This is a genomic window from Salinicola sp. LHM (assembly GCF_034479735.1).
GTDB lineage: Bacteria > Pseudomonadota > Gammaproteobacteria > Pseudomonadales > Halomonadaceae > Salinicola > Salinicola salarius.
Genome location: NZ_CP140261.1, coordinates 2,410,218 through 2,467,888, shown reverse-complemented (window position 1 = coordinate 2,467,888; position 57,671 = coordinate 2,410,218). Strand labels below are relative to the sequence as shown.

Annotated in this window: 43 protein-coding genes and 2 tRNA genes (1 of these 45 only partly in view); 28 read left to right on the top strand and 17 right to left on the bottom strand. The window is 63.0% G+C overall.

The annotated features are described in order from the left end of the window. The 5 genes in view from R5R73_RS11385 to R5R73_RS11365 are tightly spaced (at most 37 nt apart) and all read right to left on the bottom strand, a layout consistent with a single transcriptional unit that may run on beyond the window. A protein-coding gene (locus R5R73_RS11385) for an SDR family NAD(P)-dependent oxidoreductase (RefSeq protein WP_322527557.1) crosses the window boundary here: on the bottom strand, positions 1 to 2,196 show its 5' end (the start). The gene continues 5,526 nt to the left of window position 1, outside the view; the window shows 2,196 of its 7,722 coding nt (coding positions 1-2,196); its start codon is at positions 2,194 to 2,196; its stop codon lies beyond the left edge, outside the window. Between the two features lie 37 nt (positions 2,197 to 2,233). After that, positions 2,234 to 3,787: an LTA synthase family protein gene (locus R5R73_RS11380; protein ID WP_322527556.1), complete on the bottom strand. Its 1,554-nt coding sequence runs from the start codon at positions 3,785 to 3,787 to the stop codon at positions 2,234 to 2,236. Then, positions 3,784 to 4,626, bottom strand: coding sequence for an SDR family NAD(P)-dependent oxidoreductase (locus tag R5R73_RS11375; protein ID WP_322527555.1), 843 nt, complete (start codon positions 4,624 to 4,626; stop codon positions 3,784 to 3,786). Before R5R73_RS11375 ends, R5R73_RS11380 begins: the two co-directional genes overlap by 4 nt. Next, a complete protein-coding gene (locus tag R5R73_RS11370) occupies positions 4,623 to 5,885 on the bottom strand; it encodes a capsular biosynthesis protein (RefSeq protein WP_322527554.1) in 1,263 nt (420 codons plus the stop codon). Before R5R73_RS11370 ends, R5R73_RS11375 begins: the two co-directional genes overlap by 4 nt. A gap of 1 nt (position 5,886) precedes the next feature. Further along, positions 5,887 to 7,947, bottom strand: a complete 2,061-nt coding sequence (locus R5R73_RS11365; protein ID WP_322527553.1) for a capsular polysaccharide biosynthesis protein — start codon at positions 7,945 to 7,947, stop codon at positions 5,887 to 5,889. 739 nt (positions 7,948 to 8,686) lie between these two features. On the opposite strand from R5R73_RS11365, the gene cysD reads away from it, so the two are divergent. The 19 genes from cysD (at position 8,687) to R5R73_RS11270 (ending at position 34,035) form a co-directional block, all read left to right on the top strand. After that, positions 8,687 to 9,607, top strand: coding sequence for a sulfate adenylyltransferase subunit CysD (cysD, locus tag R5R73_RS11360; protein WP_071231573.1), 921 nt, complete (start codon positions 8,687 to 8,689; stop codon positions 9,605 to 9,607). Then, positions 9,604 to 11,499 carry a sulfate adenylyltransferase subunit CysN gene (gene cysN, locus R5R73_RS11355; RefSeq protein ID WP_322527552.1) on the top strand — a complete coding sequence of 632 codons (1,896 nt, stop codon included), beginning with the start codon at positions 9,604 to 9,606 and terminating at the stop codon, positions 11,497 to 11,499. Before cysD ends, cysN begins: the two co-directional genes overlap by 4 nt. A 169-nt stretch (positions 11,500 to 11,668) precedes the next feature. Continuing rightward, positions 11,669 to 12,070, top strand: a complete 402-nt coding sequence (locus R5R73_RS11350) for a DVU3141 family protein (protein WP_071231571.1) — start codon at positions 11,669 to 11,671, stop codon at positions 12,068 to 12,070. Positions 12,071 to 12,252: 182 nt separating this feature from the next. Continuing rightward, complete coding sequence (locus tag R5R73_RS11345) at positions 12,253 to 13,986, top strand: polysaccharide biosynthesis/export family protein (RefSeq protein ID WP_322527551.1); 1,734 nt, start codon at positions 12,253 to 12,255, stop codon at positions 13,984 to 13,986. Between the two features lie 176 nt (positions 13,987 to 14,162). Beyond that, the gene (locus R5R73_RS11340) at positions 14,163 to 14,900 is read left to right on the top strand and encodes an ABC transporter permease (RefSeq protein WP_110630688.1); all 738 of its coding nucleotides are present in this window, start codon (positions 14,163 to 14,165) and stop codon (positions 14,898 to 14,900) included. A 29-nt stretch (positions 14,901 to 14,929) separates the two neighbouring features. Then, on the top strand, positions 14,930 to 15,880 hold the full coding sequence (locus R5R73_RS11335; RefSeq protein ID WP_322527550.1) for an ABC transporter ATP-binding protein: 951 nt from the start codon (positions 14,930 to 14,932) through the stop codon (positions 15,878 to 15,880). Next, positions 15,877 to 16,992, top strand: coding sequence for a chain-length determining protein (locus R5R73_RS11330; protein WP_071231567.1), 1,116 nt, complete (start codon positions 15,877 to 15,879; stop codon positions 16,990 to 16,992). The genes R5R73_RS11335 and R5R73_RS11330 overlap by 4 nt, the downstream gene beginning before the upstream one ends. A 181-nt stretch (positions 16,993 to 17,173) precedes the next feature. Further along, on the top strand, positions 17,174 to 18,247 hold the full coding sequence (gene rfbB / locus R5R73_RS11325; RefSeq protein WP_322529589.1) for a dTDP-glucose 4,6-dehydratase: 1,074 nt from the start codon (positions 17,174 to 17,176) through the stop codon (positions 18,245 to 18,247). Beyond that, positions 18,244 to 19,131, top strand: a complete 888-nt coding sequence (gene rfbD / locus R5R73_RS11320) for a dTDP-4-dehydrorhamnose reductase (protein WP_110630694.1) — start codon at positions 18,244 to 18,246, stop codon at positions 19,129 to 19,131. The genes rfbB and rfbD overlap by 4 nt, the downstream gene beginning before the upstream one ends. A gap of 119 nt (positions 19,132 to 19,250) precedes the next feature. Next, positions 19,251 to 20,180, top strand: coding sequence for a glucose-1-phosphate thymidylyltransferase RfbA (rfbA, locus tag R5R73_RS11315; RefSeq protein WP_110630697.1), 930 nt, complete (start codon positions 19,251 to 19,253; stop codon positions 20,178 to 20,180). 73 nt (positions 20,181 to 20,253) lie between these two features. Then, positions 20,254 to 20,799, top strand: coding sequence for a dTDP-4-dehydrorhamnose 3,5-epimerase (gene rfbC / locus R5R73_RS11310; protein WP_071231564.1), 546 nt, complete (start codon positions 20,254 to 20,256; stop codon positions 20,797 to 20,799). Between the two features lie 292 nt (positions 20,800 to 21,091). Further along, the gene (locus tag R5R73_RS11305; RefSeq protein ID WP_322527549.1) at positions 21,092 to 22,441 is read left to right on the top strand and encodes a UDP-glucose/GDP-mannose dehydrogenase family protein; all 1,350 of its coding nucleotides are present in this window, start codon (positions 21,092 to 21,094) and stop codon (positions 22,439 to 22,441) included. Between the two features lie 636 nt (positions 22,442 to 23,077). Next, a complete protein-coding gene (locus R5R73_RS11300; RefSeq protein ID WP_110630702.1) occupies positions 23,078 to 24,124 on the top strand; it encodes an HAD family hydrolase in 1,047 nt (348 codons plus the stop codon). 20 nt (positions 24,125 to 24,144) lie between these two features. Further along, on the top strand, positions 24,145 to 26,448 hold the full coding sequence (locus tag R5R73_RS11295; RefSeq protein ID WP_322527548.1) for a rhamnan synthesis F family protein: 2,304 nt from the start codon (positions 24,145 to 24,147) through the stop codon (positions 26,446 to 26,448). A 243-nt stretch (positions 26,449 to 26,691) separates the two neighbouring features. Then, on the top strand, positions 26,692 to 27,684 hold the full coding sequence (locus R5R73_RS11290) for a glycosyltransferase family 2 protein (protein ID WP_322527547.1): 993 nt from the start codon (positions 26,692 to 26,694) through the stop codon (positions 27,682 to 27,684). Between the two features lie 35 nt (positions 27,685 to 27,719). Next, positions 27,720 to 29,567, top strand: coding sequence for a glycosyltransferase family 2 protein (locus R5R73_RS11285; RefSeq protein ID WP_322527546.1), 1,848 nt, complete (start codon positions 27,720 to 27,722; stop codon positions 29,565 to 29,567). Positions 29,568 to 29,577: 10 nt separating this feature from the next. Continuing rightward, positions 29,578 to 31,893 (top strand): glycosyltransferase family 2 protein, encoded by a 2,316-nt coding sequence (locus R5R73_RS11280; protein ID WP_322527545.1) that lies wholly within the window; start codon positions 29,578 to 29,580, stop codon positions 31,891 to 31,893. Positions 31,894 to 31,938: 45 nt separating this feature from the next. Then, complete coding sequence (locus R5R73_RS11275) at positions 31,939 to 32,967, top strand: glycosyltransferase (protein WP_071231558.1); 1,029 nt, start codon at positions 31,939 to 31,941, stop codon at positions 32,965 to 32,967. 117 nt (positions 32,968 to 33,084) lie between these two features. Then, positions 33,085 to 34,035, top strand: coding sequence for a glycosyltransferase family 2 protein (locus tag R5R73_RS11270; RefSeq protein WP_071231557.1), 951 nt, complete (start codon positions 33,085 to 33,087; stop codon positions 34,033 to 34,035). Between the two features lie 136 nt (positions 34,036 to 34,171). On the opposite strand, the gene R5R73_RS11265 is transcribed toward R5R73_RS11270, so the two are convergent. From R5R73_RS11265 to R5R73_RS11255, 3 genes are all read right to left on the bottom strand, one after another. Then, positions 34,172 to 35,416: a capsule biosynthesis protein CapA gene (locus tag R5R73_RS11265; RefSeq protein WP_322527544.1), complete on the bottom strand. Its 1,245-nt coding sequence runs from the start codon at positions 35,414 to 35,416 to the stop codon at positions 34,172 to 34,174. Positions 35,417 to 35,735: 319 nt separating this feature from the next. After that, positions 35,736 to 37,649: an NAD-dependent DNA ligase LigB gene (gene ligB, locus R5R73_RS11260; protein WP_322527543.1), complete on the bottom strand. Its 1,914-nt coding sequence runs from the start codon at positions 37,647 to 37,649 to the stop codon at positions 35,736 to 35,738. 215 nt (positions 37,650 to 37,864) lie between these two features. Continuing rightward, positions 37,865 to 39,997, bottom strand: a complete 2,133-nt coding sequence (locus R5R73_RS11255; protein ID WP_322527542.1) for a carboxy terminal-processing peptidase — start codon at positions 39,995 to 39,997, stop codon at positions 37,865 to 37,867. Positions 39,998 to 40,130: 133 nt separating this feature from the next. On the opposite strand from R5R73_RS11255, the gene R5R73_RS11250 reads away from it, so the two are divergent. From R5R73_RS11250 to R5R73_RS11235, 4 genes are all read left to right on the top strand, one after another. Continuing rightward, positions 40,131 to 41,447 (top strand): M18 family aminopeptidase, encoded by a 1,317-nt coding sequence (locus R5R73_RS11250; RefSeq protein WP_322527541.1) that lies wholly within the window; start codon positions 40,131 to 40,133, stop codon positions 41,445 to 41,447. Positions 41,448 to 41,544: 97 nt separating this feature from the next. Then, entirely contained in the window at positions 41,545 to 42,546 is a 1,002-nt protein-coding gene (dgcN, locus tag R5R73_RS11245) for an N-acetyltransferase DgcN (protein WP_322527540.1), read from the top strand. Next, positions 42,540 to 43,520 (top strand): N-acetyl-D-Glu racemase DgcA, encoded by a 981-nt coding sequence (gene dgcA, locus R5R73_RS11240; protein WP_322527539.1) that lies wholly within the window; start codon positions 42,540 to 42,542, stop codon positions 43,518 to 43,520. The genes dgcN and dgcA overlap by 7 nt, the downstream gene beginning before the upstream one ends. A 106-nt stretch (positions 43,521 to 43,626) precedes the next feature. Further along, a complete protein-coding gene (locus R5R73_RS11235; protein WP_322527538.1) occupies positions 43,627 to 44,490 on the top strand; it encodes a D-amino-acid transaminase in 864 nt (287 codons plus the stop codon). Positions 44,491 to 44,611: 121 nt separating this feature from the next. Here the strand turns inward: R5R73_RS11235 and R5R73_RS11230 are convergent. From R5R73_RS11230 to R5R73_RS11190, 9 genes are all read right to left on the bottom strand, one after another. After that, a tRNA-Met gene (locus tag R5R73_RS11230) sits at positions 44,612 to 44,688 on the bottom strand. A 117-nt stretch (positions 44,689 to 44,805) separates the two neighbouring features. Beyond that, on the bottom strand, positions 44,806 to 45,897 hold the full coding sequence (gene ychF, locus R5R73_RS11225) for a redox-regulated ATPase YchF (protein ID WP_071233146.1): 1,092 nt from the start codon (positions 45,895 to 45,897) through the stop codon (positions 44,806 to 44,808). A gap of 181 nt (positions 45,898 to 46,078) precedes the next feature. Then, positions 46,079 to 46,663, bottom strand: a complete 585-nt coding sequence (gene pth / locus R5R73_RS11220; protein ID WP_110630721.1) for an aminoacyl-tRNA hydrolase — start codon at positions 46,661 to 46,663, stop codon at positions 46,079 to 46,081. 34 nt (positions 46,664 to 46,697) lie between these two features. Beyond that, positions 46,698 to 47,345 carry a 50S ribosomal protein L25/general stress protein Ctc gene (locus R5R73_RS11215; protein WP_071233144.1) on the bottom strand — a complete coding sequence of 216 codons (648 nt, stop codon included), beginning with the start codon at positions 47,343 to 47,345 and terminating at the stop codon, positions 46,698 to 46,700. 161 nt (positions 47,346 to 47,506) lie between these two features. After that, on the bottom strand, positions 47,507 to 48,436 hold the full coding sequence (locus tag R5R73_RS11210; RefSeq protein ID WP_071233143.1) for a ribose-phosphate pyrophosphokinase: 930 nt from the start codon (positions 48,434 to 48,436) through the stop codon (positions 47,507 to 47,509). Between the two features lie 276 nt (positions 48,437 to 48,712). Beyond that, a tRNA-Gln gene (locus R5R73_RS11205) sits at positions 48,713 to 48,787 on the bottom strand. Positions 48,788 to 48,936: 149 nt separating this feature from the next. Then, positions 48,937 to 49,821 carry a 4-(cytidine 5'-diphospho)-2-C-methyl-D-erythritol kinase gene (gene ispE / locus R5R73_RS11200; RefSeq protein WP_110630725.1) on the bottom strand — a complete coding sequence of 295 codons (885 nt, stop codon included), beginning with the start codon at positions 49,819 to 49,821 and terminating at the stop codon, positions 48,937 to 48,939. Beyond that, positions 49,818 to 50,537 carry a lipoprotein insertase outer membrane protein LolB gene (gene lolB, locus R5R73_RS11195; protein WP_276231596.1) on the bottom strand — a complete coding sequence of 240 codons (720 nt, stop codon included), beginning with the start codon at positions 50,535 to 50,537 and terminating at the stop codon, positions 49,818 to 49,820. The genes ispE and lolB overlap by 4 nt, the downstream gene beginning before the upstream one ends. Before the next feature lie 48 nt (positions 50,538 to 50,585). Further along, positions 50,586 to 52,298 carry a tetratricopeptide repeat protein gene (locus R5R73_RS11190; protein WP_322527537.1) on the bottom strand — a complete coding sequence of 571 codons (1,713 nt, stop codon included), beginning with the start codon at positions 52,296 to 52,298 and terminating at the stop codon, positions 50,586 to 50,588. A gap of 327 nt (positions 52,299 to 52,625) precedes the next feature. On the opposite strand from R5R73_RS11190, the gene hemA reads away from it, so the two are divergent. The 5 genes from hemA (at position 52,626) to R5R73_RS11165 (ending at position 57,414) form a co-directional block, all read left to right on the top strand. After that, on the top strand, positions 52,626 to 53,900 hold the full coding sequence (hemA, locus tag R5R73_RS11185; RefSeq protein ID WP_071233141.1) for a glutamyl-tRNA reductase: 1,275 nt from the start codon (positions 52,626 to 52,628) through the stop codon (positions 53,898 to 53,900). 16 nt (positions 53,901 to 53,916) lie between these two features. Then, positions 53,917 to 55,002 (top strand): peptide chain release factor 1, encoded by a 1,086-nt coding sequence (prfA, locus tag R5R73_RS11180; protein ID WP_110630730.1) that lies wholly within the window; start codon positions 53,917 to 53,919, stop codon positions 55,000 to 55,002. Continuing rightward, positions 55,002 to 55,832, top strand: coding sequence for a peptide chain release factor N(5)-glutamine methyltransferase (gene prmC, locus R5R73_RS11175; RefSeq protein ID WP_322527536.1), 831 nt, complete (start codon positions 55,002 to 55,004; stop codon positions 55,830 to 55,832). The genes prfA and prmC overlap by 1 nt, the downstream gene beginning before the upstream one ends. A 260-nt stretch (positions 55,833 to 56,092) precedes the next feature. Further along, on the top strand, positions 56,093 to 56,590 hold the full coding sequence (locus R5R73_RS11170) for an Lrp/AsnC ligand binding domain-containing protein (protein ID WP_110630735.1): 498 nt from the start codon (positions 56,093 to 56,095) through the stop codon (positions 56,588 to 56,590). Between the two features lie 77 nt (positions 56,591 to 56,667). Further along, positions 56,668 to 57,414 carry a HesA/MoeB/ThiF family protein gene (locus R5R73_RS11165; RefSeq protein WP_322527535.1) on the top strand — a complete coding sequence of 249 codons (747 nt, stop codon included), beginning with the start codon at positions 56,668 to 56,670 and terminating at the stop codon, positions 57,412 to 57,414. Positions 57,415 to 57,671 lie beyond the last annotated feature (257 nt).

Here is a 57,671-nt window from a genome sequence, read left to right as displayed (position 1 = left end):
GAGCGCCGCTTCCAGGCGCTCGAGCGCTTGCGCGGGGCCGGCCAGCGTCACGCCTTTGGGGCTGTTGTCCCCGGCGATCACGATGTCCGCATAGCCCTTGGAACCGTCCTTGGAATCGGCGGGATCATCCAGCCAGCGCTGCATGGCATCTGCACCGAGGCCGACGGCGGTCATTTCGCCGCTGCCCCGCGTGCGACCCTGGCCGGCGCTGCGGTGGTAGATGACGCTGACCGCATCGGCCAGGCTCAGCGCGCCGCAGGCCCAGGCCGCAGCGACTTCACCCACGCTGTGGCCGGTGACGGCTGCAGGGCGCACGCCTTCGGATTCGAGCAGTCGGGTCACGCCGACCTGGAGCGCGAACAGCGCCGGCTGCGCGATTTCGGTCCGCGCCAGGCGATCTTCGCCCACGGCGGCGTTCTGTTGATTGCCCGTCTGTTGATTATCCGCCTGTTGATTGGTGCCATCGAGTTCGGCACGCAGCGAGAAGCCGGCGTGGCTGGCGAACAGCGCGTCGACCTCGTCGACGGCCGCAGCGAAGACCGGGGATTCGTTCAGCAGCGTACGGCCCATCGCCGTCCACTGGCAGCCGTTGCCGTCGTAGACGAATACCGGGCCGAAACCGTTGTCGACCCGTTCGCCAACGGCGACGCCGGGAACACTCTCGGCGGCGGCCAGGGCATCCAGCCGGGTGATTGCATCGGCGGCGTTGTCGCTGAGCAGTACCGCCGCGTGCGGATGGCGTTCGCGGCGGAAGGCCAGGCTGTAGGCGGTGTCGTAGAACGATATGTTGCCCGCGGTCAGGTTGTCGCTCAGGCGGGCGGCGAACTCGCGCAGCGCTTCCGGGCTGCGGGCGCTCAGGCACAGCGGCAGTTTGCGGACGGGTGCCTTGGGTTGGCCGGCTGCCTCGGGCTGCAGCGTCTCGCTCGGCGACTGCAGAATGACGTGGGCATTGGCGCCGCCGAAACCGAACGAGTTGATGCCGATGGTCAACTGGCCTTCGGCTTTCAGCTTGCGCGGCTTGTCTACGATGTCGAGATTCCAGCCTGCCAGGTCGATCCGCGGGTTGACCTTGCGGATACCGATGGTGGCGGGTACTTCACGTTCACGCAGGGCATAAAGCGCCTTGGCCAGCCCCGCGACGCCGGAGGCGGTCTCCAGATGGCCGAGGTTGCTCTTGACCGAGCCGATCGGCAGCGGCGTCTTGCGCTTCTGGCCGATCGCCGCTCCAATGGCGCGGGTTTCCAGCGGGTCGCCGACGGCAGTGCCGGTGCCGTGGGCTTCCAGGTAGTCGATATCGTCCGGCGTCAGCCCGGCACGCGCCAGGGTCCGGCTCATCAGCGCGACCTGGGCGTCGATGTTGGGGACGGTCAGGCCTTTCTTGAACCCGTCGGTATTGACGCCGCTGCCGGCGACGACGGCCAGGATCCGGTCGCCGTCGGCGACAGCCTTGTCGTAGTCCTTGAGCAGGAAGATGCCGCCGCCCTCGGAGCGCACGTAGCCATCCCCGGATTCGTCGAAGACCTGACAGCGTCCGGTGGGCGAGAGCATGCTCGCTTTGGAGAAGATGATGAAGCCGAACGGGTGCAGATGCAGGCTGATGCCGCCGGTCAGCGCCATTTCCGTTTCGCCGCTGCGGATCGACTGGCACGCCTGGTGAAAGGCGACCAGCGACGAGGAGCAGGCGGTATCCATCGACATGCTCGGGCCGTGCAGGTCGAACACGTAGGAGATGCGGTTCGAGGCGATGCTCGATGTGTTGCCGGTCGCGGTCGAGGTGTCGATCACCGACATGTCGTCGGCCATGCGGTACGAATAGTCGAGACTGGCGATACCCAGGAACACGCCACATTGACTGCCGCGCAGCGTCTGCGGCGGGATGCCGGCGTCTTCCATCGCTTCCCAGGCCATTTCCAGCAGGATGCGCTGCTGCGGGTCCATCTGGGCGGCTTCACGCGGCGAGATGCCGAAGAAGCTGGCGTCGAAGCCGGCAATGTCGCCGAGACTGCCGGCGGCAAAAGTGTAGCTGGTGCCAGGGTGCTGCTTGTCGGGATGGCGATAGGCCTCCATACCCCAGCGGTCGTCGGCGACTGTGGTGACGAGGTCTTCACCCGCCTTGAGCGCTTGCCAGAAACGTTGTGATGTCGGGGCACTCGGGAACCGGTGAGCTGCGCCGATGATGGCAACGCGTTTGGTCATTGGGACTCCTTGCTTCGTAGCATTGGCTACGCCTTTCTCAATTCGCACCAAACTCGCCGGCATGTTCGATGATTCTGTCGTAGATCGTTGTGCCTAATTTATCGGCTGGGAGCGTCATTCGTACGTTATCGCTCGAATGGGGTGCGGTCTGCCAGATGAAATAGTTCGTTAAACCATCCGGCTCGCCATGCAGTGCGTAGACTTTCGGCATGATCGGCACATGGTCTCCGTAGAAACCCAGAATGCCGGGCCGTTCATTTCTCCGAAGAGAATCCCTGAGTCGTCCAAGCATACAATCGGTATTGCGCAGATGCCTTAGATAAACCGTTAGCGCTTCGCAACCGCGGGTAACGCGGCCTTCGAGCCACCGCTCGGCGACGGTCGGGTCTGCCGTTTCCAGATGGAGCGGGCCGTGGGTCTCCATGCTGATCACGAAAATGAACAGTGGCTTCCCGTCGGCCGCTGCCAATTGCTGCTGAACCCGCTCCGCCAATGCGAGATCGCCGATGTACTGGCCGTCGCGCTCGCTGATGTCGAAGTCGGCGATGTCCAGGAAGGTATCGAAGCCCAGCCTGGGGTAGACCTTGTCACGCAGATAGAAGCTGGCGGGATACGGGTGAATGCAGACGGTGCGATAACCCAGGCGCTTGAGCGCGCCGGCCAGGCTGTTGGCCGGCAGTTTCGATAGCTGATGGTAGGGGTTGAAGCGATGCACGCCGAGCCGGGACGGCGTGAATCCGGTGAGCACCGCGCACTCCGTGCGCACGGTATTGGCGCCCCAGGCGGGCACGTCGAAACGCCCGCTCTGCAACGCTTCAGCCGTCAGCGCGTCGTACTCGCCGAGCAGTTCGCGGCGAATGGCCGGGTGCCAGTCGCGCGGATCGAAGAAGGATTCGCTCTGGACCAGCACCACGTTCGGCAGCCTGGCGGCATCGATCGCGTCAGGATCGGCCGGCGCTGCGAAGGCGGCGTCATTATCCTGGCGATCGATGGGGTGGCGTGTCAGCCGACCGTAGGCCCAGAGATAGGGGTAGAGGCCGAGCCTGACCAGGTCTTCGTTGGGTTCCAGCGTGCAGTCGGACAGGCGGGGCAGTTGCCGGGCCAGTACGGCAACGCTCGCCGCGACCAGCACCAGCGTCCCCAGCAGCGACCAGGGCGCATCGGCATGCCCGTAAAGCGAGGACTCGAGCCAGAAGCCGATGCCGATCGCGATGGCGCCGGCCGCGCTGGCGGCAATGGTCAGGCCGATACCGAAAAACGGGATGTAAAGCCGAGGATGGCGCACCGCATCGACGAAGTACTCGAAGTCCTGACACAGGAAGGGTTCCCGCAGGGAGGTCGACTTGGTGTTGTTGACCTGGATGACCACCATCTGCAGCGAGGCGGCGATCACCAGCGCGAACCAGGGGCGCTGCACCACCAGCAGCCAGAAGGCGAAGTGCAGCACCGCAGTCGCCAGATGTACGGCGATCGCGGCCGGTGCACGTTGCCACAGCGGCTGGGGGCGAGGTTTCAGCAGTAGTTCGAACAGGCTGGTGACGACCAGTGTGGCGATCGTGGCCCAGAAACCGTTCCAGAAGCCCTGAATCATCGACGCGCTCCGTCGCCATGGTCGGGGTCATAGCCGAGCCACTTGAGCAGGCGCTGGGAGATCGCCGCCGGCAGCACGGCCAGCCACCAGCAGCCGAAATTGAGCGGGAATGGAAAGCTGATCCGGGCACGGTTGCGCTCGATGCCCCGGGCGATGACCTTGGCGGCGCGTTCGGGTTGCCACAGAAACGGTTTGGGGCCAGGCATCTCGTGGCACATCTTCGAGCTGACGTAGCCTGGCATGACCACGCTGACGCCGACGTCGTAAGGCGCCAGCCAGCCGCGCAGCGCTTCGCCATAGGCCTTGACGCCGGCCTTGCTGGCGCTGTAGCTCGGTGTGACCGGCAGACCGTGATAGGCCGCCAGCGAGCTCATCAGCACCAATTGCCCGCGCCCGGCGGCGCGCATGCGTTTGCCGAGGAAGTTGCCCATCGCCATCGGCACGCGCAGGTTGATCTCGAGCAGACGGCTGGCGTCTTCCCAATGTTCGCCACTGCCGTCTTCGCCGATGTTGATGTTCATGCCGGCGTTGACGATGACGATATCCGGCACTGAGGGGGCACACAGCGATTCCAGCCAGCCGAACAGCGCTTCGTCCTTATTCTGTTTGAATTGGCCCTGTTCGAACTGGCCCGGTTCGGCCTGACCCAGTTCGGCCTGACCCAGTTCGACCTGGCTCAGCTCGACCTCGGCACCGGCGCCGCGGCAGGTATCTGCCAGCGTCTCGAGCACGTCGCGCTGCCGGCCATGCAGGATCAACTGGTTGCCGGGCCTGGCATAAACGGCGGCCAGCGCCTGGCCGATGGCACCGGTAGCGCCGGTGATGACGATTCGGGTCATGACGCGATCTCATCCATGAGCTGTTTTAATGGAGAGCGCTCTCTTTGCAGCGCTTGCAGGGCATTTTCCGCAGCCAGGTCGATGCCGGGGCGGCAGTAGAACCCGCCGTTGATCTGAACGGTCCCGGCGACCGTTCGCCGGTAGGCCCGGAAGAGTGTCGCGTCCGGGGCCGGGATATCGAGCCAGAAATCATCCAGCCAGCCCTGATGAGTCAGGCCTGGCATGTCGTAGATCGGCGAGGCCAGGGTATGGGTCGGGCAGCCGAATCCCAGCGCCACATTGCCGGCGGTGCTGTTGACGGTGATCAGGCCGCTGGCCCGCTTGAGCAGGGCCTCGAGGTTGCCGCCCTCGAGATAGACCAGGCGGTCGCCCAGGTCGTATTCATGGGTCAATACCGTGATCAATCGTGCGTACTGGGCCAGTCCCATGTCGAGCGGGTGATTCTTGATCACCAGAAATGCATCGCTGGGTGCATGGTAGGCGAACGAAGCGGCCACCTTGCCGATCACTTCCTGCATGTTCTTGTAGTCGGAGTGGTAACGGATCTGGGCGTCGTTCTTCAACTGCAGCGGCAGCAGGTAGAACGGGCGCCGGGATTCCATCAACGCCTGCAAGCGCTCATTGTCGCTACGTTTCCAATGTGGCTTGCGGAGCTTGCGCAGCAGGAAGCCGGCGTACTCTACCGGCGCCGTGACCAAGGCGTGATTGCGGTAGTGCGGATGCAGGAACGGGTTCGCGGCGCCGGCCAGGTGATAGAGCACGTCGTGCCTCGCACGGGTGTGGAACTGGTTGGGAAAGGCCTGAGGGCGTCCGACACTGGGCAGGCGCTTGCCGGCTTCCCGATACCAGTCCGGGTCGCGTGGCAGCAGCGAATGGGCGTTGACGCCCTCGCGCTCCAGCGTCACCCAGTAAGGCCGGAAATAGCCCTCTTCGAAGACGTGATTGCGGATGCCGCGACGACGCGCGGCCAGAATCGCACGACGATGCACCGGGCGACGGTCGCCGAAGACCACCTGGTCGGTGATGCCGTGACGCTCCCAGATTCCGCAAAGGAACTCGGGAATGTCCTTGGCCTGGCCACGATAGACGTAGGTGTTTCCCTGGCGCCAGTAGACGCTGTCACCCACGGTGAAATTGACCTTGGTCACCGCATGGCCCGCCGCCCGCAACCGCTCGCCCAGCCGGTCGAAGAACGGGGAGCAGACACCTTGTAGCAGCAAAAAGTGTTTGCGCATGTTGCTCAAAGTCAAAGCACTCAAGTCATCGCCTTCTGGAAAACAGGTTGCGGTATAGCCGATACAGGCGGACGCGCAGAGGAAGTCCCGAGCGTTGGTCGCGCTGCTGCCGCATCAGTTCGACGGCGGTATCGGCGTTGCAAAGCTCGCCAGTGGCAGGGTCGACGTAGGTTGGATACATCAACAGCGCGCCGGCAATCAGCGCGTCCAGCGTCAGCCGTCGTTGGCGACGCGAGGCATGTAGCCGATCGTGGGTCAGCCCCCAGCCGGCATAGAACGGCAGCCCGTAGGTATGCACTTCCACACCCCGCAACAGCCCTTCGAAGCCCGTCAACGAGCACATGGTGTGGATCTCGTCGGCAAGTTCGATCAGATCGACGATGTCGTAGTCGACCAGTTCAAGGTCGTAGAGCTTGCGTGCGGTGCTGTCGAACAGGCCGATCCGTGCCCCTGAGACGACGTCCGGATGCGGCTTGTAGACGACGAATGCGTCGGGCCGATTCTGTCGGACGGCCTCGAGCAGCGCCTGATTGGTCTTGATCTCGGGTGAACCATGGGCGATCGAGGCGTCGCTCTCGACCTGGCCGGGCACCAGCACGATCGGTCGGGCGCCGATGACCTCCGTCGGGAGCGAGGGCCGCGTCTTGCCGCGCACGTTGTACTTCGACAGCTTCAGCTCGATCAGGCGCTGGCGCAGGCGGCCGGCTCGTGCCAGCAGCGCAGGTTCGAAATCCGTCTCCGCCAGTAGATACTCGAGATCGCTGGGGTTATTGGCGTCGTAATAGAGCCCGCGAGAGTCGAAGGCCAATGACAGCGGCCGGGTCAGGTCGACCCCGAGCCCGACCGAACGCACGAAGCCATCCTCCATTCGCCATAATTTCAGGCCGTGCTGACGGCATAGCGCCTTGATCTCGTCGGTGGCTTTCTGCCCCCACACCACCAGGCTGTCCCGTCCTTCCAGTTCGAGCGGCTGAGGACGATCGCTTTGGAGAAAGCGCACGCTCGACGCCGGGCCGAGGAAATCGGTAATGAAGGCGCGTTTCCAGCTGGAAAAGCCGACAGCCAGCCAACGCCCGGCAAGGCGGTCACGCTGACGCTTCTGATCGGCGATCAGATCGATGGTGGCCTCCAGCGTCGAGGCTTGCCCGGTATAGGGGTTGGCGTAGCGGCAGTAGCGCAGATAGGCCGCGGCGAACAGTTCCGGCAGTGTGCGTTGACGCTGGCGGCGCTCGCAGCGTAGCGCATCCCGGGTCAGCCCCCAGCCGGCATAGAACGGCATGCCGAAACAGTGCACCGGCTTTTCTGCCATCAGCGCCTCGAGCCCCAACTGGCTGGTGACCACGTAGACCGAGCCGACGGCGTCAAATAACGCCCACGGATTGAGGTCGTCACCGATCAGCCGGCAGCGGGGGTGCTTTGATGCCTGGGTCAGATAACCCTGCTTGCGTCCGGCAATGACGTCGGGATGAGTCTTGATCAGGATCTCGGCATCCGGATGGTCGGCGATCGCGCACTCCAGCATGTGCTGGAAAGAGCTGGCATCGGCCATGCCGTAAGTAATGGAGGCGTCGTCGCGGGTCTGGTCGACGATCAGCACTCGCGGTCGATCGGCGAGGGGCAGCGGCCGATCCGGCGCGTGATTGTATTTCGACAGCCGCAAATGGCGCAGACGCTGCATGGCCAGGTTGGCACGTGCCAGTTCGTCTGCGTCGAAATTGGCCTCGGCGAGCAGCCGTTCCAGGTCGGATGGGCGGGTCGCGTCGTAATAGATGCCGCTGCAGTCCACGACCAAGCTATGCGGCTGGGAGTAGTTGACGCCCAGCCCCAGCGATCGCAGGAAGCCATCCTCGATGGCGACATACGGCACGCCGCGCCGTGCGGCCAACCGTCTTGCCTGTGTCGAGGTGGGCTTCAGGCCCCAGCCGAGAATCGCATCGACGGGCTGGCGGCTACCTGGCTTGAGGCGGACTTGGCGCGAATATTCCGGTAGCAGGCAGCGGATGATGTTCCAACGCGCCAAGCCTTTGGAGAGGTAGCCGGCCACGCGAGAGGAGGACGGTCGCAGGACTGTCGAATCGTTGGGCATGGGTCACTAAAGTGGGTGTGGTTCATCATCAAAGAACACGTCTGCATCACAACCTCGAGCCACCATCGCGATATCAAAGCCGCGCAAGTGGATGACTTCGAGACGAAGCTCCACACATAAGCCCGATGCGTGAGGCAATCAGAGACGCAGTGTAACGCAAAGTTCGCAGCCGACGCGCCTTTCCAGTGTGTCAAATTGATACGTGCCCCGGGAATTCCGTAATCGTTAATGAGTTAACGAATGAAGCAAGTGTAAGCAAACTTTTCTGCGGGAAAAATCGATGCTGAAGGTATTAATAAACTCAACCCTCGTCCTTTTTTTGCGAGGTATTTAATTCGTCGCTTCCTGAGTAAATCGATGAGGAATGTCGTGGTGGAGTGTCTGGGCATTTTGCGTCCCGCCATTTTTTAAAAGTGAGAGGCATCTCTATTTCGGCTTTCTTGGCGTTATTAATAACTGTAAATTTCTTTTTAAAACAAATGCTTGGTGAGATTGTGGGGCGCTCGTTCTTTAGCATGAGGCCTTAATGTATAACGCCTTTTTCAAAGACCTTTATAGGTGGCTTTGACGCTTTACATGAGCTTACCTGTCGCGATTTTAATGTTTGACTCGAGCTAGGTAATTGGTCGAAAAAGGTCTCGAAAATAACAAGTGGCAGCGGCGTCCCGAGTTTCTCGAGCCGGTTTTGACCATTGGAAACTTTCGTTTCGTTACTCTCGACCGGATGCATGGAAACGTTATGCGCGAATTTACAATCAGGGCTCACGCTCACCTTCGGCAACTCGAAGCAGAGTCGATTCAGATCATTCGGGAAGTGGCTGCGGAGTTTCGCAATCCGGTAATGCTGTATTCGATCGGCAAGAATTCGTCGGTGATGCTGCACCTGGCGCGCAAGGCTTTCTACCCGGGGACGCCGCCGTTTCCGCTGCTGCACGTCGCTACCACCTGGGAATTCCGCGAGATGATGGCGTTCCGCGATCGCGTGGCCGCTCAGGTCGGCATGGAGCTGATCGAGCACGTCAACGAAGAGGGCCGGGCCACCGGGATCAACCCGTTCGATCACGGTAGCGCTAAATATACCGACCTCATGAAGGCCCAGGCGCTCAAGCAGGCGCTGGACAAGCACGGCTTCGATGCGGCGTTCGATGGCGCGCGAAGAGACGAGGAAGCTTCCCGTGCCAAGGAGCGCGTCTACTCGTTTCGCGACAAGCACCACCGTTGGGACGCCAGACAGCAGCGGCCCGAGCTGTGGAGTCTCTACAACGGCAAGATCAACCCGGGCGAATCGATCCGGGTGTTCCCGCTTTCCAACTGGACCGAGCTGGATATCTGGCAGTACATCCATCTCGAGTCGATCGCTATCGTGCCGCTCTATTACGCGGCCCCACGCCCTACGGTCGTGCGGGACGGCAGGCTGATCGTGGTCGACGATGCCCGGTTCCCGCTGGCTGCCGACGAGGTGCCGCAGGAGCGCTGGGTACGCTTCCGCACGTTGGGCTGCTACCCGCTGACCAGCGCCATCGAGTCACGCGCGACCACCTTGCCGGCCATCATTCAGGAAATGCTGCTCGCCCGTACCGGCGAGCGCTTCGGTCCCGTCGTGGATCATGGCGGCGTTGGTCCAGTGGAGCAGAAAGCGCGCGAGGGGTACGTCCGATGACCCTTCAACCCGCGCTGTTCGCCAATGATATCGACCGCTACCTCAAGGAGCACGAGAGCAAGGGGCTTTTGCGCTTCATCACCTGTGGCAGCGTCGATGACGGCAAATCGACCCTGATCGGCCGGCTGCTCCACGACTCCAGGATGATTCGGGAAGACCAGCTGGCTGCGGTGACGCGGGATTCTCGGCTACGGGGCAGCGTGGGCGGCCAGGTCGATCTGGCGCTACTGGTCGATGGGCTGCAGGCGGAGCGCGAGCAGGGCATCACCATCGATGTCGCCTATCGGTTTTTCTCCACCGACAAGCGCAAGTTCATCATCGCCGATACCCCGGGACACGAGCAGTACACCCGCAACATGGCCACCGGCGCTTCCACTGCCAGCCTGGCGGTGATCCTGATCGATGCACGCTACGGCGTGCAGTTGCAGACCCGGCGGCACAGTTTCATCTGCGACCTGCTCGGCATTCGTCACTTCATGATCGCGGTCAACAAGATGGACCTGGTCGACTATTCCGAGGCCCGGTTCCAGGAGATCGTCGCCGACTACCGCGACTTCGCCGACGGGCTGAACGTGACCGACGTGCGCTTCTTGCCCATATCGGCGCTGAACGGCGACAACGTCGTCAATGCCAGTAGCGATATGCGCTGGTTCGACGGGGCGCCGCTGCTGACCCAGCTCGAGCAGATCGAGATCCTGGCGGTGCAGAACCTGCACGAGCTGCGCTTCCCGGTGCAGTACGTCAATCGACCCAATCTCCACTTCCGGGGTTACTGCGGCACGCTGGCGGCCGGTGCCGTCGAGGTGGGGACCGAAATTCGGGTCGAGCCCTCCGGCCAGCGTTCGAGCGTGGCGCGTATCGTGACCAACGACGGCGACCTGAACGTGGCCTATCCGGGGCAATCGGTGACGCTGACGCTGCACGACGAGATCGACATCTCCCGGGGCGACACCCTCGTCGCGGCGAACAGCGACATCGAGCCTTGCACGGCATTCACCGCCGACGTGGTGTGGTTGCACGAGACGCCGCTGATACTGGGCCAGGAGTACGAGATCAAGGCCGGCACCCGCATCGTGCCGGGGCGTGTCGTCCGCATCGTCTATCAGGTCGACGTCAACACCATGGCGCGCAGCGCCACCGATACCCTGGGGCTCAACGGCATCGCCCGCTGCCAGATCGAGGTCACCCAGCCGCTGGTGCTGGATAGCTATCAGCGTTCTCCGGAAACCGGCAATTTCATCTTCATCGACAAGCTGAGCAACCTGACGGTCGGCGCCGGCATGGTCGTGGATGCGCTGAACGTCGGCCATATCGTCTGGCACGACATGGCGGTCACCAAGCGTCGGCGTGCCGAACGCAATCGCCAGAAGCCGAGCATCATCTGGTTCACGGGGCTTTCCGGGGCGGGCAAGTCCACGGTGGCCGATGCACTGGAAAGACAGCTTTTCGGCATGGGCTACAACACCTATCTGCTGGATGGCGACAACGTCCGCCACGGCCTGTGCCGCGACCTCGGCTTCAGCGACGAGGATCGCCAGGAGAACATCCGCCGGATCGGCGAAGTGGCCAGGCTGATGGTCGATGCCGGCATGGTCACGCTGGTCTCGTTCATCTCACCGTTTCGCGACGACCGCCGCATGATCCGCAATCTGGTGGAAGACGGGGAGTTCATCGAGGTCTTCGTCAATACCCCGCTTGCGGTCTGCGAACAGCGCGATCCCAAGGGCCTTTATCGCAAGGCGCGTCGCGGCGAGATCAGCCAGTTCACCGGCATCAGTTCCCCCTACGAAGCGCCGGAATCACCCGAAGTCGAAATCGATACCTCCGCTTATGACCTCGAGGAAACCGTCGGGCGACTCATCGCGGCTCTGCGTCGGCATCGGATCATTTGAAGGGCATGAATCCCGCTCGCACAGGCGGGCGTGCAAGCAGTCGATTTTTCAAGAATGGACAGTCAGCAGGTGGCAGTCAGTGGGTAGAGAAGCAGCAATCCATTACATCGCAACAGCAGGCAAGGTTCTCGGCGATAACGCACGGGAAATCGAGGGAAAGGTGGGCACGATGAAAAAAGCAGTCAGGAAAGTCAGGTTCGATCGCGCATCTCGATGGCTGGCGGTAGCGCTGACGCTCGCCGCCGTCTCGGGGTGCGCGACCTCCTATCAGCAACGTCTCGATACGGCCGTGGTACCGATGGACGATGCCACGCCGGTGAACGCGGCGCTGGCGACGTTTCTCGACAGCGCCGCCACGGGCAGCGTCACCACGCTCGCCACGTCGCCCTGGGGCGCCAACGTGGCGATTCATGCCCGCGAACGCTACTTCTCGGCCAGCGGCCGGCGCTGCGTTCGTCTGGATGTCACGCGCAACGCGGCACCGGCCAGCCTGCCGGCGGGGGAAATCACCTGCCTGGTGCCCGGTAAAGGCTGGTACGCACAACGTCTGGTGACGGAAATCATTCGCTAGATCGCGTCCGAAAAGCGTTCGGATGCGTGATCGGCGAAGCCGTCGAAATCCGTCGTTCCAGATGCCGGAGCGACCTGGCTGCCACCGAATTGACGAGTGCCTTCAGCGGCATTTGACCGGCTATTCAATGTTTCGAGATCCGGTATTCGTGGCCTGAAAAAACGTGAAGGAAGGGAACCATCATGAAGCGGGTAGCAATGATTTTCCGGGCCATGTGCCTGGTGGCGGTAGCGTGCTTGAGCGCCAACCTTGCTCACGGGCAGGACATCGGATTGAACAGCAGCACGTTGCTGGGCAGCGACCAGGAAGCACAGGCGATGACCTCGCAGTCGGAAGAGGGCGACATGACCGAGACGCCGCCGCGAGCCGACTGGGATAGCGGCACTTACGGGCCGGTCGATCCCCGGGCACAGGCGATGGTCGATCCCAATACCCTGCCGCCGTTCGGCGAGAACCTGTTCAGCGGCGGCTTCCGCGGGATGATGGCCGACGGGCTCAACCCCGACTATCTGATCAAGCCCGGCGACCAGATCACGATCCGGGTCTGGGGCGGGGTCGAGATCGATCGCGTGCTGGCGGTGGACGCCCAGGGCAACATCTTCCTGCCGAGCATCGGGCCGTTGCAGGTCCAGGGCATCTCCAATGCCCAGCTCAATGCCAGGGTGCGTGGGGCGATCCAGTCGGTCTACCCGGAAAACGTCAGCGTCTACACCAATCTGCAGGGCGTGCAGCCGGTGGGGGTCTTCGTCACGGGCTACGTGATGAATCCGGGGCGCTACTCGGGGACCCCGAACGATTCGGTGCTCTACTTCCTCGATCAGGCGGGCGGCATCGATCAGGCGCTGGGCAGCTACCGTCAGGTCTTGATCAAGCGCGGCAACCGGGTCGTCGACATTGTCGATCTCTATGACTTCCTCATCGATGGCGATATCGCGCGGCCGCAGTTTCGGGACGGCGACACCATCGTGGTCGAGGAGCGCGGACCGGCCATCAGCGTCGTTGGCGACGTGCAGAAGAACTACCGTTACGAGCTGATCGGCGATGCCCTGACCGGACAGGACGTGATCAACCTGGCGCGACTGAAATCCGGCGTATCGCATGTGCTGCTTCGCGGCAGCCGTCCGTCCGGCCCGATCTCCCGCTATCTGCCGCTGGCGGAGTTCCGCAGCGCCGAGGTGCGCCGCGGCGACGAGGTGCTGTTCAGCGCCGACCTGCGCGACGAGACCATCGTGGTCCAGGTGGAGGGCAGCTATTACGGGCCTTCACGTTATGCGCTGCCGCGGGATGCGCGTCTGGGCGAGTTTCTCAACGCGATCAGCGTGCCCCAGAGCATGACCAGCTATCAGGATATTTCCATCCGCCGGATCAGCGTGGCGGAGCAGCAGGCCCAGTCACTGAAGGACAGCCTGCGTCGGCTCGAGACGACCTATCTCGGTTACCCGGCCCGCACGGCCAAGGAAGGCGAGATTCAGGTGCGTCAGGCGGAGCTGATCGAGCGGTTCGTGCGGAAGGCGTCCCAGGTCAAGCCGACGGGTCGGCTGGTCGTCGCCCGGGAAGGCAATGTCGCGGACATCCGACTACAGGACGGCGATATCGTCACGATCCCCGAGAACACCGACTCCGTCCTGTTGAGCGGCGAGGTGATCATTCCTCAGGCGATGGTCTACACGCCGGGCATGAGCGCCATGGATTACATCCAGCAGGCCGGCGGATTCACGCCCAGGGCCGACGAAGATCAGGTGTTGGTGGTTCACCGCAATGGTGCTGTCGTCCAGTCGGGTCAGACCCGGATGCGCGCCGGCGACGAGATCATCGTTCTCCCGGCGGCCCCGACGAGCAATATCGAACTGGCTTCCGCGATTACCCAGATCCTGTTCCAGGTTGCCGTGGCGACTCGTGTGGCGCTCGACCTATGAGCGCACTCGATCCGCGATCTTTCCGCCTGACGCGTCCGTCGCGCGCACTCTCTCGGGGGTAATCCATCATGGCTACGGATTCTTTACGACCGGATTCTTCAGGATCCGATTTCGCAAGACCGCCCGGCGCGCCTTCCCGCTCTCCGTGGCGGGTGGCCCGGAGCGTCTGGTTCGCCATGTTCATGCGGGAAGCGATCTCGCGCACCATGGCCGATCGCATGGGCTGGTTCTGGATGATCTTCGAGCCGCTGGCGATCATCGGCGTGATGGTGTCGGTGCGGGGGCTGTTCATGTCCGGCCGCCACATCGCCGGTGCCGATTACGTGGCCTGGATGGTGGTCGGGCTGATGGGCTTCATGCTGTTCCGCGAGAACATGATGCGTTCGATCGGCGCGGTGGAGGCCAATCGCGGGCTATTCGCCTATCGCCAGGTCAAGCCGATCGATCCGGTGCTGGTCCGCTGCTTCCTCGAAGGCATGCTCAAGTCGCTGATCTTCATCCTGTTCATCACCATCGGCAGCCTGCTCAAGTTCGAGCTGATGCCGGACTATCCGTTCGGCGCCATGATGGATTGGCTGTCGTTGTGGGCGCTGGGCTGGGGCATGGGGCTGACGCTGTCGGTGCTGGGCGATCTGGTGCCGGAAATCGGCAAGGTCGCTCGTATTCTCAACCTGCCTTTGCTGCTGCTCTCCGGCGTCATCTTTCCGGTGCTCTACGTGCCGCATCAATACCGGGAATACCTGTTGTGGAATCCGATCGTCCACGGCCTGGAGAGCATGCGTCTGAACTTCTTTGCCGGCTACCACACGATCGACGGTATCGACATGACGTATCTGTGGTTCTGGGCGCTGGCGCTGATTTCGCTGGGGCTGGTCCTTCACATGCGCTTTCGCGATCAGCTGAAAGCGCACTGATTTTTCAGACAACGTGAGGGGCTTTTCCCATGATCGAAATCCGCAATCTCTACAAGCGCTACCACAACCATCACGACAGCCCGTGGGTGCTCAAGGACATCTCTCTGACCATCCCTTCCGGGGTCAGTGTGGGACTGCTGGGTCGCAACGGGGCGGGCAAGTCGACGCTGCTGCGACTGATCGGCGGCATGGACTCGCCGGACCGCGGCGAGATCATTCGCAACAGCCGGGTTTCCTGGCCGATCGGTCTGGCGGGCGGCTTCCAGGGCTCGATGACCGGGCGCCAGAACGTCAAGTTCGTGGCTCGGATTCACGGTGCCGAGGAGGAGATCGAACGGGTCGTGCGGGAAGTCGAGGACTTCGCCGAGATCGGCGATGCCTTCGACGAGCCGGTCAAGACCTACTCCTCCGGGACGCGCTCACGCCTGGCGTTCGGGCTCTCGCTGGCCTTCGACTTCGACGTCTATCTCTCCGACGAGGCGACCGCCGTGGGCGACCGCGCCTTCAAGGCCAAGGCCAAGAATGCGTTCAAGGAGCGTGTCGGCCGGGCCAGCCTGATCATGGTCTCCCACGGCGAAGGGGTGCTGAGGGAGTTCTGCGAGGCGGGCATCGTGCTGGAGAAAGGGCAGGCGAAATGGTTCGACGATATCGAGGAGGCGATCAGCGCCTATCACGAGGCGACCGACGGCAAGAAGATCGCACCGCCCAAGGTGCCCACGTCGCTCGCCGAAGCGAAGCAGCAGCTGATGCAAGCCAATCTCGAGTTCGAGCAGGCCCGTCTCGAGTACCAGATAGCCAGTGACGATCCCGCCCGCAATGATCCCGGCGATGCGCTGCGCTGGCGCATGGAGGAGGCCCGCGAGCGGATGCACGAGGCGCGCCGTCATGTGCAGCAGTTCCAGTCACAGGCGAAAGCGAAGCCTCGTAATCGAACGAAAAAGACTCCGAATAAGCCCCCGAAAAAGACAGGTCGGCCATGAACAAGTCATCTCATACCAATAAATCATCGCGCTTGCGCAAGTCGTTCCACTGGATCGTGTGCTTGATCGCGATCGTCGTCGTCTCGCTCTACTGGGCGTTGTGGGCCAGCGATCGCTATGTCTCCCATGCCAACGTGGTGCTCGAAAGCCCCCAGCTCGCCTCGCCGACGTTGAGCGTGAGTTCGCTGCTGAGCGGCGGAGCGACCAGCAATCTCGCGGACATGCTGCTGCTGCGCGATTACATGCGGTCCGTCGACATGCTGAAGCTGCTCGTCGAGGAGGCGGATTTCCGCAATCACTACGCCAATTCCGGGGCGGACTTCTTCAGCGCACTGGGGGACGAAAACGCGCCGCTGGAAGAGCTGCACGACTACTTCCTCTCGCGGGTCTCGGTGGAGCTGGACGACTACGCCGGCGTGCTGCGGGTCGATGTCGAAGCCTTCGATCCGGAGGAAGCCAACAAGATCGCGCAGCTGCTGCTGGACGAGGGCGAGCGCCACATGAACCTGATGGGCCAGCGCCTGGCGGAGGAGCAGGTGCGCTTCCTCGAACAGCAGGTCGCGCTGCTGGAAGAGAAGTTCCAGCAGACCCGTGATGCATTGCTCGACTACCAGAACGCCAACGGACTGGTCTCGCCGACGGGCACGGTGGAAAGCCTCAGCTCGGTGGTTTCGGGGCTGGAAGGGCAGCTCGCCATCGCCAAGGCGCGCAAGAGCGCGATGACCAGCTACCAGAGCGCCCGTTCTCCGGAAGTCGTGCGCATCAACAGCGAGATCAAGGCGCTTACCAATCAGATCACCCAGGAACAGCAGCGTCTGGCCCGCCAGTCGGGCAACGCGCTCAACAGCATTTCCTCGGAGTACCAGACCCTGATGCTGCGGGCGCAGTTCGCTCAGGACAGCTACTCCGGGGCGCTGGGCGCGCTCGAGAACACCCGCATCGAAGCGGCACGGAAGCTCAAGCAGGTCTCCGTGCTGCAGACGCCGACGATGCCGGAATACCCCGAGCAGCCCGAGCGGCTCTACAACTCGGTGGTATTCGCGGTGATCGCGCTGTTCATCACCCTGATCATCAACATGCTGATCCTGATCGTGAAGGACCACCGCGACTAAACGGCAGGCAGGGCGGGCCCCGGCGCATGCCGCGGCCCGGCCCTCCCTGGCGGCGCAGCAGTACCGACCAGCAAGACGGTTACCAACGAGACGGTTACCAACAAGACGAACGACCCAACGACAGATCTACCCAATTAAAGATCTACCCAACTATAGGCTCGACGGGGGAATCACCATGAGCATGACATTTCTAGTGACAGGTGGCGCCGGGTTCATCGGCTCGGCAGTCGTGCGCGAATTGATCGAGCACACACCGCATCGCGTCATCAATGTCGACAAACTGACCTACGCCGGCAATCCGGAATCGCTGGCACGCGTCGACAGCGACGAGCGCTACGAATTTCGGTTGGCCGACATCTGCGATGCCTCGGCCATGAACCGGATCCTGAGGGAGTACCGGCCGGACGTCGTCATGCACCTGGCGGCGGAGAGCCACGTGGATCGCTCCATCGATGGGCCGGCGGCGTTCATCGAGACCAACATCATGGGGACCTACGTCCTGCTGGAGGCGACACGCGCCTACTGGAAAGGGTTGCAGGACAGCGACCCCCGCAAGGCCGCGGCGTTCCGCTTCCACCACATTTCCACCGACGAGGTCTATGGCGACCTGCACGGCGTCGACGATCTGTTCACCGAGACGACGCCGTACGCGCCGAGTTCACCCTATTCGGCCAGCAAGGCGAGCTCCGATCACCTGGTTCGCGCCTGGCACCGGACCTTCGGCCTGCCGACGCTGGTGACCAACTGTTCCAACAACTACGGGCCGTTCCATTTTCCGGAAAAGCTGATCCCGCTGATGATCCTCAGCGCGCTGGCCGGAAAGTCGCTGCCCGTCTACGGCGATGGCAAGCAGGTTCGCGACTGGCTTTATGTCGAGGATCACGCGCGGGCGCTGGTGAAAGTCGCCAGCGAGGGCAGCATCGGCGAGACCTACAACATCGGCGGCCACAACGAGAAGCAGAACATTCAGGTCGTCGAGACCATCTGCGAGCTGCTCGAGGAACTGGCGCCGCGGAAGCCGGCGGGAGTTGCTCACTATCGTGAACTGATCACCTTCGTGACCGATCGGCCGGGCCATGACCAGCGCTATGCGATCGACGCCTCCAAGATCCAGCGTGAACTGGGCTGGGCGCCGCAGGAGACCTTCGAGAGCGGCATGCGCAAGACAGTGCAGTGGTTCCTCGAAAACGACGTCTGGTGGCGCCGGGTGCAGAACGGCAGTTATCAAGGGGAGCGGCTGGGAGCCATCGCATGAACATTCTGATTCTGGGAGGAAGCGGCCAGGTCGGCTTCGAGCTGCAGCGCGCGCTGGCCCCGCTCGGAAACTGCATTGCGCCGGGGCGCCGGTCGCTCGATCTGCAGGATGCCGCGGCCGTCGTGCGTCTGCTCGACGAGCTTGGCCCGAGCCTCGTCGTCAATGCGGCGGCCTGGACGGCGGTGGATGCCGCCGAAAAGTCACGTGACGAAGCCTTTCGCCTCAACGCGGCGCTGCCGGCCCAGCTTGCCGACTACTGTGCGTCCCACTCGGCGAAGCTCGTTCACTACTCCTCGGACTACGTCTATCCCGGCGGTGGCGACACGGCGTGGCAGGAGACCAGCGAGACCGGCCCGCTGTCCGTCTACGGAAAGAGCAAGCTGGCCGGTGACGAGGCGGTGCTGGCCAGCGGCGCCGATGCGCTGATCTTCCGCACCAGCTGGGTCTACAGCGCGCGCGGCCACAACTTCATGAAGACCATGCTGCGCCTGGCTCGGGAGCGCGAGGCGTTGCGCATCGTCGGCGACCAGATCGGCGCACCGACGCCGGCCCGGCTGATTGCGGAAGTGACTTTGCTGGCCGTGAAGCAGCGCGGGGAGGGCCGTCTCGAACCGGGCCTCTACCATCTCGCCCCGCGTGGCGAGACCAACTGGCATGGCTTCGCCCAGGCGATCTTCCGACATGCCGAGGCACTCGGGGAAACCTTGCAGGTAAAGCCGGACCAGGTGGTGTCGATTGCGACCGCGAATTACCCCACACCCGCGCGTCGGCCGCTCAACTCGCGGCTGTCGCTGGAGAAAGTCGAGCAAGCCCTGGGCATCACGCTGCCGAATTGGGAATCCCAATTGCAGTTGACGCTGGCGGAGCTGCTCGAAGCCGCATAGCGCGTTCTTCCGTGACGCGCTCGCAACTTCCCGTGAAAGGAAACCCTTGCAAGAGGGGCGACTTTTATACCGTTACCTTGAATGTCTGAATCGATCTTCGTATCGAAAGGAGCTTCACCATGGCACGTAAAGGCATCATTCTGGCCGGCGGTTCCGGTACTCGCCTGCATCCGATTACCCAGGGCATCTCCAAGCAGCTGCTGCCGGTGTACGACAAGCCGATGATCTACTACCCGATCTCGGTGCTGATGCTGGCAGGGATCCGCGAGATATTGATCATCTCGACGCCTTCCGACCTGCCGCAGTATCAATATCTGCTGGGCGACGGCGCGCAGTTCGGGGTGCGGTTCGAATACGCCGAACAGCCTTCACCGGATGGTCTGGCCCAGGCGTTCCTGATCGGCGAATCGTTCATCGGCAACGACTCCGTGTGTCTGGTACTGGGCGACAACGTCTTCCACGGCCAGCACTTCTCGGAGCAGCTGATGCGGGCTTCGGACGTGCAGAAGGGTGCGACGGTCTTCGGCTATCTGGTCAAGGACCCGGAACGCTTCGGCGTGGTGGAGTTCGATGCCTCGGGCAAGGCGCTGTCGATCGAGGAGAAGCCGATCAAGCCGAAGTCGCCTTACGCGGTTACCGGCCTCTACTTCTACGACAACGACGTGGTCGAGATCGCCCATCAGGTCAAACCCTCCGAGCGCGGCGAGCTGGAAATCACCAGTATCAACAATGCCTACCTCGAGCGGGGCGATTTGCGCGTCGAACGGTTGGGGCGCGGCTTCGCGTGGCTCGATACCGGTACGCACGACAGCCTGCTGGAAGCCGGGCAGTACGTGCAGACGATCGAGCACCGCCAGGGGCTCAAGGTCGCCTGTCTGGAAGAGATCGCCTGGAATCATGGCTGGATCGACGACGCGACGCTGGCCGAACGCGGAACCGCCCTCAAGAAGACCGGCTACGGCCAGTATCTGCTCAAGCGCCTCGAAGACGCTCAGCGCGGCGGGACGACGGGCGAAGTCGTCATGGCCGGCTTCGGCGGCAGTCGCTGATTTCGGTTCGTCAGTTCAACCAATCACCTCAGCCACCAACCCAGCCATCAACCCAGCCGGAGAGACGGACGACATGAATTACGAAAAGCTGGCCATTCCTGACGTCGTGCTGATGACACCCCATGTGTTCGGCGACGAACGGGGCTTCTTCCTCGAGACCTTTCGACACAGCGAATTCGTCGAACACTGCGGCGACTACCGGTTCGTGCAGGACAACCACAGCAGGTCCGGCCAGGGCATTCTGCGCGGGCTGCACTATCAGTTGCATCAGCCGCAGGGAAAGCTGGTCCGGGTCACCCGGGGCGAGGTCTATGACGTCGCAGTCGATCTTCGCCGCAGTTCGCCCACCTTCGGGCAGTGGGTCGGCGCGTTGTTGAGCGAAGACAATCGCCAGATGCTGTGGGTGCCGCCAGGCTTCGCCCACGGCTTCTACGTCACCAGCGAGATCGCCGAGTTCCAGTACAAGTGCACGGACTACTATGCGCCGGGCGATGAATACAGCCTGCACTGGAACGACCCGCAACTGGCCATCGACTGGCCGCTGGTGAGCGACGAGCCGGTGACCTCCGACAAGGACGAGCAGGGAAGACGACTGGCCGACGCCGCGACCTTCGCCTAGCCCCGAGTCGATTTCGGGAAACGCTGCCGGAGCCGTCTCGAAGCGGATTCGAGGCTCACCCGACATTCACTCGACGCTCACTCGAAGATCCTCCAGGCCTCCGTTCCTGAACCGCCAGCGCTCGCCGGTCCGCGTTCCGGTCATTGGCCTGATTCACGGATCCAGAATCCTGGATCGTGGGTATCGGGGCGACGAGGCGAAAGTGTCATTCCATGCGGGGCCGGCCGGCCTCGCCTATTCGAATTTCTGAGCTGCCCAGTGGGCGGCATCGCGCATCATGGGGATTTCTCGGATGAAGATCACCGTTTTCGGTACCGGTTATGTCGGTCTGGTCACGGGTACCTGTCTGGCTGACGTTGGCCATGACGTGGTCTGTGTCGATATCGACCAAAGCAAGATCGAGCGCCTGGTTCAGGGAGACATTCCCATCTATGAACCCGGTCTCGAGTCGATGGTGCTGCGCAACATCGAAGGCCAGCGCCTGAAATTCACCACCGATGCCAGAATGGCGGTGGAACACGGCGTGCTGCAGTTCATTGCCGTGGGCACGCCGCCCGACGAGGATGGCAGTGCCGACCTGCAATACGTGCTGGCGGTGGCGTCCACCATCGGTCAGTACATGAACGGCTACAAGGTCGTCATCGACAAGTCGACCGTGCCGGTCGGGACCGCCGACAAGGTGCGGGAGCGTATCGAGGGCGTGCTGGCGGAACGCGTCGCCGATCTGCCGTTCGATGTCTGCTCCAACCCGGAATTCCTCAAGGAAGGTTCGGCGCTGGAGGATTTCACGCGAGGCGCTCGTATCGTCGTCGGGACCGAATCGGATCGCGTCGCCGATCTGATGCGGGAGTGCTACGCGCCCTACAACCGCAATCGCGAGAAGTTGATGTTCATGAGCGTGCGCGCGGCCGAACTGACCAAGTATGCGGCCAACGCGATGCTGGCGACCAAGATCAGCTTCATGAACGAGATCGCCAACCTGGCCGAACGCCTCGGTGCGGATATCGAGGACGTGCGTCGCGGCATCGGCTCCGACCCGCGTATCGGCTATCACTTCATCTATCCCGGCTGTGGCTATGGCGGTTCCTGTTTTCCGAAGGACGTGCAGGCACTGGCCCGTACCGCCAGCAAGGTGGGGTACGACGCCGAGCTGCTGAAAGCCGTGGAAGCGGTCAACAAGCGCCAGAAATCCACCCTGTTCGAGAAGCTCTCCCATGCCCTGGATGGCGAGCTGGAAGGCAAGACGATCGCGGTCTGGGGGCTGTCCTTCAAGCCGGAGACCGATGACATGCGGGATGCGCCAAGTCGGACGCTGATGGAAGCGCTATGGGACAAAGGAGCCACGGTGCAGGCCTACGATCCCGAGGCCATGAAGGAGTGCCGCCGCATCTACGGCGAGCGAGATGACCTGATATTGGTCGCAGACCGTATCCAGGCGGTCAAGAAGGCCGATGCGCTGGTGATCTGCACCGAATGGAAGGAGTTTCGCACCCTCGATGCCGAGTGGATTCGCGGCCAGCTGAGTGCACCGGTGGTCATCGATGGTCGCAACCTGTTCGACCCGGAAACCATGTCCGCGGCCGGAGTCGACTACTACGCGGTGGGGCGGGGCAAGACGATCGATCCTCGCGTTGCCGCCTGACACGTCTTTCCACCTGTCGAAAGCCCGGCCCGCCACTCGAGTGGGCGTTGCCGGGCTACAAAACGATAAGAAAGTTTCGCAAAACGTTTCTGTTGAGTAAGTCTAATCCTGCCGTTAATGAAGTTTTTAATAGAGTTCTGGAATGATTTATTCATCGATTTATGGATGGTGAATATCGATGAGTAAATTCATCTTCAATAAAGGGCGGGTCGCGATTAACCTGACTAAAGTCTTAGCAATGGTTGCTCGGTTACCGGCGCTTAAAACTGACTGAAAGTCACCATTGATTTGATTTTAAAGTTCTATTTCGTTGATTGTTGATATTGCTGGTGGTTCGAGAAGCCTGTTGCCAACCGGCAGTGGCTACTGGGGAATAGTCAACGAATTGTCATGGCGGGTTGTTATAGGGCGGCAATCGATACTCCTGGTCATGACAATAAAGATAACGTTATTACGATGAAGCAACGTTGCTTCTGCCTGTGTCACCGTTACCGATAATGACACTCTGGTGTCATGACGCATTCCGAAGATGCGCCTGGCGGTATTCCATCGCCTTGATGGAAAAGAATAGCAATAAGTCGCTCATAGAAATAAGTCGCTCATTGCGACAAACCAAACGACAGACGAGGCATCATCATGCAAGCCAAGAGCCGGGCATTATATGAATTCGGGGCGACCTTTCTTGGGCCCGCATTGCACGTTTACGCTGAGTCCATTGAAGCCGAGGCCGAAGGTCATTTGCCGGTGTGCCTGGCGAGGGAAGGCTGGTGCTTTCACCGTCTGTTGATTCGTCTCCAGCGGGAGTCCTCGATCGACCTGCCGCACGATCCCATCTACCTGCGGGTCTCCAGAACGCTGCTCTTCCGCGCCATGCTGGGTTCGGAGACGATCACGCCGATGGCGCTGAGCAACGATTTCTCGGGCAGCATTCTGGATCTCATGCGCAAGCGATTCGGTCTTCAGCTGCACGAGATATTCGCGGCGTTGCCGTTCGAGCTGCTGCGCTTCAATTGCGAGCTTCCCAAGGACAAGGATCTGGTTCTGCAGTGGTTGATGCCCCATCTCGAGGCGTTGAAAAAGGTCGTTTCACCGACCCGAAAATCGCTGGTCGCCTATCTGGAACGGTCCGGATTGATGGACCCGGAAAAGCGCCCCCTGATGCTGGATCTGGGCTACTCCGGCACGATCCAGAAGATTCTCACTCATATCATCGAGCGGGATACCACGGGGCTCTATTTCATCGCCACCAAGCCGGGTGACACCGAAGTCAGCAAGCACCATGCGCTGTTGAAGGGCGTCTTCCACGAGGGCGTCGGCTGGCGCAATGGCTGCACCATGCTCGACCGTTCGCTGCTTTTCGAATGCCTGCTGACCGCGCCGCACGGGCAGATGGTCGACATTCGGCAGAAGAGCAATCAGGAGTTCGAATACTTCTACGGACGCCAGGCGGGAACGCAGCGTCATTTCCAGGATTTGAAGACGGTCTTCGATGGGGCGATCGATCACGTCGTGATGTGTCGACGACACGGCGTGAATTATTCGCCAGAGGACGTGCAGGGGCTTTACGAGGTCTTTGCGACCCGACCCAACTGTATCCCGCACGATGTCTGGCACCTTTTCAGTGTCGATGACGACATCACCGGCAACGGCATCGTCAATCCGATGCAAATGTTCGCAATATAAATCAAGAGGTGGGGGCCCACATGAAACCAACGGGAAAGATGATATCGCTACTACCGTGGCTATTTCAGACCCAGTTCGCCAGTCAGGCGCGCAAGAAGCGTCTGGCGGCGGAAGAGGTCGTGGGAATGGACGACAATATCGTCGTGCCGGAGAGCGGTATCGAGGATCAGCCGCGCAAGACGCCCATCCCCGATGACAGGAATCTGGTCACCGTGACCGAAACGTTCGTCGTCGCGGAGGGCGAGGCGGTCAACGACGATCTTTCCTCGACCGACGTCAACGTCAACGTCGACGCCGACGACAAGGTAACGACACCGTCTGTCGACCCCGCGACGGCCATCGGTGAGGAAGCGACGAGCTCGCGTATCGGCGATTCCGAAGCCGTCGAGTCCGAAGTCCTCGAACTTCCGCTGGGGGATGCCGCGCGTGAAGGCGGAGCCCACGCCGCCATGATGAGCCAGGCGTTCATGGATGCGCTGAATACGGGGCTGTTCGATCCCAAGTGGTATCAGGCGACGTACGGGCTGCGCTTCTCGACACAGCGTGAGGCATTCGACGACTACATCCGCAAGTCCCGCTTCGCGCCGGTCAACCCCTCGCCGCGCTTCGACAGCGAAACCTATCATCGGATGTACATCGATGTCTTTCATGCCCAGCAGAGCCCGCTTCAGCACTATCTGCTGCATGGACGTAGCGAAGGCCGGCAGCATGTGCCCGCTACGGTGCGCTGGTTCCCTCGGGAGATCGTCACGCCCGGCAAGCGGCTGACACCGGCAGCGAGCGAGCTCAAGGTCGCGCTCTGCCTGCATGTCTTCTATGTCGATTTTCTGGATCGCTTTGCCCAGGCCATCGAGCGGTTCCCGGTGACCGTCGATGTCTATCTCACGCTGGCGGATGCCAGCTTCGAGACGCGTGCCCGTCAGCTGTTCGGCGAGCATGCGCGGGTCGGCAAGCTCGAGACTCGTGTCGTGCCCAACCGCGGCCGCAACTTCGGCCCGGTACTGGTGGAGTATGGCCAGGCCCTGCAGGAGTACGATCTGTTCTGCCACCTGCATTCGAAGAAGTCGCTCTATTCGGGCAAGGAACAGACGCAGTGGGCGGAGTACCTGATCGAGTATCTGCTCCGCGATACCTCCGTCATCACACGGCTGCTGAACGCCTTCGCCGCCGACGAATCCCTCGGGCTCTACTACCCGACGACGTTCTGGATGATGCCTTCCTGGGTCAACCATCAGACCATGAACAAGGGTTTCATGCGCGAGTGGCAGGAGAAGCTGGGACTGGGCCACATTCCCGAGTTCCTGAGCTATCCCGCCGGCGGCATGTTCTGGTCGCGCCCCGAGGCGATGAACGGCGTGCTGGACCAGACCTGGACCTATGAAGACTTCCCGGAAGAGCCGTTGCCCAACGACAACTCGATGCTTCATGCCCTCGAGCGCGTGCTGGGGCCGCTGGCCGAGCATCACGGCTTCCGGCAGCTGTTCTTCTATCCGCCCACCGGGCAGTTCACCACGGACAACGGCTATATCACCGCCAGCTATCACGGCCGGCTGGAGCAGCACATCGCCAGCATCCAGGCGCATGCCTGCATCAGTTTCGATGTGTTCGACACCCTGGTGCGCCGCGAATACACCGTGCCGGATTACGCCAAGCTGAAGCTGGGCAAGATGCTGGCGGAACAGGGGATCGTTCCCTCCGCGCAGGCCTTCGTCAAGCTGCGCAACGATGCCGAATCGACCCTGCGCCGACGTGCCAACTTCCAGGGCGACGTGCGCATCGAGGCGATCTACGACGAGCTGGCCGATCAGCTGGACGTCAGCCCGGACACCGCGCAGGAGTGGATGGCGCTGGAGTACGAACTCGATCTCGAGATGATCCAGCCCAAGGACGAGATGGTCGAGCTGTTCAACCATCTTGCCGCGCAGGGGCACATCCTCTGGGTCATCTCCGACAGCTATTACAACCGCGAGCAGGTGGGACTGATGCTGCGCAAGGCCGGCGTCGCCGCCGCCTACCGTTTGATGGTCTCCAGCGAAGAGCAGGCGCGCAAGGATAACGGCTCGATGTGGGTCAAGGTGAAGCAGGACCTGACCAACGAAGGCATCGATCGTCATCTGCACATTGGCGATAACGTGGTCGCGGACGCCCAGATGCCGGGCGACCTGGGGCTGACGACCTTCCACATCCTCCATCCGATGGACAAGTGGGCGGCCTTGGGATTTCCGCCGGTGCTGCATGGCGCGGACGCGCTGGACGAGATGCAGATACTCAAGTGGGGCCGGCTGATCAGCGACGTCGGAAGAAATCCGTTCATCGGTGAGTGATATCGACCCTGGCCACTCGGCCTCGGTGCTGGCCGCTGGGCGAATGTTGATCACGGGTCGTGAAGGCTGGCCACTCGATGATGAGCGTTGGCCGAGTGGCGAGCCCTGTCGCCGATGACGGCGAGCCGGTTCATCGCCAGCGGATTCGTTCACTGGCGGTCGATTGACGAAAGAGCAGATGGAGATCCGCTATCGATCTCCAGTGCCGATCCTGCGACATATTTAGCGGTTGAGGGGGAGAGCGTGACAGTCGATTCAAAGCGCGCGGATTCTCGTTCCACGCAGGACATCTGTTTCACCGCCCTCACCATGGTGCGCGGCGAGAGCGATATCGTGTGGTCGTCGCTGCTTCACCATGCGCGGCTGGGGTTCCAGCGCCTGATCGTGATCAGTTATCTGGAACATGACTTCCTGCGTCAGTGCATCGACAAGTTGCGTCGCGATTTCCCCGCGGTGGAAATCGACCTTGTCGAGCTCGAAAGCCAGGGGCACTTCGGGCGGCGCAAGGCTTTCTACGTCAATCGGGCGCTGTCGCTGTTCATCGACCCCAAGAAGGAGAACTACGTCTACTGCTTCGATGCCGACGAGTTCCTGTCGTTGGGAAGTCATGCCTCGATCGGCGACTTCTTCGCCGCCTTCCTGGCCGGCCTGCCCGCCGGTGCGCGAGAGGGCGCGGTCGGGGAGTGCTTTGCGCTGCCGTGGCTGAACCTGATCCCCCAACGCCGCCACTACGCGGAGCGGGATCTGAGCGGGCAGTTTCTCGACGGGGACTATCTCTGCGTCGATACCCGCCAGAACAGCCGCCACAAGGTGCTGTTCCGCAAGCGTTCCGGTACGCGGGTTCACATGGCCTATCACCAGGCTTTCGCCGGCGAGAAGGACGTTCCGGTACTGCCGGATCCCGAGACGCTGAAGTTCGTCGAGGCCAGCGGGGCGTGCGTCTATCACGTGCCGTTGCGCAGCCCGGATCAGTTCCGGGCGCGCCTGGAAGGGCCCATGCGGCGCGTGATGATCCAGACCGGCTCGGGCCAGTCTCCCGCCCATGCCGAATTGCCTTTCGATATTGCCGATGCGCTGTTTTCGGCGTGTACCGCCAGCCAGCCAAGATTCGCAAGTCTCGCCGAAGCTGCAGATGTCTTCGGTGAAGCCATTACCGATAGAAAGATTCGGGCCATCACTCGATTCATTTACCGCCATCGAGTGGACGTCGGCCCGGTCCTGAGCTCGGCGAAATAGCCGCCGAGTTCGTGTTGCCTGGGAAACTTACGCCGATGATTTCACGTACTACTGCCAATCAAGCCCGTTATCGCTTTGCCATCGTCGCCATCGTCAAGAACGAACGGCCCTATCTGGCCGAGTGGATCGCCTATCACCGCCTGATCGGCTTCGAGCATTTCTACATTGCCGACCATGGCAGTACCGATGGTACCGATCTGCTGCTGGCGAAGTGGCAACGCCAGGGGCTGGTCACCGCGCGGCAGTGGGAGCCCGAGGAGCGGGCGCAGACGCTGTGGTACCAGCATGTGCTGGAGCATCACGGGCAGGAAGCCACCTATATGGCGTTCCTGGATGTCGACGAATTCCTGGTGCACCCGAACTGTGATCGTCCGCTGGAATGGCTGGCGCCGACCCTGGCCTCCCATGACGTGGGTGCCGTGGCGATCAACTGGCGGATCTTCGGTTCGTCGGGCATGCGCTTTCGCCAACCCGGCGGTGTCCTGGAGCGCTTCAGCCTGGCGAGCGACAACGAGCGCGTCGTCAATTGTCACGTGAAGTCGATCGTCAAGCCGTCGCTGGTGCTGTCGATGACCGCGCATACGGCGGAGCTCAAGCCCGGCTACCGCTATCTCACCGCCAACGGTCAGCAGGCGGATTTCCTGGAAGGCAAGGTGAAATCCGGCCGTACCGAGCGCGTGGTCGATACCCCGCTGAAGATCTACCACTACAACATCAAATCCTACGAAGAATTCGTGGATACCAAGATGACGCGCGGGCGCGCCAACATGGGGCCGGCGCACTCCCGCGATCTGGATTATTTCCACAACCACGACATGAACGAGGTGAGCGTCAGCTTCTCGTCCGAGCTGTTGAGTCGGGTGCGTCAGGCCAGCTGTGAGCTGCTGCCGGAAATGGCCACACCGCGGCGCCAGCCTTGCTTCTTCGTCCACATTCCCAAGACCGCGGGAACCAGTTTCCGGCTGGGGGCCAGGGCGCATCTCGGCGAGGGCCAGGTCTGGCACGACTACGGCGAAAACCAGCGCGAAACCGCTCCCATGGTGGTGCGCTGGGCCTACGAGCGGCGCGACGTCTGGCGGCTCTGGCAGATTCTCTCCGAACAGAATGTACAGCTGCTGGGTGGGCACGTTCGGCTGGATAAATATGCCCATCTGGCAGGGCTGCGCTACTGCTTTTCGTTCGTGCGCGACCCCTTGCAGCGGCTGGCGTCCGAATACCACCACTTCGTGCGCCACCACGGCTACCAGGATTCATTCTCGGCGTTCTACCGGCGCCACGACATGATCAACCGCCAGAGTCGCTTTCTGGAGTCGACGCGGCTCGAGGCGCTGGGATTCGTCGGGTTGACGGAACGGTACGCGGAATCGCTGGCGATCCTGAACGATCTCTACGGCTGGCAGATACCGGGCATGGCCGAAAACCTGGGTCACGCCTCCGTCGATCACGTCTACGACATCGATCCGGCCGACGAGCTGGCCTTGCGAGAGCTGAACGCGGAGGACTTCCAGCTCTATCGGGAGAGCCGGCGTCTCTTCGAGCTGCGGCTGGGGCTTTTCCAGCAGGGTCGGCCGTTCGTGCATGGGGCGATTCAGCAGTGCGTGGCCGACAAGGTGGTGGGGTGGGCGTGGTGGGCCACCGATGACAGCCCGGTCGAGATCGAGGTCTGGGTCAACGATCGCAAGGTCGGCCGCACGCTGGCCAATGCGCTGCGCCCCGGCATGCTGCGCTGGGGCGCGCCACGGGGCTCCTACGTGGGTTTCCATCTGCCGCTGGAAGCCGTGCCCGGCGACATCGTCGACTGCCGCGTGACCCTGACCCAGCAGTCCCTGGGGCGGCACCGCGTGCATCGAACCGCTTCCCTTCAGCCCGTGCTGGAAACTTGAGGGACACGCCATGCAGACTTCTCTGTCGCCGGTACCGGACGCCAAGCACTGGATGTTCTGGCGCGGCCTGAATCGCACCACGCGGATCGTCTGTCACCCGCGCCTGAAGCCGCTCTACCATCTCGAGCGGCTGACGCAGGAAGAAGCGGACGAGGCTCGCCAGTATGTCTGGCGTTCGACGGGCAACGACCCCCAGTTCGCCTGGAAGCGCCATTTGCCGGTGCCCGGCTGGAACATGCTCGAAGTCACGATTCGGCATGACCAGCCGAGCGGGGCGGCGCGGTTGTACGTCGATACGGGGCGGGGCTTCAACGAGGCGGAGAGTTTCTACCTGACGCTCAAGCCGGGGCGGACCGCCAAGCGGCTCTGTTACATCGGTGCGGGTGTCCGGGCGATTCGGTTCGATCCGCTGGAAACCGAAGGGTGCTTCGCCGTCGAGCATCTGAGGCTGGTCTGGCTGAGCCCGTGGTTTGCCTACGACCGCCTGGCCCAACGCCTGGCCAATCTGCACGGCCAGTGGCTCGAGACTCCCAAGACCGACATTCTGCCGCAACTGAAGCAGCATGCCAGAGAGCAGAACGTCCATTGGCGAGCGCTTGCCCTCCGGCAGTACGAGGAGACGTTCGTTCGACTGTGTCCGCGCAAGAGCTATCGACAGTGGCTGGTACAGCAGCCCATGCTGTCCGCCGATCGGATAGCGCACCAGCTGGCGGCATTTTCCTATCGGCCGCTGATCTCGATCCTGCTGCCGACGTATGACCCGGCGCCCGAAGACCTCGAGCGTTGTATCGAATCGGTCCTGGCGCAGCGCTACCCGCACTGGCAGCTGTGTATCGCCGACGATGCCTCCACCGACTCGCGGGTTCGGGAGACGCTGTCCCGTTACGCCGAGCGGGATTCGCGCATCGAGGTGGTGTTTCGCCCGACCAATGGTCATATCTGTGCGGCGAGCAACAGTGCGCTGGCGCGGGCCCGGGGCGAGTACGTGGCCCTGCTGGATCACGATGACCGGCTGGTGCCGGAGGCGCTCTATCACGTCGTCGAGGCGCTGCAGGAGCAGCCGCAGGCGGAGCTGCTCTACAGCGACGAGGACAAGGTCGACGGGTTCGGCGAGCGTTACGACCCCCACTTCAAGCCGGCCTGGAACCCGGATCTGTTGCTGGGCCAGAACTATATCTCCCATCTCGGCGTTTATCGGACGTCGAGAGTGCGGGCCATCGGCGGTTTCCGCCAGGGCTTCGAGGGCAGCCAGGATCACGACCTGACCCTGCGATTCTGCACCGGGCTCGCGGTGGATCGAATCGTCAGGATCCCCAGGGTGCTTTATCACTGGCACGCCGGCCAGGGCTCGACGGCAGCCGCGGCCGTGGAGAAGCGCTATACCGCCGGCGCCGGTCTGCGTGCGGTGCAGGATCATCTGGACCGGCATACCGCGGGGGCGCGCGCCGAGCCGGGCAAGTATCCCAATACTTATCGGATTCGCTGGCCGCTTCCCGACCCGGCGCCGCTGGTGAGTCTGCTCATTCCGACGCGCGACCAGGTGTCGATCCTGCGGCCTTGTGTCGAGGCACTGCTCGAACGCACACGCTATTCGCGGCTGGAAGTGCTGATTCTCGACAACGGCTCCACCTGCCGCGAGACCCTGGCCTTCCTGGGCGAGATCGCCAGGGATGCGCGAGTTCGCGTGCTGCAGTGGCCATACCCGTTCAACTACTCGGCGATCAACAATTTCGGCGTTCGCCACGCGCGGGGCGACATCCTGGGGCTGATCAACAACGATATCGAGCCGATCAACGAGGAGTGGCTGGAGGAGATGGTGAGCCAGGCCTGTCGCGAGGAGATCGGCTGTGTCGGCGCCAAGCTCTACTACCCCGACGGCACCGTCCAGCACGGTGGGGTGCTGCTGGGGGTGGGTGGCGTCGCGGGTCATGCGCACAAGTATTTCTCGCGCCACGAACCCGGTTATTTCAGCCGGCTGCATCTCGCCCAGAACTTCTCCGCCGTGACCGCGGCGTGTCTGGTGGTGCGCAAGTCGCTGTTCGATGCCGTCGGCGGGCTGGACGAAGAGAACCTGGCGGTCGCGTTCAACGACGTCGATTTCTGCCTCAAGGTGCGGGAAGCGGGATACCGCAATCTGTGGACACCGTTTGCCGAGCTCTACCACCACGAGTCCGTTTCCCGCGGCGCCGACGACACCAGTACCAAGCGCCTGCGAGCGACCCGAGAGGCGGATTACATGCGCCGCCGGTGGCACCATCGGCTGTTCGACGATCCGGCGTATCACCCCAGCCTGACACTGACTTACGAGGACTTTTCGCTACGTTGAGTCGTCGCGAAAGGAATGACAATCCAGCCTACGAGGGGACTGATCATGAACTATCCGCGCTGGGTGGTTTTGAGTGATGGAACCTGCCCGACCGAAGATATCTACTTCCTGAAATCGGTGGCACCGTGGCTGCAATCACGTGGCATCGAGGTCAAGCGTATCGACACCAGCTACTGGCGGCTGCCGGTCATGTGCATGCCGTGGCTGGTGGGCGAGCTGCGCAATGCCCATATCCTCGTCTGCCGATCGCTCAACGGCGCCTGGATCTCGTGGCTGGAAGACAACCGGCACCGCGTGGCCACCATTCGCTATCTGATCGACGACGATATCGATGCCGCCGCGCTGGACGAAAAGCTGCCGGAAACCTACCGGCGGCGCATGGCGCACGTGTCGTCCCACGTGCAGCCGCGCCTGCTGGCGATCGCCGACGAAGTGATCGCCTGCTGCGAGCCGTTGGCGAAGCACTTCAGCCGGCGCCACGATTCGGTCTCGCTGCTGGCGCCATCGCTGATCGCGCCGATGCCCACCCACGATCATTTCATCCAGTCGGCGCCGCGCGTCGGGTTCCATGGCTCGCGTGCCCACCTGGCCGATCTCGAGAACATCACGCCGGCCCTGGTCGATATTCACGAACGCAACAAGGCGTTGATGTTCGAGATCATGCTGGGAGGCTTTTCGCCGGTCTCGCTGCGGGGGCTGCAGCGGGTACGCACTCCCAAGCCGCTCGGCTGGCGGGCCTTCCAGCGCTATCGCGACCGGCAGCGCATGCATATCAGTCTGACGCCGATGCGCGATACCCCGTTCAACGCCGGCAAGACCTACATCAAGTTTCTGGATAACGCCGCGATGGGCAGCGTGGGGCTCTACAGCGCCCGCTCGCCCTATCGCGAAATCGTCTCGCAAGGCGAAGACGGCTTGCTGGTCGAGGATACCCCCGAGGCCTGGCGTTCGGCGATGCAGCAGTTGATCGACGATCCGGTCGGGGCGCGACGCATGGCACAGAATGCAGCCCGCAAGGCGCTCGATATCGGCAATCCGGAGAAGGCCAGAGCCTTCTGGTGGGTGAGACGCTGACGCTGCGTTGCGAGGCAGAAATTACCGGCCCGATCCGTTCGGATGATGACGGCAAGCGTTCCGATCTGCGTTGCCTCCGGGCGACGAGAACCTTTGACATTGACAGGAAACTTCACGATGAAACTTGAATTTACCGCCATCACGATGGTTCGGGGAGAAGAAGACGTCGTCTTCGCTTCCTGCCTGCACCACCTGCGACTGGGATTCGACCGGCTCATCGTGCTTAGCCATATCGAGCATGATTTTCTCCGGGAGTGTGTTGCCGAGCTGCGAGAACGCTACCCGGAAAAGGAGGTCGCCTTCGTCGAGATCGAGGACGAGCAGGGCTTCTCCAGGCGCAAGGCGGACTACATCAACGGCGCGCTGGAACTCTATCTGAAGAAGGATTGCTACAACGTCGTCTACGGCTTCGATGCAGACGAGTTCCTGACCTTCAAGAAGGGCCTGACGGTCAAGGATTTCTACGCGGCGTTCGCGCAGCGTTTTCCGGGCGAGGAGAACCTCAAGCGCTTCTACTTCCGGCTGCCATGGATCAACGTGATCTGTCAGGAATCCATTGCCTATCAGGAAGATCTCGAGGGCAAGCTGCTGGAAGCCGAGTACTGGTCGCTGGGCGAACAGGCTTCCGATACCAAGGCGCTGTTCGTCTATCGCCAGTCTCACCGGCTCCACATGGGCTATCACTGGCTGATGGCGAAACAGGATGGCGCGGTGCTGGAGCCCGAGCCCGAGATCATGGATTTCGCCCGAGAGTGGGAGGCCTGCATCTACCACTTGCCGCTGCGCAGCGTGGAGCAGTTCTTCGCCCGGATCGGCAACTACGTTTCCAGCGCCGCGAAGCAGGAGAAGCACAACCGTCTGAGCCAGTTCTTCATCGATAACCCGCACATCAACCGGCAGCATTTCTTCGAGATGTGCATCGCCCCGGAACCGAGCTATCCGAGTTACGAGGCGCTCAAGCAGGACATGGGGCCGGCCATCGAGGAGATGGTATTGATGGCGTTCACTAAGTTGATGGTGAAGCCCCGCATCGATATCGGACGGGCGTTGTTGCCGGCCAATCAGTAGATCGGACTCTCGACGGGAAAGCGCAGCGGCCAGGTGGCATTCACCTGGCCGCTTGCCGTTTCAGGCCCTTGCGATCGAGCCTGGCCTGAGGCCATCGGGTGCAGCAATGCCGCTCGCGCCGAAACGGCAACAGGCGCTAGGAGGCGACCGGGAGGCGGGAATCCCAGAGTAGGCGCTCGATGGGCGAGACGTTCTCGGTCAGGTGGGATACCGCGTTGATCACCGCCAGATCGATACCTTCGCGGCTGAAGAAGCCCCCGTTGATCTGGGTCGCGTGAATGACGACCCTGGCAAAACTTCGGAACAGCCGCTTGTCCGGACCGATCGGATGACGCCAGAAGTCGTCGAGCGAGCTGGGCGAGGTGAGCCCGGGCATGCGGTAGATGGCATTGCCGAGCGCGAGCGTGGGGCATTCGCTTTCGAGCGCCATGAGCCCCTCGCTGCCGTTGATCGTCACCAGGCCTGAGGCGTGATCGATCAGCGTGCTCAGGTTGCCGCCGGGCAGGAAGACCAGGCGATCGCCGATATCGGTTTCCACGGCCAGCTTGCGCAGGCGGCGCCGGTGGCTGGGCATGTCGTCGGCCGGGCCGACGATCGCCAGACGTGTACGCTCCGGGGAAAAGCGGGCAAAGGAATCGACGACTTGCTCCACGGCTTGCCACCCGCCGGCGTAGGACGAATGGAAGCGAATCCGACGGTCATCGTCGGGCTGCAGCGGGAAGAGATAGAACGGTCGACCGTCATCGAGCAGCGCCCGGCAATGGCTGGCGGCCTGACGCCGGCCGAGAAGCCGTCTCGTGCCTCCGCGGTAGCTCACGTCCCGGGGCAGTTCGGCTTGGCCGCGGGTGTGCCAGAACATCAACGGGTTGGCGAGCTGTGCCAGACGATAGCCGGCATCATGGACGGCGCGCATGGCAAACGGCTGCGGGAAGGGGCGGGGCGGCAAGGCCCGGGGGAGGGTCGGGCCGACGCTGTGATACCACTCCGGGTCCTTCGGCAGCAGCGAATGGCCATGGGCGCCTTCACGTTCCAGCGTGACCCAGTAGGGCTGGAAGTAGCCCGACTCCAGGACATGATTGCGTATGCCGCGCCGGCGTGCCGCGGGCATCACCGCCTTGTGGGCGGGGCGGCAGTCGTCGAAGGCGATCTGGTCGGTAATGTCGTGGCGTCGCCATAGATCGGTGACGAATTCCCCCAGCATGGGCCAGGGATCTCGAAAGGTCTCCGTCGACTTGCCATGCCACCCGGCCTGGTCGCCGGTGCTGAAGTTGACCTTGACGACCTTGTGGCCATCGTCACTGAGCCGCTGCCCGAGCTGATGGAAAAACGGGGAGCGGGGCCCTTGAAGGAACAGGAAGGCTCGCCTCGCCGGAAACATCATGTCGATCCCTGTCTGTGTCGGACGCTTTGGCGACTCTGCGATGATGCGGGAATCGGCCGTCGTCGACATCGTGGTTGGGAATATGCCTTCAGGATGCATCCGGGAGAGGAATCACGGGCATTGGTGGCGTCGACCCGCCGGTCGGAGGCGTACTGCCGACGGCGTGCCGGTGGCGCCGCCCGGCTCCGGAAGATGCAGGCACGTCTCGACTGTAGCGCGGCCTGGCTTGCCTGCCATGCCGCGTTTTCGTGAATCGGGCGGTGGTTTACATCGTATTGGAAAGATGAGGCTTCTCAGCCCGTCAAGGTCGTCTGGCAAGTCAAGGCCGTCTGGCAGGAGAAGTTGACGGCGAGGTTGACGATGGCGCTGACGACGGGGTTGACGGCGAGACTGATGAAGACGGCGGCAGGGAGGCCAGCAGGGCGCCGATGGTCGGATCGTGGAAGAACGCTACCAGTTGCGTACTGCGAGTGGCGCCGATGCCGGCGTACGTCTGCCAGCCCTGTTCGGAACGATCTCGCAAGGCGGCGAGTGGCGCTGCCAAGGCGGCTCGACGCACTTCATCCGGTATCGACGGCAGGCCGAGGGCGATGAGCCATCGCGTCCGATCCCTCCTTTCGGCGGCATGGAAGGCACCGAGCCACTGCCGGGCGCGGGCTTCCCCGACGCCAGGCAGCGTTTGCAGCTGTGCGATATTCAACTGCCGCCAATCCAGCAGGCCATCGACCAGGCCGGCATCGACCAGCGCAGCCCAACTGGCAGGGCCGATGCCGCTCATGTCCAGGCCATCCTCGCTGCCGAGCCACGCCAGGCGGGCCAGAAACTGTTCGCGACAGCCGGGCGTCAATGTCAGGCAGGAGAGCGCATCGTAGCGTTCGGCATCGGGAAGCGTCAGCGCCTGGCGCGGCGTTGCGGGGATGACCACGCGTTCGATCTGGGGAATGGTCGCGCCAGCGAGGGAGAGCGATACCTGATCGCCGGGGCGAACGTCCAGTTCCTGCCAATGCGTCAGCGATCCCAGGCTCACCGAACTGACTTCCCGGTCGTCGAGCAGGACGGGATCGAGCCGGGCGACGGGCGTCAGGCGCCCGGTGCGGCCGACCGAAACATCGATCGCTTCGACCACGGCCAGCGTCTGCGCCGCCGGGTATTTCCAGGCGATGGCCCAGCTCGGCGGCTCTGCCTGCCAGCGCGACCCGGGAGGCCGGCTGCTGCGCTTGATGACGACACCATCGGAGGCGAACGGCAGCGGGGCGTGATACCAGCGGTCGCGCCACTGCACGATTTCCGATAGCTGCGAGACCGTTCGGGTGTATCTGGCCGTGTTGCCAAAGCCGAGATCTGTCAGTCGCTGGAGCCGACGTTCGCCGCTGGCAGGGCCATCCGGCCAGGCCCAGGCAAAGAAGCCGATGTCGCGAGCCGCCTCCGCGGACAGCGCTTGTCGGTTCAGTAGCCCGGCCACCTCGGAGCGCGCGGAGACGCCGCCATCCCGGGCCTGCACATGATCGGGGAGACGCAGGTAGAGCTCCCCCTGCAAGGTTACCGGTTCGTCGGTCGGCAGATGCTGGGGAAGGCTCTCGATCTGCCTGGCCTGACGCGTCCAGTCCTGGCCCTTTTCTCCGTTGCCGCGACTGATGGCGGTCTCGAGCTGGCCGTTCCGGTACACGAGCGTCACGGCGACGCCATCCACCTTGGGCTGGATCCATAGCGTCTGGTCCGACTGTCTGGCGAGCCATTCGCCGACGGCCTGGCGATCGGGCAGCTTGTCGAGTCCGGTCTGGGCGAAGGGATGTTCGAGCTCGTCCCGCGGGGAAGCCGGCGTAGGCTGGCGGGATGGCTCGGCGGCAGGATCGAGACCGAGGGGTTTGAGATCGAGGGGTTTAAGACAGTCTCGCCAGCGTTGCCAGCGGCGTTTGGCTTCGTCGTAGACGCCATCGTCAACGAGACGCTCGCCACGCTGATAATACGCCTCGTCCCATGCTTCGAGCTGCCGGGCCAGCGTGGTCAGGGCGTCTTGCTGCCGTGGTCGTGTCGCCCCCGGCGGGCATGATGGGTTTGCTGTGGTGGCGTGACGAGCCGTCTGGTCATCGTCGTCATGAATCGTGTCGGCCTGAACCGTGTCGTCATGAACCGTATCGGCCTGAATCGGGTCGTCATGAGCCGGGTCGGCCTGGGCAAGCCCGGCCAGCCCCAGCCAGACGAGGGCCGCGGCCCGGATCAATATCGCAATCATGGCATCGCTCTCTCGGGTCTTTTAAACGTACAACGACCGGCCGGCGATTTTCTGAATACCGAGAGTTCGGGTTTCGAACCATTAATGCCGTGAGTTGCCACGACCGATTGATCAAAAAAGCCCCGCGAATGTCTTCGCGAGGCTTCGGTCAGGCTGGAGATCGAGCGCCGGCAGCTACGGGTCGGCGTTCCGGCGACGGGCCGGAGCGCCGCCGATCATCCGTTGGACTTCAACTGAATGTAGTCCAGCAGGATCTGGGAGGTTTCCTGCAGTTCGGCGCGATCGGTCGGGTTGGCGTCTTCGGCATTGGCATCGTCCTTGCCGCTGCCGCTGCCGCTGCCGCTGCCGCTGTCGCTGCTCTGGTCGCTGGTGTCGGTCTGGTCGTTGCTTGACGTCTCGTCCTGTTCGCGGGCATCGGTCCAGTGATCGAGCGGTTCCATGCCCAGCGCCCTACGACGCTGGTTCTCGAGCGCCAGCTGCTCGGTCTCCTGGGCATCCATCTCGCGCTGACGCTGCTCCTTGTTGAGGCTGATGCTGGTCTGTTGATCGCGCAGCCGCTTGCTCAATTGGGCCTGCTTCTCCAGGTAGACGAAGTCCGGGTCGTTGGCGATGCGCTGCTCGTGGCGATCCTGCAGCGCTTCCAGGTAGCGCCACGGCTCACCGTAAAGACGATACTGCACCGGGCGGACGCGATCCCAGGGGAGGGCGTTGTCGAGGGCGCTTTCGCCGATCTCGTCGGGGTCGATCAGACTCGGGAACAGGATGTCCGGCTCGACACCGCGATGCTGCGTGCTTTCGCCGGAAATGCGATAGAACTTGGCGCGGGTCAGCTTGATCTGGCCGTGGCTCAGGTCGGTCAGTGTCTGGACGGTGCCCTTGCCGAACGTGCGGCTGCCGACCACCAGGCCGCGACCGTAATCCTGGATCGCGCCGGCGAAGATCTCCGAGGCGGAAGCGGAAAGCCGGTTGACCAGCACCGCCAGCGGACCTTCGTAGGCCACCCCGGCGTCGGTATCGCCGTAGAGATTGATGCGTCCGCCGGCATCGCGGACCTGTACGGTGGGGCCCCGGTCGATGAACAGGCCGATCATCGAGTTGGCTTCCTGGAGCGCGCCGCCGCCGTCATTGCGCAGATCGAGCACGATGCCTTCGACGTTCTGCGCCTTGAGCTTGTCGATCTCCTTGGCCACGTCCCGGGTGGTGCTGCGGTAGTCGGACTCGCCCGCCTGCCAGGCGTCGAAGTCGACGTAGAATGCCGGCACGGTGATGATGCCGATCTTGTGCGTCGTGCCGTCACGCTGGATCTCTTCCACCCGGCTATGGGCGGCCTGATCCTCGAGCTTGACGGTATCTCGCGTGATCCGGATGGTGTGCGTGCGGGTCACGTCGACGGCCTTGGCCGGGATGATGTCGAGTCGCACCGTCGAGCCTTTCGGGCCACGAATCAGGTCGACCACTTCATCGAGACGCATGCCGACCACGTTGACCATGTCGCCGTCTTCGTTCTGGCCGACGGCAACAATGCGATCCGCCGGTTGCAGTGCCCCGGCCTTGTCGGCGGGGCCGCCGGGTACCAGGCTCGATACCTTGACGTACTCGCCGTCGCTCTGCAGCAGCGCGCCGATCCCTTCCAGCGAGAGGCGCATCTGGATATCGAAGGATTCGCTCTGCTGCGGGGAAAAGTATTCGGTATGCGGGTCGATCGTGCCGGTGACCGCTGCCATCAACAGCACGAGCACGTCTTCGGCGTTGGTCTGGCGCACGCGATTGAGCTGATTGGCGTAGCGGTCGTGGAGCGTCTTCTGGATCTCCTCGGGAGATTGGTCGCTCAAGAAAAGCGTCAGGGCGGCGTTCTCCAGCCGTTTGTTCCAGAGCTCGTCGAGCGCTCCCTCGCTGCCCGCCCAAGGAGAGTCTTCCCGGTCGAGCGCCAGGCGCTCGTTGCTGGTGTAGGCGTAGTCGACGCCTTGATCGACCTTGTCTACCAGCCACTGGAGCCGGGCTTCCACGCGATCCTGATAGTGTGAATAGAATGCATAGACGCGGTCCAGAGCACCGGACTTGACGGCATCATCGAGTGACGTTTCCAGGTCGCTGAAATTGTCGACGTCTCGTTGCAGCAGATAAGCGCGCTGATCGTCCAGCACGTCCAGCAGACGTTGAAAGGCTCGCTTCGACCAATCGTCGTCGAGATCGACGTCGGCGTAGTGGCCATATTGCAGTGACTCGGCGACCTCGCTTGCCGCCTGACGCTGATCGTCCGTTGGGGTGGGACCGGCTAGCACCGTGACGCTCCATGCCAGCAATAGCAAACACATGGCCGCGTACCGAGCGGCGGCAGTCAGGGTCATCAATGAAGCACTCCCGGTTTCCTGTACACTCTCTATTCCCTAGAAGACCACCGGATCCATGAATCTTTTTCAGGTCCGGGACCCATTGTAGCAGTCAGTCCGCGTGACTACAGACCGACATCCGAGGAAACCCATGTCAGAACACGCCGCCGACAAGGCTCTCGAAGATCGCTTGCTCGATTTCCTCCAGCGCTCGCCTTCTCCCTGGCACGCCACCGCCAACCTCGTGACACGGCTGGAGGCGGCAGGATATCGGCCCCTCAAGGAAACTGACAGCTGGAAGTTAACACGAGGCGACAAATATTACGTGACGCGTAACGATAGTGCCTTGATCGCGTTCCAGTTGCCGGCTTCGCCGCTCGAGGCGATGCGCATGGTCGGCGCTCATACGGATAGCCCGGCGCTGCGGCTCAAGCCGCAACCGGCGATCGTCAACAAGGGCTGGCTGCAGTTGGGTGTCCAGGTCTATGGCGGTGCGTTGCTGTCGCCGTGGTTCGATCGCGACCTGGGGATCGCCGGTCGGGTTCACGTTCGCCGAACCGATGGCCGTCTGCAAGGGGTTTTGCTCAATATGGGTGAGCCAGTGGCGATCATCCCCAGCCTGGCGATCCATATGGATCGCGAAGCCAACAACGGTCGTGTCCTTAATGCGCAGACGCAGATGGCACCGCTGCTGATGCAGGGCGGCGATGCGCCGGATTTCGATCACCTGCTCAAACAGTGGATCGAGCGCGAGCACGCCATCGAGGTGGCGGACATCGTCGACTTCGAGCTGGGCTTCTACGACGTCCAGCCGCCGGCTCGGGTCGGCATCAACAGGGAAATGATCGCCAGCGCGCGACTCGACAACCTGCTTTCCTGCTTCATCGGTGTCGAAGCGCTGTTGGCTGCCGATGGCCAGCAGGGCGCGCTGTTCGTGGCCAATGATCATGAGGAAGTCGGCAGTGCCAGTGCCTGTGGCGCCCAGGGGCCGTTTCTGGCCGACGTGCTGCGCCGCGTGAACGCGGCACTCGGCGAGCCCGGCGACGAAGGGTTCGTACGGTTGATCCAGCGCTCCCTGATGATCTCCTGCGACAACGCCCACGCCGTGCACCCCAACTTCGCCGACAAGCACGACGCCAATCATGGGCCGTCGCTCAACGCCGGGCCGGTGATCAAGGTCAACGCCAGCCAGCGTTACGCCACCAACAGCGCCACGGCGGCACTGTTCCAGGATATCTGCCGTGAAGCCGACGTGCCGGTGCAGCAGTTCGTGACCCGCGCGGACATGGGCTGCGGCAGCACCATCGGCCCGATCACCGCCACCGAGCTCGGCGTGCCGACCATCGACGTGGGCGTGCCGCAGTTCGGCATGCACTCGATTCGCGAGACGGCAGGCAGCCGTGATCCGGCGTACCTGATTCGGGCGCTGACCACGTTCTTCAATCGAGCCGACCTGATGACCGGTTGAGTCTCGTCAGTCAAACTGGCTGATGGCGGTGCAGGATGACGTTCGGTGCCGACCGTTTGCGGGTCGGCTCTTTTCACATTGAACGAGTAGTGATGACATGCTCAAGACTCCCTATTTGCTGTTCCTGGGCGACGTGCCCGATCCGCTGTCCGCCAAGGTCGCCCAGGGCATTCGCGACTGGCGCCCGGAGTATGCGCTGGGGCAGTACCGGTTACCCGGATGCCAGGCGGACATGAAACTGCCGGATCTCGATATCGACGCGGCCGTGGCGCAGGGTGCCAGGACGCTGGTGATCGGTGCGGCCAATCGCGGCGGGGTGATTTCCCGCAGTTGGATCGTGGTGCTCAAAGAGGCGCTGGCAGCCGGCATGGATATCGCTTCCGGGCTGCACAATCTGCTGCGTGACGAGCCGGAGCTGGTGGCGGCGGCGGAGAAGCATGGCGGGCGCCTGATCGACGTGCGCGTGCCGCAGGTCCAGTATCCGATTGGCGACGGCAAGAAGCGCCGTGGCAAGCGCTGTCTGGCCGTGGGTACCGACTGCTCCATCGGCAAGATGTACACGGCGCTGGCGCTGGACATCGCCCTGCGCGAGCGCGGCGCGAAGTCGAGTTTCCGTGCCACCGGCCAGACCGGGATTCTGATCACCGGCGAAGGCGTGCCGCTGGATGCCGTCATCGCCGATTTCATGGCGGGTTCGATCGAGTGGCTGACGCCGGACAACGACGACGATCACTGGGATATCATCGAAGGGCAGGGCAGTCTGTTCCACCCTTCCTATTCCGGCGTCACCATGGCATTGATCCACGGTGGCCAGCCGGACGCGCTGATTCTGTGTCATGAACCGACGCGCACGCATATGCGCGGGTTGCCGCACTATCAGCTGCCGACGCTCGAACAGCTACGCGATACGGCGCTGCCGCTGGCGCAGGTGGTGAACCCGGCGTGCCAGGTCGTCGGTGTCTCGGTCAATACCTCCGGCATGCCGGTCGATGAAGCAGACCGCTATCTGGAAGCACTCGAGGCGAGACTGGGATTACCGTGTGTCGACCCCTACCGCCAGGGTGCGGATCGGCTGGCGGAGGCGGTGCTGGCATGCTGAAGCTGAGCGTCGAGGAGCAGGTCTTTCCGCTCGCCGAAGTCTTCACCATCTCCCGCGGTTCACGCAGCGAGGCGCGAGTCGTGGTCGCGACGCTGAGCGATGGCGCTCATGCCGGCCGCGGTGAATGCGTGCCCTATGCCCACTACGGCGAGTCGGTCGATAGCGTCATCGCCCAGATCGAGTCGATGCGTGATGCGCTGGCGCAGGGCATGGATCGTCTCGAACTGCAGTCGCGACTGCCGGCCGGTGCGGCACGCAATGCGCTCGACTGCGCGTTCTGGGATATGGAAGCCAAGTCCGCTGGCAAGCCGGTGTGGAAACTCGCCGGTCTTGACGCGCCCAGGGCCGAGATCACCGCTTTCACGCTGTCGCTGGAGTCACCCGATGCCATGCGCGAGAAGGCCCGGCGCCACGCCGCTCGGCCGCTGCTCAAGCTGAAGCTGGGCGGCGAGGGGGATATCGAGCGCCTCGAGGCCGTTCGCGAGGGCGCACCCGAGGCACGGATCATCGTCGACGCCAACGAGGGCTGGGATCGCGACGCCTACGAACGTCTGGCGCCGACGCTGGTGTCGCTGGGAATCAGCATGGTCGAGCAGCCGCTGCCGGCGGGCCAGGATGCGCCGTTGGCGGAGATCGAGCGTCCGCTGCCGGTCTGCGCCGACGAGGCGTGTCATGACCGCACGTCGCTACCCGATCTGGTCGGCCGCTACGACATGATCAACATCAAGCTCGACAAGACAGGCGGCTTGACCGAAGCGCTGGCACTCAAGCGGGAAGCGCTGGCAAGCGGGTTCGAGATCATGGTCGGCTGCATGGTGGGGTCGTCGCTGTCGATGGCGCCGGCGCTGCTGGTGGCGCAGGGGGCGGCGGTGGTCGATCTCGATGGCCCGTTATTGCTGGCACAGGATCGCGAGCACGGCATGCGTTTCGATGCTGAAGGCATCCATCCGGCGACGTCGGCATTGTGGGGCTGAGCGATCGCTATCATGAACCAGGTTCTGTACCCCGGCGCGGATTCAGCGGAAGACGTAAACATGAAGGCGAACCTGAACGTGAAGACAGACATAGAGACGGCATGAGATGACACAGCGCACGGTCTACGTGAATGGCGACTACGTCGCGGAACAGGACGCCAAGGTATCGGTCTTCGATCGCGGCTTCCTGTTTGCCGATGGCGTCTACGAGGTTTGTTCGGTGCTGGAGGGCAAGCTGATCGATTTTTCCGGCCATATGCGGCGCTTGAAGCGCTCGGCGGGTGAACTCGAGATGGCGTTGCCGTGGGATGACGATGCGCTGCTGACGATCCATCGCGAATTGATCCGGCGCAACGCGCTCGAGGAGGGCATGGTCTACCTCCAGCTGACGCGAGGTAGCGCCGGTGATCGGGACTTCCACTATCCTGGCGCCGATACGCCGCCGACGCTGGTGCTGTTCACCCAGGCCAAGGCCCTCGTCGACAGCCGCAGTGGCCGCGAGGGCATTCGTGTCGCGACGCAACCCGACTGGCGCTGGACGCGACGCGACATCAAGACGGTGCAGCTGCTCTACCCCGTGATGGCCAAGATGGCGGCGACGGCGGCCGGTGCCGACGATGCCTGGATGGTCGAGGAGGGGCTGGTAACCGAAGGAGCATCGAACAACGCGTGGATGCTGACCCACGACGGAGCGCTGGTGACGCGAGAGCTCTCCCACGCCATTCTCCCCGGCATTACTCGTGCCGTCGTTCTGGAGCTCGCCCAGACGCTCTCGTTGCGTGTCGAGGAGCGGGCCTTCAGCGTCGAGGAGGCGCAGGGGGCCAGGGAGTGCTTTGTCACGTCGGCGTCGTCGTTCGTCACGCCGGTCATCGCGATCGACGATGTGCCGGTCGCCGGTGGCCGCCCCGGCGAGGTAGCGCGAAAGCTGCGTGAAGCCTACATCGAGGAGAGTCGCCGTCGCGCCGTCTGAATCGGGCGGCAGGCTGCGGGAATCGACAGCCTGCCGACCAGGCGGCAATGAGGAAAGCCGGCGTAAAGCCGATACGAAAAAGCCCGCCGATCATGAGAACGGCGGGCTTTTTCGTGATATCTGGTGGCTACGCCCTGATTCGAACAGGGGACCCCATCATTATGAGTGATGTGCTCTAACCAGCTGAGCTACGTAGCCTTCGAGGCAACCGTGTCGAAGTAACCAGAGTCGCCTGACAACGGTTGCGAATACTACCATAACTTGATGAAACGTCAACGCTTTCCGACATCGGAATCGGTTTTTCGGGCCGGTGCGTCAGACATTGAAGCGGAAGTGCATGACGTCGCCATCCTTCACGACGTAAGCCTTGCCTTCGAGACGCCACTTGCCGGCCTCCTTGGCGCCGTTCTCGCCACCCAGGGCGACGAAGTCCTCGTAGCTGACCACTTCGGCGCGGATGAAGCCCTTCTCGAAGTCGGTGTGAATCACGCCGGCCGCCTGCGGTGCGGTCGCGCCGACCTTGACGGTCCAGGCTCGCACTTCCTTCACCCCGGCGGTGAAATAGGTCTGCAGCCCCAGCAGGCCGTAGCCGGCACGAATGACGCGATCGAGACCGGGCTCTTCCATGCCCATCTCCTCAAGGAACATGGCGCGCTCTTCGTCCTCGAGCTCGGCGATCTCCGCTTCCAGTTTGTTGCAAACCGGCACGACCACCGCATTCTCCCTGGCGGCGATCTCGCGCACGACATCGAGGTGAGGGTTATTGTCGAACCCGTCCTCGTTAACGTTGGCGATGTACATTGTCGGCTTGAGCGTGAGGAAGCCGAAGCTGCGCAACTGCTGTTGTTCCTCGGCGTCGAGACCGAAGCTGCGCAGCGGCTGGCCTTCGGCCAGGTGCGGCTGGATACGATCCAGAATGGCCTTGGTGGCGATCGCCTCCTTGTCACCGCCCTTGACCACACGGGTCAGGCGCTGGATCGAGCGTTCGACGGCGTCGAGGTCGGCCAGGGCCAGCTCGAGATTGATGGTCTCGATATCGGCGGTGGGGTCGACCTGGTTGGCGACGTGGATGACGTTGTCGTCGTCGAAGCAGCGAACCACGTGGGCGATGGCGTCGGTTTCGCGGATGTTGGCGAGGAACTGGTTGCCCAGGCCTTCACCCTTGGAGGCGCCTTCGACCAGGCCGGCGATATCGACGAATTCCATCGTGGTCGGCACCACCTTTTCCGGCTTGACGATCTCGGCGAGCTTGTCGAGACGCGGGTCGGGCATCGGCACGATACCGGTATTGGGTTCGATGGTGCAGAACGGGAAGTTCTCGGCGTCGATGCCGGAGCGAGTCAATGCATTGAAGAGGGTCGACTTGCCAACGTTGGGCAGGCCGACGATGCCGCAATTGAAACCCATGGTGTATCCCTGAAACGGTGTGATCCTGAATTCGATTCGATCATGGCAGACGCGAACGAATAAGCACGAAAAAGTGAATGGCGGGCATTCTACGGGACGCGGTCGGCGGGGGCCAGACTCTTGCCGAGCTACGAGCTACGAGCTACGAGCTACGAGCTACGAGCTACGAGCTACGAGCGAATCAGGCGGGTTTGAAACTATGCAGACGATTCATCGCCTTGGCCCAATCTCCGGCGAGTACGTCAGGCAGGGTGGTGATGGTCTCGTCCAGCGAGTCGTCGATGGCCTGGCGTTCGGCCTTGCCGGGACGACCGAGGACATAGTTGGTGACGAGCTTGGCACTGCCGGGGTGGCCGATGCCGATACGCAAACGGTGGAAACCGTTGCTGTTGCCCAGGGCACTGATGATATCGCGCAGGCCGTTGTGGCCGCCGTGTCCGCCACCCGTCTTGTAACGGGCGCAGCCGGGCGCGATGTCGAGTTCGTCGTGAGCGACGAGGAGCTCGTCCGGCGCGATCTTGAAGAACTGGCACAGCGCAGCCACCGAGGCACCGCTGCGATTCATGAAAGTGGTGGGGTTGAGCAGATGAAGATCGTGCCCGCCCAGGCGGATCCTGGCATGAAGACCCAGAAACTTGCGTTCGGGACGCAGCGTTTCCGCTGCGTCCCGAGCGAGCTGTTCGACCAGCCAGGCACCGGCATTGTGACGGGTGTCTTCGTATTCCGGCCCCGGATTACCGAGACCGATGATCGCTTTCACTGTCATGCCGACTGCCTGTTGTCCGGTCTCTGACGCAGGATTACGCGTCGCCTTTCGGTTCGCCTTCTTCGTCGACGCCTTCACCAGCGACTTCGTCGTCACTGGCGACGGTCGGGTGCGTGACGCTGACGACGCCGGCGTCGTGCTCTTCACCATGGGTCAGCTCGACCAGAGTCACACCTTCCGGCAGTTTGATGTCGGACAGGTGGATGGTTTCGCCGAGGCCCAGGTTGGCCACGTCGACTTCGATGTATTCCGGCAGCTTGGACGGCAGACAGCTGATCTGAACGTCGTTGTTCAGAACGTGCAGCACGCCACCTTCGTCCTTGACGCCTTTGCACGTTTCTTCGTTGAGGAAGTGCAGCGGAACGTTCAGGGTCAGCTCGTGGGTCGCATCGACGCGCATGAAGTCGGCGTGAGTGACCAGCGCCTTGTACGGGTGGCGCTGCAGATCACGGATGACGACCTGCTCGCTCTTGCCGTCGACATTGATGTCGATGATCGAGGAGAAGAACGCTTCTTCTTCGATCGCCTTGTAGAAGGCCGGCTTGTCGATGGTGATCGGCTGCGGCTCGGCAGAGCCACCGTAGATGATGGCCGCGACCTGTTCGTTCTTGCGGCGCAGGCGGCGGCTCGCACCTTTCCCCAGCTCCTTGCGAACATTGGCGGTCAGGGTGTAATGGGACATTGATTGTCACCTCTAATGGTCAAGTAATGGAAATCGGCATCGCCCGCGACCAGACGATGCCGTTTCCAGTAGGGCCACTGCCCTCATGGCAGTGGCCCACGTATCCGCGCGGGGTTCCCTGTCGGTTCGGAACGACCGTGATCGGGCCATTCCGATGGCGATCAGTGGAACATCGCGCTGACGGATTCTTCGTTACTGACACGACGAATGGCCTCGGCGATCAGGCCGGCGACCGTCAACTGACGGATCTTGCCGCTACGACGTGCAGGTTCGGAGAGCGGTATGGTATCGGCAACGACGAGTTCGTCAAGCACTGAACCGCTAATATTGTCCACGGCGGGCCCGGACAGGATCGGATGCGTGGCATAAGCGACCACTCGGCGAGCGCCACGATCCTTCAATGCCTCGGCGGCCTTGCAGAGGGTGCCGGCGGTATCGACCATGTCGTCGACCACCACGCAGGTGCGATCCTGGATGTCGCCGATGATGTGCATCACCTGGGCCTGGTTGGCCTGCGGGCGACGCTTGTCGATGATCGCCAGGTCGACGTTGAGCTGCTTGGCGATGGCGCGGGCACGGACCACGCCGCCGACATCGGGAGAGACCACGACCAGATCGTCGTAGTTCTGACGCTCGATGTCGTCGAGCAGGATCGGAGAGCCGTAGACGTTGTCCACCGGCACGTCGAAGAAACCCTGGATCTGGTCGGCGTGCAGATCCATGGTCATGACGCGATCGACACCGGCCTTGACCATCATGTCGGCGACGACCTTGGCCGAGATCGGCACGCGGGCCGAACGCACGCGGCGATCCTGGCGCGCATAGCCGAAGTAGGGCACGACGGCCGTGATGCGGGTGGCCGAGGCGCGACGCAGCGCATCGACCATCAGGATCAGCTCCATGAGGTTGTCGTTGGTCGGCGCGCAGGTCGACTGCAGGATGAAGACGTCTTTACCGCGTACGTTTTCGTTGATTTCGACGGCGATTTCGCCATCGCTGAACTGTCCGACCGTCGCGTGACCCAGTCGGTTATCCAGACTCTCGGCTACCTTCGAAGCAAGTCCGACGTTGGCGTTACCGGTAAAAACCATCAATTTAGACACGCGCGGCCACCTTTGAGAGCAGTTGAAGGTCGGTAGAGGACATTCGTTTCGGTTTCAGGACGGATGACGAGGCTGCATAGGGAAGGCGAGGCGATGGGCGGGATTTTGAAATGCCACGCTTGCCCGTCGACGATGCGCTCTGGCATCGAAGTCGTACGTCGAGACGGCAGGAGAAGCAACCGCAACGCCGGTGGGGGAAATCGTGTGGGCTGAGTGGCCATCGCGACCCGGTTTCCGTATGCAGGCTTGTCGAAAGTCAGGAAGTGGCTGGGGTACCAGGATTCGAACCTGGGAATGCTGGTACCAGAAACCAGTGCCTTACCACTTGGCGATACCCCAGCAATCATTGGTCGCGCCTATTATGCGCAAAAGCGCAAACCATTGGCTAGGTGTGGACGAAAAACCAGTCATGAAGCCGCGAGCCGTCTGAAAAATCTGGCAAAAACCGCTGGGTCGAAAGCGGTCTTTTCAGCGGATGGCATGGCGGATCACGCTCGAGTCCTGTCCAGACCCTTGGCAGTTTCCAGAGCCTGGTGCAGCGGAGAAACGTCGCTGCCACGGGCCTTGAATGCCTGCCATTCGTCCGGGACCTGTCGCAGTACCCGTTCGGCCTGCGTTTCGCCGTCCAGCGGACAGAAGACGCAGGCGCCTGTCCCTGTCAGTGCCGCCTTGCCATACTGGCCGAGCCAATTCAGCGCGCGGTCTACCTCGGGGTGAAGCGCTCGCACGATGCTCTCGCAATCGTTGCGCCACACTGCGTCAGGGGCGGCCCCGTCGAGTGCGCGACGCATACTAATGACCGTGCTATTACGTGTCAAACCAGGGTGGCCGAAAATTGCCGCCGTGGAGATTTCCACGCCCGGATGGATGACGACGAACCAGGAAGGCGCCAGCTCGACGGGGACGAGACGTTCGCCGACCCCTTCCGCCCAGGCGCTATGGCCGCGTACGAACACCGGGACATCGGCGCCCAGTTCCAGCCCCAGCGTTGCCAGTCGCTCGAGACCGAGATCGAGCCCCCAAAGATGGTCGAGCGCCAGCAGCGTGGTGGCGGCGTTGGAGCTGCCACCGCCCAGCCCGCCGCCCATCGGCAGGCGCTTCTCCAGCTCGATCGCCGCGCCCCGGCGACAGCCGGTTTCGCGCTGAAGAAGCCGCGCTGCCCGAACGACGAGATTGTCCGCTTCGGCAACATTGGCCAGCGCGGGGGAGAGCGTGATGTCGTCGCTGTCGGCCCGTGGGTGGAATCGCAGCGTGTCGCCGCGATCGAGAATCTGGAACAGCGTCTGCAGCGTGTGATAGCCATCCGGCCGACGACCGGTAATGCGCAACAGGCGATTGAGCTTGGCCGGCGCGGGCAGCGTCAATGGTGTCATCGGGTCGCGTCCGGTGTCTCTTCAGCGGGTCGTTCAGACCCGTCGGAGGGACGTTCGGGGCCGGTCTGCGGCTGCCACTGGTTGACGACCAGCGTGGCGCGGATGTCGTCGTAGGTCATGATCAGGCGGCTCGGCAGCCATAGCGAATCGGCGTAGGTCCAGTCGCGGTAGCGGATATTCCAGCCGTCCTGGCTCAGGGTCTTGGGAAAGCCGAGTTCGTCGTCGCTCTGCTGGTGGGAGCGGCCGGGCGCCGGAAGGCCGCGCACCCAGTAGTCGAGTGCCGAGATAGGTAGCGACCAGCCCAGTTGCTGCTGCATCAGGGCTTCCGGCGACGATGCCTCGAAGCGGCCGTCGCTGGTGGTCAGCGTCACCGCGCCTTGGCGGCCTTCGAGCACGCTGCGTCCGGCGCCGAACGGGCCGCTGATCAGCATGCGGTATTGGCCGGGCGACTGGGACCAGTCCAGATTGGCGCTGCGGCTCTCTTCCGGGGTTCGCAGGCCGACCTTGCCGGCTACCGTCCAGGTGTCAAGCGCGGCCAGATCGTCCTGTTGCCGCTGCCAGTCGTCGGGCTGGCGCGGCACGTCCGGTGCGGGTGCCTGTCCGGCGCAACCGGCAAGCCAGGCCACCAGAACGAGGGTGCCGAGCGCCTGCCACCACGGCTTGAACGGAATCGAAACGGTCTGTCGCCGTTCACTGGCCGAAAGGGAGTGTGGCATCGAATGTTTCCTGTCGAATGCGAATGAATTGAGGTGTCCGGCTGCGGGTCAGGGCGCCAGCTGCGGATAACGCAGCAGCAGGTCGTCGATATCCGGGTGGATTTCGCTGCCGGCGAGTGCCGATTCCACCAGTACCCGCGCCTCGGGCGTCTGATCGAGAACGACCAGCGCTTCGGCCAGATGCGCGGCGACTTCCTGATCCGGCTGGCCGGCGTAGGCACGACGCAGGTACCCGAGCGCCTTTTGCGTCTCCCCGCGCTTGAAATGAACCCAGCCCAGGCTATCGAGAATGGCGGGGCTCTGCGGCTCGAGGGCGTGGGCTCGCTCGATGAGTTCCAGCGCTTCGTCGTAATGGTCCGTCGTCGTCGCCAGGGTGTAGCCCAGCGCGTTGAGAGCGGCGGCATTGTCGGGTTCTCTGGCGATGATGTCGCGCATCTGCGCCATCATCGCTTCGACATTGCCACGTTCGAATTCGCGCATGGCCCGGGTATAGAGCAGGTCGGTGTCGTCCGGTGCCTGCTCGAGGGACTCGGCGAGCAGCGTATCCGCGGCAGCGCTCTGGCCGGCGTTGTCCAGCGCCTGCACGCCGATCTGGGTCAGCGCCGCGCGCTGGGCGGGATGACGCAGAATCTCGACGCGCAGGAATGTCCGGACATCCTCGGTGCGGTCGCCGGCCGTCAGCATCTGGGTGGCGAGCGCGCGGGAGTCGAGGAAGCCGGGGCCGGTCGGCACCTGCCGGTAATAGAGCAGCGCGTTGTCGATTTCTCCCTGCGACTCGGCAATGCTGCCCAGCACCAGGTAGGTCGCCGGCGGCGTATCTTCGCGATCGAGCAGTGGCAGCAGCAGCCTTCGGGCGGGCTCAAGCGCGCCAGCGTCGAGATAGAGCTGGGCGAGACCGATACGCAGCGTCGGCGTATCGTCGTGGCGCGCCAGCAACTGGTCGATTCGGGGCTCGGCAGCGGCGATGTCGCCATTGGCGATTTCCGCCTGTGCCAGCGCCAGCAAAAACCGGCTGTCATCGGGGGCCAGCTCTCGCCCGCGCTGCGCCGAGAAGACGGCCTGATCGTAGTCGCCGGCCTCGAGCGCGATCTGCGACCGGGTGAGCCAGAGTATCGGCAGGTCGGCGTGGCGGCGAGCCAGGTTCGTCAGCCGCTGTCGGGCTTCATCGAACTGACCGTTGGCCGCTTCGAGCCGTGCCGTTGCCATCTGGGCATCGGCATGGTCGGGCTGGGCGGCGGTGAAGTCGCGCAACTGGGCGATCAGCGGTGGCAGGTCTGCCTGGGATTCCACCATCAGGTCGGCGAGCTCGAGAAGCTGTGCCTCTTCTCCTGAACGGGCGAGCTCCAGCCTGTGACGTAGTGCCGCAGGCCAGTCGCCCCGATCCACGGCGATGCCGGAAAGCAGCTTCTGCGGCGCCGAGTCCTGCGGCGCCAGCTGTTGCCAGCGAGCCGCTGCGGAGGTCAGCAGGCTCTTGTCATCGGTATATCGCGCGGCCAGCGTGGCGCGCTCGGCGAGTTCGGCGGAACGGTAGCGTTCGGCGGCCTCCAGATAGCCGTCGGCGGCGCGGTGAAAGTCACCTCGCTGCCCGGCCATCTCGGACAACAGCACCTGGGACAGGCCCTGGGCGTCGAACCCGCGGGTGATCGGCGGCGCCGATGTCAAAGGATCATCGGCGGGCGCCGATGCCGTGTCGGCCGACATGTTTTGGCAGCCAGCCAGCAGAACCGCGCAACTGGCGGCGTAGAACAGACTTTTGGGCATGCCGTCCTCGAGATCGATCAATGGCTCCAGCATAACGGCTGGCCGCCGGGGGTCAATCGCCGAGGCATGTCGGTCGGCGTGTTTCATTGCCTGCTAAGCGTCTTTCGGCTGTGCTAAAATGGCGCCGCCCGGCCGGGCGGACCACAATGAGGTGGATATTGCCGACCGGGTTCGTCTCGCCGTCTCCGCTTCCGGTCGACCGCGAGAATGGGTGAAGCGGCCGGCAACCTGACATGCCCGCGCTTCATTCCGGTATGCCGCGCTTTGCTTCGAGGACATCCGCGAGCGCAGACGCCGGATCCACGCAAGACAAATGACCGTGATTTCATGACGCTGCTAGCTCTGGGTATCAACCATAGAACGGCTGCGGTCGACATGCGCGAGCGTGTCGCCTTCTCGCCGGCACAACTCGAGTCCGCGCTGACGCAGCTGCGGGCCTTGCCCGACGTGCGAGAGGCGGCGGTGCTCTCCACCTGTAACCGGACCGAGCTCTACTGCATTACCGTCGCCAATGGCGAGCGCCAGTTGCTCGAATGGCTGGGGGCGTTTCACGGCATGCCCGCGCAGGAGCTGTTGAACTGTGCCTACCACTACCATGAGGGGGAGGCCGCCAGGCATCTGATGCGTGTGGCGGCGGGTCTGGATTCCATGGTGCTGGGGGAACCGCAGATTCTCGGTCAGCTCAAGGATGCCTACCAGATCGCGCGCCAGCACGCAGGGCTGGGTAGCGAGCTGGAGCGTCTCTTCCAGCAGACCTTCTCGGTCGCCAAGCAGGTCCGCAGCGAAACCGCGATCGGGGAAAATCCGGTCTCGGTTGCTTATGCCGCCGTCAGTCTCGCCAGCCGTATCTTCGACGATTTCAGTCGTGCCCGGGCATTGCTGATCGGGGCCGGCGAGACGGTCGAGCTGGTCGCACGTCACTTGCGCGAGGCTGGCATCATGGGGCTGACGGTCGCCAACCGCACGCTGGCGCGGGCCCAGGCGCTGGCCGAAACCTGCGATGCGCGAGCGATCGAGCTCAATGCCATTCCGCAGGCGCTGGAGCAGGCGGACATCGTCATCGCCTCCACGGCCAGCGAGTTGCCGATCCTCGGCAAGGGCATGGTCGAACGTGCGCTCAAGGTACGCCGCCACCGGCCCATCTTCATGGTCGATATCGCGGTGCCACGGGACATCGAGCCTGAAGTGGGCGATCTCGACGATGTCTTCCTCTATAGCGTCGACGATCTGCAGCAGGTGATCGCCGAGAATCGGCGTCATCGCGAGGTCGCGGCACGCCAGGCCGAAGCGCTGATCGAAAGCGGGGTCGATCGCTGGCTGCATGAACGCCGAGTGCGCGGGGCGGGGGATCTGATTCGCCGCTATCGCCAGCATGGCGAGGCGCTGCGGCGCGATTCCGAAGCCGAGGCACTGGCGCAACTGGCGCGGGGCGAAGATCCGGAGACGGTGATCAAGCGTCTGTCGCACCAGTTGGCCAATAAATTGATGCACGGCCCCACGCTGCGCTTGCGCGAAGCGTCGGGTCAATCACGTCACGATATCATTCAGGCGGCCGACAACTTGCTCATCGAAGGGCCCGCCACGACACAGGACTCGGTATGAAAATACAGGACTGGGCATGAAAGCGTCTTTGCGCGAACGACTCGACGCCTTTCAGGACCGCTTCGAGGAGCTGTCAGCGCTGCTCTCCGAGCCCGAAGTGATCGCCGATCAACCGCGTTTCCGCGATTACTCCCGCGAATACGCCGAGCTCGAACCGCTGGTCGAGTCCTGGCTCGTCTACCGCCGCACCGAGGGCGATATCGAGGCCGCCGACCAGATGCGACAGGACAGCGACCCCGAAATGCGCGAGCTGGCCGAGGAGGAGTGGCGTTCTTCCAGAGCCCGGCTCGAGGAGCTCGAGGAGGAGGTCAAGCGCTTGCTGGTGCCCAAGGATCCGGACGACGACAGCAACGTCTTCCTGGAGGTCCGTGCCGGTACCGGTGGTGACGAGGCGGCACTGTTCGCCGGCGACCTGTTTCGCATGTATTCCCGCTACGCTGAGCGGCGCGGCTGGAAGGTCGAGGTGGTCAGCGCCAACCATGGCGAACAAGGCGGGTACAAGGAGATCATCGCTCGGGTCAAGGGCGATAACGTCTACGCGTCGTTGAAGTTCGAATCCGGCGCGCACCGGGTGCAGCGCGTCCCGGCAACGGAATCGCAGGGGCGGATCCATACCTCGGCCTGCACGGTCGCGGTGATGCCCGAAGCGGATGAAGTCGGTGACATCGATATCAACACCAACGATCTTCGCGTCGACACGTTCCGCTCCAGCGGTGCCGGCGGCCAGCATGTCAACACCACGGACTCGGCGATCCGTATCACGCACCTGCCGACCGGGCTGGTGGTCGAATGTCAGGAAGAGCGCAGCCAGCACAAGAACCGTGCCAAGGCGATGTCGCTGCTGGCGGCGCGGCTGAAGCAGGCGGCGGTGGACTCCCAGCGTCAGCAACAGGCCGATACGCGCCGTTCCCTGGTAGGGTCGGGTGATCGCAGCGAGCGAATCCGCACCTACAATTTCCCGCAGGGCCGCCTCACCGACCACCGCATCAATCTGACGATCTACAAGCTGGGCGAGGTCGTCGCTGGCGATCTCGACGAGGTCATCGGGCCTCTGGTCAATGAGTACCAGGCCGATCAGCTGGCGGCATTGCAGGGGGAGTGATGACGATCGATGACGCCCTGCGCGAGGCGGCAGGGCGCCTCGTCATGTCGCCGACGGCGCGGCTCGATGCGGAAGTGCTGCTGGCCCATGTCTGCGAGACGAACCGGACCTGGCTCTATACCTGGGGCGATCGGGAGTTGACGGCAGCCCAGCACGAGGCCTTCCAGCAACTGGTCGCCCGGCGCGTCGAGGGGCTGCCGGTAGCGTACCTGGTCGGCTCGCGGGAATTCTGGGGGCTTTGCCTCGAGACCTCGCCGGCGACCTTGATTCCGCGGCCGGATACCGAACGCCTGGTCGAAGTCGCGCTCGAGTTTGCCACGCCACCCTCTGGCGAGCTGCTCGATCTGGGCACCGGTACCGGCGCCATCGCGCTGGCCTTTGCCAGCGAACGCCCGGGCTGGCGGGTTACTGGCGTCGATCTTGCCCCTGACGCCGTGACCCTGGCACAAGCCAATGCCCGGCGGCTGGCGATCGCCAACGCTTGCTTCCTCGAAAGCGACTGGTTCTCGGCGCTGGCCGGGCATCGCTTCGACCTCATCGTCTCCAATCCGCCTTATATTGCCGACGACGATCCGCACCTGCTGCGTGACGATGTGCGTTTCGAGCCGCGTTCGGCACTGGTGGCCGAGGCTTCCGGGATGTCGGATCTCGAATGGCTGGCTGCGCGCGCGCCGGATCATCTGCAGCCGGGCGGTTGGTTATGGATGGAACACGGTCATGCGCAAGCGGGTCTGGTGCGGGAGGTGCTGTTGCGTCGAGGATTCCGCGATGTCGACTCGCGGCGCGATCTCGCAGGCCACGAGCGCGTTACCGGCGGGCGGTGGGAATGAGCGATCGGCGGGCGGTAGGGATGAGTGGTCTGGGGCATGGAACCACCCTCCAGCGGCCGGAGCGTTGAACGCGGGTTGCCGGGCGCGCTGGTGATTCGCGCCGACACTGTGATAGTAATATCGCCCCGCGATACAGGGGTAGGCCGGGGCGTGACATCCATCCGATACCAGCCATCGCTCATCGGGGGCGAATCATCGTCACCCTGGCGTTACCTCACGCGTGGACCACTTCTATTCATCGGCTTGGAACAATTACAGCAATGAAAGCCAAATCTCGATCACTCGATCGAATCGATCTCAATATCCTGCGTTGCCTGCAGGAAAATGCACGAATTTCCTACGTCGATCTGGCATCGCAGGTCGGTCTGTCGACGACGCCCTGCCTCGAACGCGTCAAGCGCCTCGAGCGGGCGGGCATCATTCGTGGCTACAAGGCCATACTCGACCCGCAGGCACTGCGCGCCAATCTGCTGGTGTTCGTCGAAATCAGTTTGAATACCCAATCGCCGGCCGTCTTCGACGAGTTCCGCAAGGCAGTGGCGAAGCTGCCGCAGATTCAGGAGTGTCATCTGGTCTCTGGGCAGTTCGATTACATCCTCAAATGCCGGATTCCCGAGATGTCGGCCTATCGGCAACTGCTGGGCGATGTCGTGTTGACGCTCCCCGGGGTCAAGGAGTCCAAGAGCTATGTCGTGATGGAAGAGGTGAAGGAGGCGTTGGCGTTGCCGATCCCCGATCTCGACCTGGACGGCGAGTAACGCGCTGGAGGCGATCCGCTGCCACCGGCAGCCGCTGCGCTTCGGGCCAGATCATGGAGAAAGGTCATGCAAAGATCATGAACGACGAAGCACTGTTGCGCTATAGCCGTCATATCATGCTGGACGAGATCGATATCGCGGGGCAGGAGCGGTTGCTGAGTTCCCGCGTGCTGATTATCGGCGCTGGCGGCCTCGGCTCTCCCGCTGCGCTGTATCTGGCGGGCGCGGGCATCGGGCGTCTGAGCATCGCCGATGACGATGTCGTGGAACTGTCGAATCTGCAGCGCCAGATCGCTCATACCGAGGCGTCTCTGGGGCGATCCAAGGCCTGCTCGGCGGCCGACGCGGCAAGAAAAATGAACGCGACCTGTGATGTGCGTGCCTTGAGCGCTCGGCTCGTCGACGAGGAGTTGATTGCTGAAACCGGAGCCGCCGATGTGGTGCTCGATTGCACCGACCGCTTTTCCAGCCGCTTCGGGATCAATCGCGCCTGTGTCGAAACCCGAACCCCGCTGGTGAGCGGTGCGGCCATACGCTTCTCGGGGCAACTGGCGGTCTTTGATACGCGCGAGCCATCGTCGCCGTGCTATGCCTGCCTCTATGGGGAGCAGGGTGACGACGAGGCGCTGACCTGTGCGGAAAGTGGCGTGGTGTCCCCGCTGGTCGGGATCATCGGCAGCTTTCAGGCCCTGGAAGCCGTGAAGCTGATCAGCGGCGCCGGACAGCCCCTTCGCGGGCTGTCGACGTTCGATGCCTTGAGCGGCGAGTGGCGTCGCTTCGCGTTGCCGAGAGATCCGGCCTGTGCGGTATGCGCAGGACGGTGAGCGATACCGCTTCAGGATGATAAACCCGAGTGCTCATGTCGGGTGTCGGATAGGCAGGTTGGGACAGTCAGGCCTCGGATAGTTTCAAGGCCCGCATCCACCGACCCACCTTGCGGCTCTCCATCGGTTGTTCCAGATAGACGCTCAGTAGCCTGCGCCACTCTTCAGCCCGCCATTGCGTCAGTCGGCGAGCGAAAATTTGCAGGTCACGGCGCTTCTCTTTCCCGGCCATCAGCAGCGGCCGGGATTTCTCCAGG

Bases quoted from the DNA above. Each gene is read 5' to 3' on its own strand.
- R5R73_RS11380 (WP_322527556.1), bottom strand. From the start codon at position 3,787: ATGATTCAGGGCTTCTGGAACGGTTTCTGGGCCACGATCGCCACACTG.
- R5R73_RS11375 (WP_322527555.1), bottom strand. From the start codon at position 4,626: ATGACCCGAATCGTCATCACCGGCGCTACCGGTGCCATCGGCCAGGCG.
- R5R73_RS11365 (WP_322527553.1), bottom strand. From the start codon at position 7,947: ATGCCCAACGATTCGACAGTCCTGCGACCGTCCTCCTCTCGCGTGGCC.
- cysD (WP_071231573.1), top strand. From the start codon at position 8,687: ATGCGCGAATTTACAATCAGGGCTCACGCTCACCTTCGGCAACTCGAA.
- cysN (WP_322527552.1), top strand. From the start codon at position 9,604: ATGACCCTTCAACCCGCGCTGTTCGCCAATGATATCGACCGCTACCTC.
- R5R73_RS11350 (WP_071231571.1), top strand. From the start codon at position 11,669: ATGAAAAAAGCAGTCAGGAAAGTCAGGTTCGATCGCGCATCTCGATGG.
- R5R73_RS11345 (WP_322527551.1), top strand. From the start codon at position 12,253: ATGAAGCGGGTAGCAATGATTTTCCGGGCCATGTGCCTGGTGGCGGTA.
- R5R73_RS11340 (WP_110630688.1), top strand. From the start codon at position 14,163: ATGTTCATGCGGGAAGCGATCTCGCGCACCATGGCCGATCGCATGGGC.
- R5R73_RS11335 (WP_322527550.1), top strand. From the start codon at position 14,930: ATGATCGAAATCCGCAATCTCTACAAGCGCTACCACAACCATCACGAC.
- R5R73_RS11330 (WP_071231567.1), top strand. From the start codon at position 15,877: ATGAACAAGTCATCTCATACCAATAAATCATCGCGCTTGCGCAAGTCG.
- rfbB (WP_322529589.1), top strand. From the start codon at position 17,174: ATGACATTTCTAGTGACAGGTGGCGCCGGGTTCATCGGCTCGGCAGTC.
- rfbD (WP_110630694.1), top strand. From the start codon at position 18,244: ATGAACATTCTGATTCTGGGAGGAAGCGGCCAGGTCGGCTTCGAGCTG.
- rfbA (WP_110630697.1), top strand. From the start codon at position 19,251: ATGGCACGTAAAGGCATCATTCTGGCCGGCGGTTCCGGTACTCGCCTG.
- rfbC (WP_071231564.1), top strand. From the start codon at position 20,254: ATGAATTACGAAAAGCTGGCCATTCCTGACGTCGTGCTGATGACACCC.
- R5R73_RS11305 (WP_322527549.1), top strand. From the start codon at position 21,092: ATGAAGATCACCGTTTTCGGTACCGGTTATGTCGGTCTGGTCACGGGT.
- R5R73_RS11300 (WP_110630702.1), top strand. From the start codon at position 23,078: ATGCAAGCCAAGAGCCGGGCATTATATGAATTCGGGGCGACCTTTCTT.
- R5R73_RS11295 (WP_322527548.1), top strand. From the start codon at position 24,145: ATGAAACCAACGGGAAAGATGATATCGCTACTACCGTGGCTATTTCAG.
- R5R73_RS11285 (WP_322527546.1), top strand. From the start codon at position 27,720: ATGATTTCACGTACTACTGCCAATCAAGCCCGTTATCGCTTTGCCATC.
- R5R73_RS11280 (WP_322527545.1), top strand. From the start codon at position 29,578: ATGCAGACTTCTCTGTCGCCGGTACCGGACGCCAAGCACTGGATGTTC.
- R5R73_RS11275 (WP_071231558.1), top strand. From the start codon at position 31,939: ATGAACTATCCGCGCTGGGTGGTTTTGAGTGATGGAACCTGCCCGACC.
- R5R73_RS11270 (WP_071231557.1), top strand. From the start codon at position 33,085: ATGAAACTTGAATTTACCGCCATCACGATGGTTCGGGGAGAAGAAGAC.
- R5R73_RS11265 (WP_322527544.1), bottom strand. From the start codon at position 35,416: ATGATGTTTCCGGCGAGGCGAGCCTTCCTGTTCCTTCAAGGGCCCCGC.
- ligB (WP_322527543.1), bottom strand. From the start codon at position 37,649: ATGATTGCGATATTGATCCGGGCCGCGGCCCTCGTCTGGCTGGGGCTG.
- R5R73_RS11255 (WP_322527542.1), bottom strand. From the start codon at position 39,997: ATGACCCTGACTGCCGCCGCTCGGTACGCGGCCATGTGTTTGCTATTG.
- R5R73_RS11250 (WP_322527541.1), top strand. From the start codon at position 40,131: ATGTCAGAACACGCCGCCGACAAGGCTCTCGAAGATCGCTTGCTCGAT.
- dgcN (WP_322527540.1), top strand. From the start codon at position 41,545: ATGCTCAAGACTCCCTATTTGCTGTTCCTGGGCGACGTGCCCGATCCG.
- dgcA (WP_322527539.1), top strand. From the start codon at position 42,540: ATGCTGAAGCTGAGCGTCGAGGAGCAGGTCTTTCCGCTCGCCGAAGTC.
- R5R73_RS11235 (WP_322527538.1), top strand. From the start codon at position 43,627: ATGACACAGCGCACGGTCTACGTGAATGGCGACTACGTCGCGGAACAG.
- ychF (WP_071233146.1), bottom strand. From the start codon at position 45,897: ATGGGTTTCAATTGCGGCATCGTCGGCCTGCCCAACGTTGGCAAGTCG.
- pth (WP_110630721.1), bottom strand. From the start codon at position 46,663: ATGACAGTGAAAGCGATCATCGGTCTCGGTAATCCGGGGCCGGAATAC.
- R5R73_RS11215 (WP_071233144.1), bottom strand. From the start codon at position 47,345: ATGTCCCATTACACCCTGACCGCCAATGTTCGCAAGGAGCTGGGGAAA.
- R5R73_RS11210 (WP_071233143.1), bottom strand. From the start codon at position 48,436: ATGGTTTTTACCGGTAACGCCAACGTCGGACTTGCTTCGAAGGTAGCC.
- ispE (WP_110630725.1), bottom strand. From the start codon at position 49,821: ATGACACCATTGACGCTGCCCGCGCCGGCCAAGCTCAATCGCCTGTTG.
- lolB (WP_276231596.1), bottom strand. From the start codon at position 50,537: ATGCCACACTCCCTTTCGGCCAGTGAACGGCGACAGACCGTTTCGATT.
- R5R73_RS11190 (WP_322527537.1), bottom strand. From the start codon at position 52,298: ATGCCCAAAAGTCTGTTCTACGCCGCCAGTTGCGCGGTTCTGCTGGCT.
- hemA (WP_071233141.1), top strand. From the start codon at position 52,626: ATGACGCTGCTAGCTCTGGGTATCAACCATAGAACGGCTGCGGTCGAC.
- prfA (WP_110630730.1), top strand. From the start codon at position 53,917: ATGAAAGCGTCTTTGCGCGAACGACTCGACGCCTTTCAGGACCGCTTC.
- prmC (WP_322527536.1), top strand. From the start codon at position 55,002: ATGACGATCGATGACGCCCTGCGCGAGGCGGCAGGGCGCCTCGTCATG.
- R5R73_RS11170 (WP_110630735.1), top strand. From the start codon at position 56,093: ATGAAAGCCAAATCTCGATCACTCGATCGAATCGATCTCAATATCCTG.
- R5R73_RS11165 (WP_322527535.1), top strand. From the start codon at position 56,668: ATGAACGACGAAGCACTGTTGCGCTATAGCCGTCATATCATGCTGGAC.